At 68.6% G+C, this 56506-nt stretch carries 54 protein-coding genes and 1 tRNA gene (1 of these 55 cut by a window edge); 26 read left to right on the top strand and 29 right to left on the bottom strand.

What is annotated here, in order from left to right:
* Positions 1–23, top strand: the 3' portion of a protein-coding gene (locus tag AC1DKN_RS19675; protein ID WP_476872257.1) for a hypothetical protein. The gene continues 436 nt to the left of window position 1, outside the view; only the last 23 of its 459 coding nucleotides appear in the window; its start codon lies off the left edge, out of view; its stop codon occupies positions 21–23.
* A gap of 110 nt (positions 24–133) precedes the next feature.
* On the top strand, positions 134–679 hold the full coding sequence (locus AC1DKN_RS19670; RefSeq protein ID WP_476872256.1) for a DUF6023 family protein: 546 nt from the start codon (positions 134–136) through the stop codon (positions 677–679).
* 34 nt (positions 680–713) lie between these two features.
* Here the strand turns inward: AC1DKN_RS19670 and trhO are convergent, their stop codons facing one another.
* On the bottom strand, positions 714–1607 hold the full coding sequence (trhO, locus tag AC1DKN_RS19665; protein ID WP_028277710.1) for an oxygen-dependent tRNA uridine(34) hydroxylase TrhO: 894 nt from the start codon (positions 1605–1607) through the stop codon (positions 714–716).
* A 117-nt stretch (positions 1608–1724) separates the two neighbouring features.
* Here trhO and AC1DKN_RS19660 point away from each other — a divergent pair, with 117 nt between their 5' ends.
* Both AC1DKN_RS19660 and AC1DKN_RS19655 read left to right on the top strand, forming a co-directional pair.
* Entirely contained in the window at positions 1725–2417 is a 693-nt protein-coding gene (locus AC1DKN_RS19660; protein WP_223913610.1) for a GNAT family N-acetyltransferase, read from the top strand.
* Positions 2418–2579: 162 nt separating this feature from the next.
* Positions 2580–5006, top strand: coding sequence for a DEAD/DEAH box helicase (locus AC1DKN_RS19655; protein ID WP_476872255.1), 2427 nt, complete (start codon positions 2580–2582; stop codon positions 5004–5006).
* A gap of 182 nt (positions 5007–5188) precedes the next feature.
* On the opposite strand, the gene AC1DKN_RS19650 is transcribed toward AC1DKN_RS19655, so the two are convergent.
* From AC1DKN_RS19650 to ssd, 8 genes are all read right to left on the bottom strand, one after another.
* Complete coding sequence (locus AC1DKN_RS19650; protein ID WP_476872254.1) at positions 5189–5671, bottom strand: Rv3654c family TadE-like protein; 483 nt, start codon at positions 5669–5671, stop codon at positions 5189–5191.
* Entirely contained in the window at positions 5671–6141 is a 471-nt protein-coding gene (locus AC1DKN_RS19645; RefSeq protein ID WP_476859265.1) for a TadE family type IV pilus minor pilin, read from the bottom strand. The genes AC1DKN_RS19650 and AC1DKN_RS19645 overlap by 1 nt, the downstream gene beginning before the upstream one ends.
* Positions 6138–6464 carry a DUF4244 domain-containing protein gene (locus AC1DKN_RS19640; RefSeq protein ID WP_476850273.1) on the bottom strand — a complete coding sequence of 109 codons (327 nt, stop codon included), beginning with the start codon at positions 6462–6464 and terminating at the stop codon, positions 6138–6140. The genes AC1DKN_RS19645 and AC1DKN_RS19640 overlap by 4 nt, the downstream gene beginning before the upstream one ends.
* A gap of 253 nt (positions 6465–6717) precedes the next feature.
* On the bottom strand, positions 6718–8424 hold the full coding sequence (locus AC1DKN_RS19635) for a hypothetical protein (protein WP_476855526.1): 1707 nt from the start codon (positions 8422–8424) through the stop codon (positions 6718–6720).
* Between the two features lie 339 nt (positions 8425–8763).
* Positions 8764–9375 carry a type II secretion system F family protein gene (locus AC1DKN_RS19630; RefSeq protein ID WP_476855525.1) on the bottom strand — a complete coding sequence of 204 codons (612 nt, stop codon included), beginning with the start codon at positions 9373–9375 and terminating at the stop codon, positions 8764–8766.
* A gap of 16 nt (positions 9376–9391) precedes the next feature.
* The gene (locus AC1DKN_RS19625) at positions 9392–10291 is read right to left on the bottom strand and encodes a hypothetical protein (protein ID WP_476872253.1); all 900 of its coding nucleotides are present in this window, start codon (positions 10289–10291) and stop codon (positions 9392–9394) included.
* Positions 10288–11628 (bottom strand): TadA family conjugal transfer-associated ATPase, encoded by a 1341-nt coding sequence (locus AC1DKN_RS19620; protein ID WP_476872252.1) that lies wholly within the window; start codon positions 11626–11628, stop codon positions 10288–10290. The genes AC1DKN_RS19625 and AC1DKN_RS19620 overlap by 4 nt, the downstream gene beginning before the upstream one ends.
* A complete protein-coding gene (ssd, locus tag AC1DKN_RS19615; protein ID WP_476872251.1) occupies positions 11625–12734 on the bottom strand; it encodes a septum site-determining protein Ssd in 1110 nt (369 codons plus the stop codon). The genes AC1DKN_RS19620 and ssd overlap by 4 nt, the downstream gene beginning before the upstream one ends.
* Before the next feature lie 134 nt (positions 12735–12868).
* Here ssd and AC1DKN_RS19610 point away from each other — a divergent pair, with 134 nt between their 5' ends.
* Both AC1DKN_RS19610 and AC1DKN_RS19605 read left to right on the top strand, forming a co-directional pair.
* A complete protein-coding gene (locus tag AC1DKN_RS19610) occupies positions 12869–14611 on the top strand; it encodes a bifunctional 3'-5' exonuclease/DNA polymerase (RefSeq protein ID WP_476872250.1) in 1743 nt (580 codons plus the stop codon).
* A gap of 80 nt (positions 14612–14691) precedes the next feature.
* A complete protein-coding gene (locus AC1DKN_RS19605) occupies positions 14692–15015 on the top strand; it encodes a YegP family protein (protein WP_308288883.1) in 324 nt (107 codons plus the stop codon).
* A gap of 85 nt (positions 15016–15100) precedes the next feature.
* On the opposite strand, the gene AC1DKN_RS19600 is transcribed toward AC1DKN_RS19605, so the two are convergent.
* The 3 genes from AC1DKN_RS19600 to AC1DKN_RS19590 form a co-directional block, all read right to left on the bottom strand.
* Positions 15101–15781, bottom strand: a complete 681-nt coding sequence (locus tag AC1DKN_RS19600; protein ID WP_230008029.1) for an NUDIX hydrolase — start codon at positions 15779–15781, stop codon at positions 15101–15103.
* Positions 15778–16548, bottom strand: a complete 771-nt coding sequence (gene nth, locus AC1DKN_RS19595; RefSeq protein ID WP_230008030.1) for an endonuclease III — start codon at positions 16546–16548, stop codon at positions 15778–15780. The genes AC1DKN_RS19600 and nth overlap by 4 nt, the downstream gene beginning before the upstream one ends.
* Before the next feature lie 96 nt (positions 16549–16644).
* A complete protein-coding gene (locus AC1DKN_RS19590) occupies positions 16645–18117 on the bottom strand; it encodes a hypothetical protein (protein WP_476872249.1) in 1473 nt (490 codons plus the stop codon).
* Positions 18118–18548: 431 nt separating this feature from the next.
* On the opposite strand from AC1DKN_RS19590, the gene acs reads away from it, so the two are divergent.
* The 3 genes from acs to AC1DKN_RS19575 all read left to right on the top strand — a co-directional run bounded on the left by acs (position 18549) and on the right by AC1DKN_RS19575 (position 22445).
* On the top strand, positions 18549–20579 hold the full coding sequence (acs, locus tag AC1DKN_RS19585) for an acetate--CoA ligase (RefSeq protein ID WP_476872248.1): 2031 nt from the start codon (positions 18549–18551) through the stop codon (positions 20577–20579).
* A gap of 202 nt (positions 20580–20781) precedes the next feature.
* Positions 20782–21258, top strand: a complete 477-nt coding sequence (gene aroQ / locus AC1DKN_RS19580) for a type II 3-dehydroquinate dehydratase (RefSeq protein WP_230009056.1) — start codon at positions 20782–20784, stop codon at positions 21256–21258.
* 2 nt (positions 21259–21260) lie between these two features.
* Positions 21261–22445, top strand: a complete 1185-nt coding sequence (locus AC1DKN_RS19575) for a DUF2332 domain-containing protein (RefSeq protein ID WP_476872247.1) — start codon at positions 21261–21263, stop codon at positions 22443–22445.
* Positions 22446–22496: 51 nt separating this feature from the next.
* On the opposite strand, the gene AC1DKN_RS19570 is transcribed toward AC1DKN_RS19575, so the two are convergent.
* Positions 22497–23681: a MarP family serine protease gene (locus AC1DKN_RS19570; RefSeq protein ID WP_476850249.1), complete on the bottom strand. Its 1185-nt coding sequence runs from the start codon at positions 23679–23681 to the stop codon at positions 22497–22499.
* A gap of 215 nt (positions 23682–23896) precedes the next feature.
* On the opposite strand from AC1DKN_RS19570, the gene AC1DKN_RS19565 reads away from it, so the two are divergent.
* Positions 23897–24574, top strand: coding sequence for a Crp/Fnr family transcriptional regulator (locus AC1DKN_RS19565; RefSeq protein ID WP_011693220.1), 678 nt, complete (start codon positions 23897–23899; stop codon positions 24572–24574).
* Positions 24575–24972: 398 nt separating this feature from the next.
* On the opposite strand, the gene AC1DKN_RS19560 is transcribed toward AC1DKN_RS19565, so the two are convergent.
* Genes AC1DKN_RS19560 through AC1DKN_RS19550 form a run of 3 tightly spaced genes read right to left on the bottom strand, consistent with a single transcriptional unit; the run spans position 24973 to position 26649 of the window.
* Positions 24973–25884: an NUDIX hydrolase gene (locus AC1DKN_RS19560; protein WP_476855516.1), complete on the bottom strand. Its 912-nt coding sequence runs from the start codon at positions 25882–25884 to the stop codon at positions 24973–24975.
* Positions 25885–25900: 16 nt separating this feature from the next.
* On the bottom strand, positions 25901–26491 hold the full coding sequence (locus AC1DKN_RS19555; RefSeq protein ID WP_476872246.1) for a RidA family protein: 591 nt from the start codon (positions 26489–26491) through the stop codon (positions 25901–25903).
* A 2-nt stretch (positions 26492–26493) separates the two neighbouring features.
* Positions 26494–26649 carry a DUF4177 domain-containing protein gene (locus AC1DKN_RS19550; protein ID WP_003797879.1) on the bottom strand — a complete coding sequence of 52 codons (156 nt, stop codon included), beginning with the start codon at positions 26647–26649 and terminating at the stop codon, positions 26494–26496.
* A gap of 37 nt (positions 26650–26686) precedes the next feature.
* On the opposite strand from AC1DKN_RS19550, the gene AC1DKN_RS19545 reads away from it, so the two are divergent.
* The 5 genes from AC1DKN_RS19545 to AC1DKN_RS19525 all read left to right on the top strand — a co-directional run bounded on the left by AC1DKN_RS19545 (position 26687) and on the right by AC1DKN_RS19525 (position 34209).
* The gene (locus tag AC1DKN_RS19545) at positions 26687–28978 is read left to right on the top strand and encodes a transglycosylase domain-containing protein (RefSeq protein WP_476872245.1); all 2292 of its coding nucleotides are present in this window, start codon (positions 26687–26689) and stop codon (positions 28976–28978) included.
* Between the two features lie 3 nt (positions 28979–28981).
* Complete coding sequence (locus AC1DKN_RS19540; protein ID WP_476872244.1) at positions 28982–29929, top strand: metallophosphoesterase; 948 nt, start codon at positions 28982–28984, stop codon at positions 29927–29929.
* 347 nt (positions 29930–30276) lie between these two features.
* A complete protein-coding gene (locus AC1DKN_RS19535) occupies positions 30277–32100 on the top strand; it encodes an ABC transporter ATP-binding protein (RefSeq protein ID WP_476855512.1) in 1824 nt (607 codons plus the stop codon).
* Positions 32097–34004 carry an ABC transporter ATP-binding protein gene (locus AC1DKN_RS19530; RefSeq protein ID WP_476872243.1) on the top strand — a complete coding sequence of 636 codons (1908 nt, stop codon included), beginning with the start codon at positions 32097–32099 and terminating at the stop codon, positions 34002–34004. The genes AC1DKN_RS19535 and AC1DKN_RS19530 overlap by 4 nt, the downstream gene beginning before the upstream one ends.
* Positions 34005–34132: 128 nt before the next feature.
* Positions 34133–34209 (top strand) — tRNA-Pro (locus tag AC1DKN_RS19525).
* Between the two features lie 237 nt (positions 34210–34446).
* Here the strand turns inward: AC1DKN_RS19525 and AC1DKN_RS19520 are convergent.
* Positions 34447–34665 (bottom strand): hypothetical protein, encoded by a 219-nt coding sequence (locus tag AC1DKN_RS19520; RefSeq protein ID WP_018776166.1) that lies wholly within the window; start codon positions 34663–34665, stop codon positions 34447–34449.
* 131 nt (positions 34666–34796) lie between these two features.
* On the opposite strand from AC1DKN_RS19520, the gene AC1DKN_RS19515 reads away from it, so the two are divergent.
* The gene (locus tag AC1DKN_RS19515) at positions 34797–36062 is read left to right on the top strand and encodes a helix-turn-helix domain-containing protein (RefSeq protein WP_459385576.1); all 1266 of its coding nucleotides are present in this window, start codon (positions 34797–34799) and stop codon (positions 36060–36062) included.
* On the opposite strand, the gene AC1DKN_RS19510 is transcribed toward AC1DKN_RS19515, so the two are convergent.
* Together AC1DKN_RS19510 and purD are read right to left on the bottom strand one after the other, a co-directional pair.
* Positions 36016–37092, bottom strand: coding sequence for a phosphoribosylaminoimidazolesuccinocarboxamide synthase (locus AC1DKN_RS19510; protein ID WP_476872242.1), 1077 nt, complete (start codon positions 37090–37092; stop codon positions 36016–36018). The genes AC1DKN_RS19515 and AC1DKN_RS19510 overlap by 47 nt on opposite strands.
* Positions 37089–38399, bottom strand: coding sequence for a phosphoribosylamine--glycine ligase (gene purD / locus AC1DKN_RS19505; protein ID WP_476850257.1), 1311 nt, complete (start codon positions 38397–38399; stop codon positions 37089–37091). Before purD ends, AC1DKN_RS19510 begins: the two co-directional genes overlap by 4 nt.
* A gap of 731 nt (positions 38400–39130) precedes the next feature.
* Between purD and AC1DKN_RS19500 the strand changes: the two genes are divergently transcribed.
* Genes AC1DKN_RS19500 through AC1DKN_RS19490 form a run of 3 tightly spaced genes read left to right on the top strand, consistent with a single transcriptional unit; the run spans position 39131 to position 42191 of the window.
* Positions 39131–40705 (top strand): molybdopterin-dependent oxidoreductase, encoded by a 1575-nt coding sequence (locus AC1DKN_RS19500; protein ID WP_476872241.1) that lies wholly within the window; start codon positions 39131–39133, stop codon positions 40703–40705.
* 36 nt (positions 40706–40741) lie between these two features.
* Positions 40742–41758: an asparaginase gene (locus tag AC1DKN_RS19495; RefSeq protein WP_476872240.1), complete on the top strand. Its 1017-nt coding sequence runs from the start codon at positions 40742–40744 to the stop codon at positions 41756–41758.
* Between the two features lie 13 nt (positions 41759–41771).
* On the top strand, positions 41772–42191 hold the full coding sequence (locus AC1DKN_RS19490; RefSeq protein ID WP_230009166.1) for a sterol carrier family protein: 420 nt from the start codon (positions 41772–41774) through the stop codon (positions 42189–42191).
* A gap of 70 nt (positions 42192–42261) precedes the next feature.
* Here AC1DKN_RS19490 and AC1DKN_RS19485 read toward each other — a convergent pair whose 3' ends face one another.
* The 4 genes from AC1DKN_RS19485 to AC1DKN_RS19470 form a co-directional block, all read right to left on the bottom strand.
* Positions 42262–43023: an SDR family oxidoreductase gene (locus AC1DKN_RS19485; protein ID WP_476850259.1), complete on the bottom strand. Its 762-nt coding sequence runs from the start codon at positions 43021–43023 to the stop codon at positions 42262–42264.
* 168 nt (positions 43024–43191) lie between these two features.
* A complete protein-coding gene (locus tag AC1DKN_RS19480) occupies positions 43192–43509 on the bottom strand; it encodes a hypothetical protein (protein ID WP_476855505.1) in 318 nt (105 codons plus the stop codon).
* A gap of 63 nt (positions 43510–43572) precedes the next feature.
* Positions 43573–43878: a hypothetical protein gene (locus AC1DKN_RS19475; RefSeq protein WP_223913587.1), complete on the bottom strand. Its 306-nt coding sequence runs from the start codon at positions 43876–43878 to the stop codon at positions 43573–43575.
* Positions 43879–44032: 154 nt separating this feature from the next.
* Positions 44033–45820: a glycoside hydrolase family 15 protein gene (locus AC1DKN_RS19470; RefSeq protein ID WP_476872239.1), complete on the bottom strand. Its 1788-nt coding sequence runs from the start codon at positions 45818–45820 to the stop codon at positions 44033–44035.
* 89 nt (positions 45821–45909) lie between these two features.
* On the opposite strand from AC1DKN_RS19470, the gene AC1DKN_RS19465 reads away from it, so the two are divergent.
* Positions 45910–46650, top strand: a complete 741-nt coding sequence (locus AC1DKN_RS19465; RefSeq protein ID WP_476872238.1) for a DUF72 domain-containing protein — start codon at positions 45910–45912, stop codon at positions 46648–46650.
* Between the two features lie 90 nt (positions 46651–46740).
* Positions 46741–47808, top strand: coding sequence for an App1 family protein (locus AC1DKN_RS19460; RefSeq protein ID WP_476872237.1), 1068 nt, complete (start codon positions 46741–46743; stop codon positions 47806–47808).
* A gap of 21 nt (positions 47809–47829) precedes the next feature.
* On the opposite strand, the gene AC1DKN_RS19455 is transcribed toward AC1DKN_RS19460, so the two are convergent.
* Positions 47830–49368, bottom strand: coding sequence for a GH1 family beta-glucosidase (locus AC1DKN_RS19455; RefSeq protein ID WP_476872236.1), 1539 nt, complete (start codon positions 49366–49368; stop codon positions 47830–47832).
* 123 nt (positions 49369–49491) lie between these two features.
* Between AC1DKN_RS19455 and AC1DKN_RS19450 the strand changes: the two genes are divergently transcribed.
* Positions 49492–50040, top strand: a complete 549-nt coding sequence (locus tag AC1DKN_RS19450; protein WP_230007698.1) for a TspO/MBR family protein — start codon at positions 49492–49494, stop codon at positions 50038–50040.
* 26 nt (positions 50041–50066) lie between these two features.
* Here AC1DKN_RS19450 and AC1DKN_RS19445 read toward each other — a convergent pair whose 3' ends face one another.
* The 3 genes from AC1DKN_RS19445 to AC1DKN_RS19435 form a co-directional block, all read right to left on the bottom strand.
* A complete protein-coding gene (locus AC1DKN_RS19445) occupies positions 50067–50456 on the bottom strand; it encodes a hypothetical protein (protein ID WP_230007693.1) in 390 nt (129 codons plus the stop codon).
* A gap of 93 nt (positions 50457–50549) precedes the next feature.
* Complete coding sequence (locus AC1DKN_RS19440) at positions 50550–50924, bottom strand: J domain-containing protein (protein ID WP_476855502.1); 375 nt, start codon at positions 50922–50924, stop codon at positions 50550–50552.
* A 71-nt stretch (positions 50925–50995) separates the two neighbouring features.
* Positions 50996–51424, bottom strand: a complete 429-nt coding sequence (locus tag AC1DKN_RS19435; RefSeq protein WP_476850266.1) for an Hsp20/alpha crystallin family protein — start codon at positions 51422–51424, stop codon at positions 50996–50998.
* Between the two features lie 140 nt (positions 51425–51564).
* On the opposite strand from AC1DKN_RS19435, the gene AC1DKN_RS19430 reads away from it, so the two are divergent.
* Entirely contained in the window at positions 51565–51852 is a 288-nt protein-coding gene (locus AC1DKN_RS19430) for a MerR family transcriptional regulator (protein WP_476859226.1), read from the top strand.
* Positions 51853–51858: 6 nt separating this feature from the next.
* Here AC1DKN_RS19430 and AC1DKN_RS19425 read toward each other — a convergent pair whose 3' ends face one another.
* Positions 51859–52641, bottom strand: coding sequence for a phosphatase PAP2 family protein (locus AC1DKN_RS19425; protein WP_476872235.1), 783 nt, complete (start codon positions 52639–52641; stop codon positions 51859–51861).
* A 234-nt stretch (positions 52642–52875) separates the two neighbouring features.
* Here AC1DKN_RS19425 and AC1DKN_RS19420 point away from each other — a divergent pair, with 234 nt between their 5' ends.
* From AC1DKN_RS19420 to AC1DKN_RS19410, 3 genes are all read left to right on the top strand, one after another.
* Complete coding sequence (locus AC1DKN_RS19420; RefSeq protein ID WP_476872234.1) at positions 52876–54534, top strand: purine-cytosine permease family protein; 1659 nt, start codon at positions 52876–52878, stop codon at positions 54532–54534.
* Positions 54531–55697, top strand: a complete 1167-nt coding sequence (locus AC1DKN_RS19415; RefSeq protein ID WP_476872233.1) for a cyclase family protein — start codon at positions 54531–54533, stop codon at positions 55695–55697. The genes AC1DKN_RS19420 and AC1DKN_RS19415 overlap by 4 nt, the downstream gene beginning before the upstream one ends.
* Before the next feature lie 202 nt (positions 55698–55899).
* Complete coding sequence (locus tag AC1DKN_RS19410; RefSeq protein WP_028276129.1) at positions 55900–56109, top strand: hypothetical protein; 210 nt, start codon at positions 55900–55902, stop codon at positions 56107–56109.
* Between the two features lie 136 nt (positions 56110–56245).
* On the opposite strand, the gene AC1DKN_RS19405 is transcribed toward AC1DKN_RS19410, so the two are convergent.
* Positions 56246–56506 (bottom strand): enolase C-terminal domain-like protein (locus AC1DKN_RS19405; protein WP_476872232.1); only part of this gene is annotated, 261 nt, incomplete at its 5' end.

The raw sequence follows: 56506 nt of genomic DNA, 5'->3' as shown, positions 1-56506 counted from the left end.
ACCACCTGGCGTCGTCCGAGTAGCACCCGCCGCAGCCCGGTTCGTGGCGTCCGGCCCGGTGCCCCCTGAAGGCCTGTCCGACCCGGACCTTTGGCCTCTGGCGTTTGATTCCGGGCCGCCCTAATCTCAGGGTATGCCAACTGTGCCGGCGAGCAGGGTGCCGCGACGGCGCACCCCGGCGGCCGCCGTGGTGCTTTCAGTTGCGGTATTTCTCGGGGCAGCCCTGTCCGGCTGCGCCTATGAATACAGCGCCGACCACTGGGACGATGAATCGACCTCCGCTGCCCCTCCGCCGACCACTGACGCCGCCCTGCCCCAGGACCCCCATCTCAACGAGCCGGTGACGGGCGAGGAACTGGATGACTGGGTCGATGCCGTACTGCCCGACGCCGAGGGGCAGGTCTTCCAGACGGGTTTCGGGACGCTGGAGGCGGACGAGGAGCGCAAAGAGACTACAGCCCAGCTGCCCAAGGGTACTTACGCCCTGACCCTGGCCTGCCGGAGCACCCGCCGTGTGTCCTTTTCCATCGAGAACGGTGAGAACGAACTCGTGGACCTGAGCCTCCGGTGCGGGACGTCCAGGGTGAACGTGGTGCAACTGGCCGCAGATGCGTCGCTCTCCATCAAAGTGGATGCGAACGCACCGGCAAACTTTGCGTACCGGGTGAGCCGCATCTGAGGGTTCCCGGCCGGCCAAATGTCCGGCTCGCGCCTCAGGCGGCGCAGCCCTCGGGGCACCGCAGGGTATCGGGGCTCGCGGCGCACCCGGCGCAATAGAGCGTCAGGGTCCGGCAGGACGGATTCGAGCAGTTTTCGAACTTGCTCGTGGGTGCCGAGCAGCGGACGCACTCGCCGATCGTCTTGGCGTCCCCGCTGAACTCGACGTGCATGCGCTTGTCGAACACATACAGTGAGCCCTCCCACAGGCCCTGGTCCTTGAAGGCCTCGCCGTAGCGGACAATGCCGCCGTCGAGCTGGTAGACCTCCTTGAACCCGCGGTTCACCATGAGGCTCGACAGCACCTCGCAGCGGATGCCGCCGGTGCAGTAGGTGACAACCGGTTTGTCCTTGAGGGCGTCGTATTTGCCGGAGTCGAGTTCCTTGATGAAGTCGTGGGTGGTGGCGACATCGGGAACGACGGCGTCCTTGAACTTGCCGATCTGGGCCTCGAACCCGTTCCGGCCGTCGAAGAACACGACTTCGTCGCCCTGCTGTTTCTTGGCTTCAATGAGTTCGTGGAGTTCCTCGGGTTTGAGGTGGGTTCCGCCGCCCACCACTCCGCCGGCGTCGACTTTGAGTTCGCCCGGGGCGCCGAAGGAGACGATTTCGTCCCGCACCTTGACGCTGAGCCGCGGGAAGTCCGCCGCGCCGCCATCGGACCACTTCACGTCGATGCCCTGGAAGCCCTTGTACTCGCGCGTGGTTTTGACGTACTGCTTCACGGCGTTCAGTTCTCCGCCGACCGTGGCGTTGATGCCGTCCTTGGAAAGGATGATGCGGCCGGTTAGTCCGAGTTTTTCGCACAGGGCGCGCTGCCAGAGCCGGACGGCGTCCGGGTCAGGCAGGGGGGTGAATCCGTAAAAGAGGACAATCCTGTTCAAAGCCACGCTTTTAAGGGTACTTGCTGGGGCGGGCGGCCGGGCGACAGTCACAATTGGATAAGCAAGCGGCTTCCCCCGACCCGGCCCCTGTTGCTTGTGGCACTGCTGGAATACGCTCATCACATGAGTCTTGACGCCATGGTTGAAGACACCACTCACCTGCTGGAAATCTGGGTTGCCGGATGGGCCGGCTGCCGCGGATATGAGACGCGCAGGGAGGGCAGGTTCCCCGCGGCCTTTCGCGGTGACACCACCCACGAATGGGAGTACTTCGCCTACGATCCGTCCGACGCGGAGTTCGAGGCGCTGGCGGCAAAGACGGCCGAAGCGCCGGCCCGGGTCCTCACCATCCTCACCAACGATGTGGCCCGATTCACCATACTGGGGCAGCGGAATGGGCTGCATGTCACCTCGGCCTCCCAAACCATGATGATCGTGGACATGGAGACCCAGGATTCGGAGGACCCCTGGCTTTCGGATGACGACCTCAGGCTCGAGACGTCCCGGACCGACGGCGTCCACCACGCGGTGGTCAGCGCCGGCGAGGACGTCGCCGCGAGCGGACGCGTGTTTGTGGTGGGACATACCGCCATCTTCGACAACATCGTGACGTCAGAGGCTTACCAGCGGCGGGGGCTGGGCAGCTTCATCATGAAGGCCCTGGCAGCCCAGGCGTTCGAACACGACGTCGACTCCGGGCTGCTGCTCGCCTCGCTGGACGGCCAAAAACTCTATTCGCACCTCGGCTGGCGCGAGGTGTGCCACGTCCTGATGTTGTCGACGTCAGACGAAGGGGCCGACCTGTCCGTGGGCTGAGGCGCCGCGAGCGCCGGCCGTCCGGCGGGCCCGCGCCCGGGGCAACGCGTTTGCCGGGCAGCCGCGCCGAAGCCACCGCGAGAAGCCGCAGCGTCTGCCGGGCTGCGTGCCGGGCTGCGTGCCGGGCATGGGCGATTTGAGGGCGGATGAAAGAATATGTGAGTGAACCCGCATGAGTCCCTGATTCCGTTGCTGGGCCGAGGTCCGGACCCGGAACAGCTGCGTCATGTGCGGACGATCCCCGCCCGCCAGGCCGTCAATGCGCCGTGGCCGCAGTGGTCCCACCCGGATCTCGTGGCAGCCTACGGTTCCCTGGGCATCCACGAGCCCTACCTTCACCAGGTCCGCGCCGCCGAACTGGCCCACGGCGGAGAGAACGTGGTCATCGCCACCGGCACCGCGTCCGGCAAGTCCCTGGCGTATCAGCTGCCGGCCCTGGACGCGATCCACCGTTCCGAGCTCAGGGTCCTGTCCGATCCCGGGAAAATCCACGACGACGGGGCCGTGACCCTCTACCTGTCCCCGACCAAGGCGCTCGCCGCCGACCAGCTCGCAGCGATCAGGGCACTGAAGCTCCCCACAGTCCGGGCCGAAACCTACGACGGCGACACCGATCCCGCGTCCAGGCGCTGGATCCGGGACCACGCGAACTTCATCCTCGCCAACCCGGACATGCTGCACTTCGGCATTCTCCCGAACCATGCCTGGTGGGCCAGGTTCTTCCGGCGCCTCCGCTACGTGATCGTGGACGAAGCCCACAGCTACCGCGGCGTCTTCGGCTCCCATGTGGCAAACCTCATGCGCCGGCTGCGTCGGATCTGTGCCTACTACAGCCCGGGCGGCTCGCATCCCGGACCGGTGTTCATCGCGGCGTCCGCCACGGCGTCTGAACCCGGGCAGTCCTTCGGCCGGCTGATCGGCGCGCCCGTGCGGGCCGTTTCCGAAGACAGTTCGCCCCACGGGTCCACGACGGTGGCGTTTTGGGAGCCGGCACTGACCGAACTCCGGGGCGAAAACGGTGCCAAGGAGCGCCGGACTGCAGTCGCCGAGACCGCCGACCTGCTGGCCAACCTGGTGTCCTCCCGGACCAGGACCATTGCGTTCATCAAGTCCAGGCGCGGGGCAGAGTCGATTTCCTCCATCGCCAAACGCCTCCTCGACGAGGTGGATCCCAGCCTGCCGCAGCGTGTGGCCGCGTACCGCTCGGGCTATCTGCCGGAGGAGCGGCGGGCCCTGGAAAAGGCGCTGCGCTCCGGTGAACTGTTGGGCGTCTCGAGCACGTCCGCGCTGGAGCTGGGCATTGACATTTCCGGTCTCGATGCAGTCCTGGTCGCAGGCTGGCCGGGCACCCGCGCGTCGTTGTTCCAGCAGATCGGCCGCGCGGGCCGCGCCGGCCAGGACGCGATCGCGGCCTTCGTGGCCAGCGACGACCCGCTGGACACCTACTTGGTGAACCACCCCGAGGCGATTTTCGACGTGTCGGTGGAGGCCACGGTCTTCGATCCCTCCAATCCATACGTTCTGGGCCCCCACCTGTGCGCCGCCGCCGCGGAACTGCCCCTCGGGTTCGCCGAACTGGAGCTCTTCGGGGCCACCGCTGAGAAGCTGCTGGACCGCCTGGTCCTGCAGGGCTACCTGCGCAAACGGCCGGCAGGATGGTTTTGGACCCATCCGCAAAATGCCGCAGCCATGGTGAACCTCCGGGCCGACGGCGGAGGTCCGGTGAGCATAGTGGACGCGGAGACGGGCTCCTTGCTCGGCACCATGGATTCGCCGCAGACCCATTACCAGGCCCACACAGGGGCCATCTATGTCCACCAGGGCGACAGCTACGTGGTCGAAGACCTGAATGAGGACGATCACTGTGTGGTGGTGCGGCGGGCGAACCCGGACTACTACACGACCGCCCGGGACGTGACCCAGATCGAGGTCCTTGAAACGCAGCGCACCACCCAATGGGGCGATGTGGCCGTGCATTTCGGCGATGTGAAAGTGACAACACAGGTGGTCTCCTTCCAGCGCAAGGCGTTAATTTCGAACGAGATCCTCGGCGAAGAACCCTTGGAATTGGGCGCCAGGGACCTGTTTACCAAGGCGGTCTGGTTTGTCATGGACAACCGCTCGCTGACCGGCGCTGGGCTGATCGAGGCACAGTTCCCCGGAGCGCTGCATGCTGCCGAGCACGCGGCCATCGGACTCCTTCCGCTGGTGGCCTCCAGCGACCGCTGGGACATCGGCGGAGTGTCCACGGCCATCCACGCCGATACCGGAGTGCCCACCATCTTTGTCTACGATGGCCATCCCGGCGGGGCCGGCTTCGCCGAACGCGGCTACGACAAGGCGAGGTTGTGGCTGACCGCCACGCGCGACGCCATCAAGGCCTGCGAATGCGAGTCCGGCTGCCCCTCCTGCGTCCAGTCACCCAAGTGCGGCAACAAGAACAACCCGCTCGACAAGGACGCTGCCGTCACACTGATCGATGTGCTGCTCCAAGACGCCACCGACCTCATGCACGCCGGCAATCCCGGAACAACGGCCGCCGCGGCCAGGACCCCGGACGATCAGCCCGCCCAGCCGCTCCGCGCCTGACCACGTCTCAGCGGCCGGTTCGTGGGCGACGGCCGGCAGGTTCGGGGCCGGGGCGGCAAGGCGGTACGTTCGTGTGAGCCGGGGCGGCAGGCAGGTTCGTGGGAACCGGGCGGCGGCAGGGCCGTACGCCAGGCCGCAGACGGATGCGCGGCTTCTGGCGACCGCCGGAGTTGGTGCATCTTTCACGGTGCCGGCCCGTTCCCGGCCGCAGGGGGCGGTCCGGCCCTGGCCAGTCCCGTGGCCGCCCCGAGGAACGGTCCGGCGCTGAACTCGGTGCGCACCTGAACGGTGTCGTCCGGTCCTTCAGCACAGGCAGCCAGCGTGGCGTTGTTCTTCAGTGCGACCTTTCGAGCCACAGCGCAGGGCTCGCCGGACGTGATGCCCCGCGCGGCATCCGCCGCAGCCAGCGCTGCCAGATCGGCGGCCGCCGCAGCCCTCGATGCCGCAACGGCCGATTCGGCCAAAAGAAGCAGCAGGGCCAACGCCATGATGACCACCAGTCCGAGTCCCAGGGCCAGGACGGTCCCCGACCCCCGCTCTGAAGAAGTCCACCGGTGCCGGGGGTGGGCAGGATTCGGGCTCCGGGGTCGCGGCCCGCGGGCACGGACACGGACAGGTGCAGGTGCAGGTGCAGGTGCAGGTGCAGGTGCAGGTGCAGGCGACATCATGTGCCGCCTTGCCACGGGGAACGGGAGACGCCTTTCAGTTCGGGCTCGTCCAGCCCGGGCCGTTGTGCCGCGCCGGGAGCCTCCGCACGCGCCCACGCGCTGGCGCTGAGGGCCCAGGGAACCAGGGAGCCAACGGCCCCGGGGACCCGGCCGGAAACGGTGACCCTGTGCCACTCGCCGTCGTGCGTCACCTCGGAGTCCGCCGCGTCGCCGGCGAGACGGCGGACAATCTCACCGACTTCGCCTGCCGCGGCTCCCCTCGCCACCGCCCGGGCACCGCCGCGGGCCGCTTCCTCAACCCGCAGCTGCATCACCCCGGCCGCCGAACCCGCGAGCAGCACGGAGAGCAGGAGAACGACCGAGGGCAGCGCGACGGCGAACTCAGCAGTGACGGCCCCGCGGCACTCCCCCGTCGGCGGCGGCTCCCCCCGGCCGCCGCTCCCCCGGGCGCGCCAGAGTCCGTTCATGGCAACGTGAGCGCCGTCCGGATGAGGTTCAGGAGGAACCCGCGGACCTCATCGCTGCGCATGATGAACACTAGGACCCCGGCGAAACCCACGGCGGCCAGGGTTGCGATGGCATATTCAGCGGTAGCCATTCCCGCCTGCGCGGCCGGCGGCCCTGTGCGGCCCCGCGGTTGAACGGGAACAACCGAGCTGGCGCCGGGGTAGATCTCATAGACCTCCGCAACGCCGCCCTCCCCTGCTTCGATGCGACGTGCAGCGGGAGTGTCCTGATTTGTTGACATCTGCTTTCCTTCCACGGGACACCGGCGTGATCGCCGGCTGATTCGACTCTCCCGGCTTGCACGTCGCGCCATAAGCCCCGATGGCAGCTAAGTGGAAAACGTGCCCGAAGATGCCGTTGTGGCGGCCTGTGGAGGAGAAGTGTCTGGCCCTTTCCGGTCGGCCAACGGCCGCCAAACGCAAAGCCCTGGTCCGCCGGCGTTTCGCCCGGGCCAGGACAGGGCTGAACCCGAGGGGCTGCGGTCCGCACTGCGACGACAGCCCCTCGGGTTCAGTTGGTGCGGGTCACCCGCGTTCCTAAGGCAGGAAGTATCCCGCGAGGTCGGCGATGAGGTGTGAGGATCCGGAGGACCGGTTGAACAACGTCACCTTTCCGTCTGAGCCGACGGGGACCGAGACCAGGTTCGGCACAGTCTGTCCGGCGGAGAAGTTCAGGTTGGACGCGTCCGGACGGGTGGAACCGGAGGGGTAGGCGGTGATGTAGCCGATGGACTGGGGCGACACGACCGTCAGGTTGAAGACAGCCGCCAGGACGCTCGAGGGGATGCCGTTGGCGCCGGCAATCTGGAAGGACACCGTGGAGTCCGGGCGAACAGCCGTTGCGTTTCGGGTGTCGAGGATCCTGGATGGACCCGTGGCCTTGAACGCACCGGTTGCTGACGGCGTGCCGCCGAGGTAGTAGCCGGCAACGTCTGCGATCAGGTGCGAACGTCCGAACGAACGATTGAGCAGTGTGACTTTTCCGTCTGGACCGATGGGGACCGTGACCAGGTTCGGCACTGTCTGTCCGGCGTTGAAGTTGAGGTTAGACGCGTCCGGACGCGCCGAGCCCGAAGCATAGGCCGTAATGTAGCCGATCCTTGTTGGCTCGGTCACTGTGAGGTTGAAGACCACAGCAGCGGCAGATGCCGGTATGCCGTTGGTCCCCGCAACCTGCAGGGACACGGTGGAATCCCCTGCAAGCGCCGTCGTGGACCGGGTGTCCAGCAGCCGCTTTGGCGCGAGGCTTTGGAAGGCACCCGGCGTCGCTGGCGTCCCCGTGACGTAGTAGCCGGTGACATCGGCGATGAGGTGGGTTGTGCCGGAGGATCTGTTGAACAGCGCCACTTTTCCGTCCGCACCCACCTTGACCGTTACCAGGTTGGGCACGTTTTGGTTGGCACGGAAGTTCACATTGGATGCATCCGGCTTTGTTGTCCCGGAGGGGTAGGCGGTGATGTAACCAATGGATTTTGCTTCAGTGACGGTCAGGTTGAAGACGACCGCCGCGACATTTGCCGGGATCCCATTAGCCCCTGCAACCTGGAAGGAGACGGCCTTATCGGCACCCACGGGCACCGTTTTCCGGGTGTCGAGGAACCGTTGTGGGGCAATCGGGGCAAACGTTCCGGGCAGCTGGGCGGCCGCCTTTCCGGCCTTGATAACGACGTCGTCAATGAAGCTGTCGCCTGCCTGCCGCCGGTGTTCGGCACCGAGTTGCATCTTGGTGACCGCGGTAAAGCCCGTGGCGATCTGCTTGCTGGAATACAGGAGTTTGCCGTCGAAGATCACCTCGACCGTGGAGGAGGCCCCATTTGCGACGACGTGCGTGACGATATGGTGCCAGGTGCCGAGGGGGACATTGACTTTCATCGGGGTGTAGCGGAGGGTTCCGTCGGGCGCCGCGACCCGCAGCCACATCGGGCCGACGCCGCCGTTGGATCGGTAGACGTCTATGAACCGGGTAGTCCCGTTGAAGAAGCGGAAGTACGGGACGTTGTTGCCGGCGACGCCCTCTTTGGTGATGTTGAACCAGCCGTCGGCGTAGACCTCATTGTTTCCGGCAGGAAGTGGTGCGGAAAAATTGGCCACCGACCCGGCATCCGTGGTGACGTGAACAAAGGCTGAGCAGCGGCCCGAGTGCTGCTGTGCCGAGGAGACATCGGCAGTGCCTGTCCCCGCGGTGAATGCGGCGGCGAAGCCTGCAGTGGTGAGGCTTCCGGACTCGAAGTTCGTGGCAATCACCGTTGTGCCAGGGTATTGGTTGGTCGGTTGGGGTGCTCCCGGCTGACAGGTCGGTACGGCGGCGGACGCCGGACTGGCACCGACCGCCAAACCGGTCAACACTAGTAGGTTGAGCGCTGCAATCACGCCCGCTTTATACAGTCGAATCATTGATCTGCCCCCCTGGCATGGCTCCCAGTTAGTACGAGACCCCAGATACTCCGGGATTCGAGGCGCCAAGGAGGTGCTGTGAGAAGCCGACGCACGAGACCGCTCATACTCCGACGGTGCCTGCCCCAAAGGTATCCCCCAGCAACTTGAATAAACCTTGGGCCCGGGGTGATCCCCGGGCTGCCGGCATCACGCCCGCAGCAGCCCCAGCAGCACGGGCACGACGCCGAGGCAGACGAAAGCCGGCAGGGAGCACAGGCCCAGCGGCACCACGAGCTTCACCCCGAGCGTGGCCGCGCGCTGCTCGGCGGCCCTGTTGCGTTCACGGCGGAGCCGGGCCGCCTGGGCATAGAGGAGCGCTGAGGAGGGGGCGCCGGTAAGCGCGGCGAAGGAAAGAGCGTCGCGCAGGGCCTGAAGTTGGGGCGCCCGGGCACCGGAGCTGCGCCATGCCGTGCCCCAGTCCGCACCGATTGCGAGGGCTGACACAACCGGCCGAAGCTGCCGCCCGAGTTCCGGTGGCATGAGGGCGGCCACGAGGTCGAGGGACCGGCCAAGTCCGGCTCCCGCATCCAGCATGGCGCCGATCAGTTCCAGCATCATGGCGGTGTCCCGCAGGCCCGGGAGGCCGTGACGTCCGTGCCGGCCGGCGTCGTGGACCGTCGGGCGCCGGGCGGCCCCGCCAGCAGGGGCCCGAAGCTGGCGCCGGAGCCGCCGGCGGACACGGCCCGGGCGGGCGAGGACGACTGCGGCTGCCCCGGCAAGGCTCGCTGCCATCACGAATCCGGCAAGTTCGGGCCTCACGGCGACCACCGCGGAGTCACGTTGGTGCTTCCGCCGCGGCGCGGACGAGCCTTGCGGACCACAACCGGCCGACGGCGGTCAGCGCCACGCCTGCGGCCAACGCCGCGAGGCCCCAGGGAGTTCCCAGCAGTGTCGCCACCGGGTCCACGCCGAGCAGCAGGCCGAGACCCAGGCCCGACAGGGGCAGCCAGGTCAGCAGACGAACGGTCGCGCGGGGGCCCGCCAAGGCCGTCTGCCGCGCTGCCTCGGCGTCGTCCTCCGTTTCAAGGTGGGCGGCAAAGCGCGCCAGGACATCGGCCAGGGGGCAACCGCTGGCTTCAGCGGTGTCAAAGCATGCGGCGAGCTCGCCCCACACACGCACGTCGCGGCGGGCCCGGTTGCCGACGGCACCCGTGGTGACCGTGACGACGGCGCCCGCACCGGCAGTGACCGCGGAGACCTCGCGGCGGATGGCCGCGGCCACGGAAGACCCGCGCCGGGCGGCGCCACGCGCGGCTGCGAGGATCCTGCGGGACTCCGGGCCGAGGACCGTGCCGGCGCCGTTTGCGGTGCGGGGCTGGCCGGCGCTGTGAACTGCGGCCTGGGCCGCCGGCCCGTCCCGCGCGGTGTCACCGCCGTACAGGGCCCACAGTTCATCCCACAGCCGGGCGGGGATGCGCCCTCCCTTCAGCAGCGCGGCCAACTGCTGGACCAGGACTGTCATGGGGACGGGCCCGGCATCGGCGGCTCCCCTGCCGCGCCAACGGGTCATGCCCCCGACGGCCCGTCCTGGGCGGGATCCCGGGGACCCGTAGGCCGCGGGAGCTCGCGTGCCCGCGGCGTGCAAGGCCCTGCGGGTACGATGGCCGGCCGCGCGCGGGGTGGGAAATGCCAGCCACACGGCCAGGACCAAAACGACGATGAGGAAGACGGTCATCGCTGCGTCCAGGGCTGGAGGGATTCGCGGCCGGAACCCGGCGGCCGTCCTGCCGGCAGCGCCGCCTGCAGTTCGGAGGGGTCCGCCCCGGCCAACCCGGGATCCAGGCCGAGACGGCGCGCCAGCAGCGGCCAGGCTCCGCCGAAGCGGAGCTCGCCCTGTTGGATCTCCAGTGCGGCGGCGACAACGAGGCCCGAGTCTAGGACCTCCATGATTCCAACGCTCGCCACCTGGCGGCCCGATTCGGTCCGCTCGACGTGCACGACGACGTCGATCGCGCTGGCGACCTGCAGCCGTACCGCGTCCTGGCCCATGCCGGCGAGCGCGCCGAGGGCCGCCAGCCGGGCAGGCACAGCCGCCGCCTCATTGGCGTGGATGGTCCCGCCGCCTCCGGTGTGTCCGGTGTTCATCGCCGAGAGCAGCTCGCGGACCTCGGCGCCGCGGCATTCGCCCACCACCAGCCGGTCCGGCCGCATCCTGAGGGCCTGGCGGACCAGTTCGCCCAAGTCGACGGCGCCACCGCCTTCCAGGTTTCCGTGCCGGGATTCCAGCGAGACGACGTGCGGGTGGACGGGATTCAGTTCTGCGGCGTCCTCAATCAGGACGAGTCTCTCCCCCGGGTGGCACAATCCCAGCAGTGTCGCCAGTAACGTGGTTTTCCCCGAACCGGTGGCCCCGCTGATGAGGAAGCTCAGCCTGGCCGCCACCATGCGTTCGAGCACGGACTGGACCAGGCTCCCGGGCGTCCCGGCCCCGAACATGCCGGCGCGCTTCAGCTCGGGCATGGAGAAGACCGTGGCCCGGCGGATCCGCACGCTCAGGAGGGTCCCGGCCGTGGAAATGGGCGGCAGCACCGCGTGCACCCGGTAGCCGCCGTCGAGCCGGACATCGACGCACGGCGAACCGTCGTCCAGGCGGCGGCCACCGGCTGCCACCAGCCTCGCGGCGAGGGCCCGGATCTGCGGTTCCCCGGAAAAGACGACCGGCGCCTTTTCCAGACCGCGGCCGCGGTCCAACCAGACCGAGTCCGGCCCGTTGACAAAGATGTCTGTCACGGCGGGATCACGGGTGAGCGGTTGCAGGGGGCCCAGGCCGTTCAATTCCGCGCTGATGCTCTCCACTGCGGCCAGGGCGCCGGCCGTGCCGAGCAGCCGCCCGCTCGCCTGGACCGCGGCCGCCACCCTTGAGGGGGTCACCGGGGAGGCATCGGCCATGACGGACTCGCGCACGGACTCCAGCAGCGTCTGGTCGAGAAATCCCTGCGAGCGGCGGCGGCCCGGTGCCCGCCGGGCCGGACGTTCCGGTCCGGCCGGTTCTACGGCCGCGTGGGCACTCATGAGCCGTCTCCGCCGTTCAGCTCAAGGAGTCCGGCCGCGAACCGGCGGACGGCGCGCTGCCGGCCGGTTTCGAGAAGGCGGCCGAGTTCCGTTGCCCCGGCCAGATCCTTGATGTCCGGCATGATGCCCTGAAGGACAAGCCCCACGGAGCCGGCGATCAGCGGCGCATCCAAAGCGGCGCCGCGACTGGCCCGGACCACGAGCGCGGTGTCCACGGGTGGAAGCTCCTGCAGCAGCCAGGCCGTGGCGACGGCGGCCCGCAGCCGGGCGGGCGCCACGACGATGATCCGGTCGCATTCGCCGGCGAAGGCCCGCAGGGCCTCCCGTTCCCGGCCGATATCCAGCACCACCAATTCGCAGCCGCGGCGTGCGGCGTCAAGAACCGCGGCCACGGTGGTCGCGTCCACCCCGGCGGCTTTGTCACGGGTTCCCGGCCACGACAGGAAGGAGAATCCGCCGGCGACCGGCAGCGACTCCTCCAGCTGGGCGGGGTCGATACTGCCGCTCACCCCGGCCAGATCCGGCCAGCGGAGCCCGTGGGTTTCCTCGGCGGCCAGCGCAAGTTCCAGGCCTCCGCCCCGGGGGTCGCCGTCGATCAGCAGCACCCGGATCCCGGCCCCGGCGGCGGCCTGCGCGATCCAGATGGCGGCGGTCGTGGCCCCGGCACCGCCGCAGCCGCCGGTGAGACCCAGCACCAGGCCGCCGGCTTCCGGGGCGCGGGACCGGCTCAGGTATTCCGCCAGCCAGGCGGCCGCGTCCGGCAACACCGCGACGCGTTCGGCCCCGACGGCGGCGGCCAGATGCCATAACCCTTCTCCGTCACCTTCGAGGCCGAGCATCACGGCAGGGGTCCTCCGCCGGGGCGGCAACCCGCGGATGTCGCTGCCCACCAGCACGGCGGCCGCGGCGTCCCAGAACGGCGCGGCCTCGGCAACGTCCTGCACCGTCCGCAGCTGGCCCCCGGCTGCTGCGACGATGCGTTCCACCTCGCTGCGCAGCACATCGGCGCCGGTTACGAGCAGGATTTCCGCGGAATCCCCGGGGGTCCAGGGCTCATGCGCCCGCGGTGGCGGTGAGCCTGGGCCACGGTCCTGGTGCCTGTTCATGCTGCCACTGTGCCCGGGCCGGGACCGCAGCGGAACCGCCGTCGTGGGCTATGTGGACAAGTCCGGCGTCTTTCCTGCACCGCGGCCGGGGACCGAGCACAGACCACGTCCCGGAGCAGGGCAGAATTGATCCTATGTATCTGCTGCTCGCTGCCCACGCCGACGGCGCGGCACTGCAGCAGCTCACGGCCGATGGCGCCCCCGAACCCTCCAATCCGGAACCCCGTGTGGTCAGGGCCGGCGACCTCGCCGGAATTGTGCGCGAGTTTGAGGAGCGGCACCCGCGCTGGATCTGGCACCGTACGCAGGACTGGTATCCCGCGTTGCTGCGCGCCGGGGTGGAACTCGAGCGCTGCTACGACCTCACCTTGTGCGGTTCGATCCTGGCCCACTCGGAGTTCACCGCCCACACCGGCTACGCGCAGGCGGCGGAGAAGCTGACCCAGGACGACGAGCTGAACCAGCCCCCGCGGGGGCTGCAGCCTCCTGCCCCGCCGCCGGAACAAGGGGCCTTGTTTGATGCCCCGGCCTCCGGCCGGCGTCCCGGCCAATCCATTGAGGCTCTCCGCGCCGAGTACGCCGCGCAGCAGGAGGCCCTTCGCCAGGCGGGACCTGCGCCCGGAACGGCCTCCGGCACGGTCGTCGTCCCTGACGCCGGCCGGCGCCAACGGCTCCAGCTGCTGCTCGCGGCGGAATCCGCCGGAGCCATGATCGCCGCCGAAATGCAGCACACCGGCGTCCCGTGGCGGGAGGAACTCCACGAGCAGATTCTCGCAGAACACCTCGGACCCCGCCCGGCTCCCGGTCAGCGTCCGGCCAAACTCGAATCGCTCACGGCCGAACTGAGGCTGCTGCTGAAGTCGCCCGCGCTGAACCCGGACTCGCCGCAGGAGCTCATGCGCGCCCTGCACCGCAACGGCATCGAAGTTAAAACCACCCGCCAATGGGAGCTGAAAGAATCCAGCCACCCCGTGATCGTGCCGCTGCTGGCCTACAAGAAACTGGCCCGTCTCCACGCGGCCAACGGCTGGGCGTGGCTTGATACCTGGGTGAAGGACGGCAGGTTCCAGCCTGAGTACGTGGTGGGCGGCGTGGTCTCGGGCCGGTGGGCGTCGCGGGGCGGCGGGGCGCTGCAAATCCCGCGCCAGGTCCGCGGCGCGGTCCACGCCGATCCCGGCCACAAACTGATCGTTGCCGACGCCTCGCAGCTGGAGCCGCGCGTGCTCGTGGCGCTGGCCCAGGATTCCAAAATGGCCGAAGCCGCCCGGGACAAGGACCTCTACGCCGGCATTGCCGCCCAAGGCTTCGGCGGCGACCGGGCGAAGGCGAAGGTGGCCCTCCTTGGAGCAATCTACGGGGCGACCACGGGCGAGTCCGGCCGGCTGATGCCCCAGCTGGCCCGCACCTACCCCCGCGCCGTGGGCTTCGTCGAGCAGGCTGCCCGCGACGGCGAAGCCGGCAGGACCGTGACTTCGCGCCTGGGCCGGAGCAGCCCGCCGCCGTCGGAGCGCTGGCTGCAGAGCCAGCACTCCACCACCGCGGAAGAGCAGCGCCGGGCGGACTCGATCGCACGCTCGCGCGGCCGCTTCACCCGGAACTTTGTGGTCCAGGGCTCGGCCGCTGACTGGGCGGCATGCTGGCTCGCGGAACTGCGACGGAGGCTTCGCGCCATACGGTCGGACGGCGCAGCCGCCGGCGAACTGGTGTTCTTCCTCCACGACGAGGTGATGGTCCACTGTCCCGAATCCGCCGTCGGGGATTGCATCAAGGCGATCGAGGACTCCGCAAATGCCGCGAAGGAGCTCTTGTTCGGCCGCATTCCGGTCGAATTTCCGGTCAGCGTGGCCGTCGTCGATTCGTACGACAATGCCAAATGAGTGACCGAAGTCACCGCCTGTAACGTACCCGTCGGTAGCGTTGTGTGCGCTCCGTCACCGGGCTACCCTCGGAAAGGCCGGTGAATTTCCCGTACGATCCGCCGGCTATTGCAACGACGCAAGGATATTGGGGAGGCACAGGTTTGGCTGGCATTTTTGAGATCGCGCAAGCTGGCGACAAGGCTTATTTCTTCAGGTTGACGGCGGCGGATGGCACGGTAGTGGCCGTGTCCCCGCTCTTCAGCTCCATCAAGAGCGCGGCGGCGGGCATCAACGCCGTGCGCGAGAACGCCGCGACCGGCCTGGTTGTGGATCATTCCGGCGCTCACCGGCGGGTCGCCTCCAGCAGGTCGGGAGGACGGGCGATGGCTCCCCTGGCAGGCAGCCCGGTGGCTGCCGGCTAGATGGCTGCAACCCCGTTGCTGCCCGGCAGGCAGCCCGGCGGCTGACAGCCAGCGGACCGGCCGGCAGGCCGGCGCCGTGCGGCCTTCACACATCAATCCCGTAGAGCCGCGCGCGGTCCCACGGCACGGCCCAGCCCAGCTGTTCAAAAAGCTGGTTCAGGATCATCCCGGTAAAACCCCAGACCACGACGCCGTTGACGGTGAAGGCTGGGCTCTGGAATGTCTGGCCGGCCCGGCTGACCGTGGCCATCACCCTGTTGTCCGGGTCCAGCAGGTCCCTGACCGGGACCCGGAACACCTGCGCGGATTCACCGTAGTCAACCACCCGGACCGGCGACTGGGCAGCCCACCAGGCCAGGACCGGCGTCACCAGGAAATTGCCCCGGGGCAGGGCCAGTTCAGGCATCACGCCGAGTACGTCCACCCCCGCAGGGTTCAGGCCAGTCTCCTCCTCCGCCTCGCGGAGGGCCGCGTCCACCACGGACTCACCCGGATCGATGCCGCCGCCGGGAAACGCCACCTGCCCGGGATGGTCCTCCAGCGTTTGGGCCCGCTGCAGCAGCAGCACGTCCAAATCGGCCGGAGCCAGCAACTTCTCGGACACAGCGGGGACGTTGTCGAGCGCACCAAAGAGCATCAGCACCGCCGCCCTACGGACCCGCTCGCCGGGTTCGACGGCGAGTTCCCGCCAGCGCGGATCCGGGGCCGGCGCCGTGCCCGCCTCCACCGCGGCAACGAGCTCGACGAGGTCCTGGCGCGCGGTCACGGCTGTTTCCTCTGCGATTCCATCCGGATTTCCGCGGCGCGGTGAGTCTCGGCCAGCAGCCGGGCCAGCAGTTGCTCCTGGCCCGGGGCGAGTTCGTACTTCAGCAATTTCTTTGACTTCTCCGGGTCGGTTTCCCCCATGCCGTAGCTGGGGCACCAATTGGCCACCGCGCAGGCGCCGCACGCCGGCTTCCGGGAATGGCAGACGCGGCGGCCGTGAAAGACGACGCGGTGCGAGAGCATGGTCCAGTCCTTCGGCTCGAACAGTTCAGCGACGTCCGACTCGATCCGGACCGGATCATCCGACTCGGTCCAGCCAAAGCGCCGGGCCAGCCGGCCGAAGTGGGTGTCCACCGTGATGCCCGGGATGCCGAAGGCATTGCCCAGCACGACGTTCGCGGTTTTCCGCCCGACGCCGGGCAGCGTCACCAGGTCCGCGAGCCGGCCCGGCACCTCGCCGTCGTACTCGTCCACCAGCCGGGTGCACAGCGCCAGGAGATTTCTGGCCTTGGCGCGAAAGAAGCCGGTGGGCTTGATGATGGCCTCCAGCTCGGCCGGATCCGCCTCCGCCATCCGCCGCGCATCCGGGTAGCGCGCGAACAGCAGGGGCGTGATCTGGTTGACCAGCACGTCCGTGGTCTGCGCGGACAGCACCGTGGCTATCACGAGCTCGAACGGCGTGCGGAAGTCCAGCTCCGCGTGGGCGTAGGGGTACTGCTCCGCGAGTTCCCGGTTGATCCGGCGCGCGCGGCGCTTGAGCGCCAGCATTGACTCCCCCGACGCCCGCGGCGCACCCGGCTTGGCGCTCCCCGGGATCGGGGTGCCGGGTTCCGAGCTGCCGGATTCCGTGGTCACGGCGGCGGACTAACCGCGTTCGATGTTGCTGAGGTCCCGCAAAACGCCGAGCCGGCCGTCGGTGTGCTGGACCAGGAACTCGTTGCCGCGGTCCTCCAGGGCAAGGACCCAGCCGCCGGGTTCAATGACGAACGCCGGGGCACCGGTGCGCACATCGACGGCGGTGCGGGGCTGCGCGACGGCGAACCAGAAGGCCTCGTGCACGGGGTGGACATCATCCTCCGCGGGCCGGCTGGCGGGATCAACGGTCGCGCCGATGGGTTCCTGCGGCCGGGCCTGTTCCTGCGGCCGGACCTGGGGGTTGACCGTAGTGGGGGCACTGCCGCCGGTGGCGGCCGGCACGCCGGCGGCCTGGGTCTGTTCCCCGGCCTGGGTCTGTTCCGCGGCGGGAGCGGTCTGTGCAGCCGCACCAGCGGCACCAGCGGCGGCGGCACCGGCTGCAGCAGGGACGCCCGCGGTCCGGGTCTTGTCCGCGGCGGACGAAGCAGACTCCGGAGCCGGGGCCTGCGTCGGGGCCGCCGATGAATCCGTAGATGCCGGGGCAGCCGCGCCGGCGGCTGGCACCACGCCCGAGATCTGGGTCTCCGGTGCGCCGGGGGCCGCAGCGCTGGGGGCCGCGGCGGACGCCGCACCCGCCGAAGATGCCCCGGCAGGTGTGGTTGCCGCCGGCGTGGCCGTCTGGCTGCCGGTGGCCGGACGCTTGGCCCAGCCCGCGGCCTCCCCGGAAGCGGCTTGGCCGGACGCAACCCGGCCGGAAGCGGCCGCGCCGGACGCAACCTGGCCGGATGCGGCCGCCAGAGAGGCGCCCGCCCCGGCTGCGCCTGCACCCGCAGCGTCCTTGGTCAATTTGGATTCCTTCGGTTGCTTCGGTTGCTTCGGCGCCTTCGGTGCGCGGGGCTTTCGCACCGGGACAACAGCTTCGCGGGCAACCACGTGGGCAGGCGCGTCCTCCCGGCCCAGGAAGTCGCCGGCAAAGAACGGGATCCAGCGGCCCAGCACCGTGGCGGCGAAGAGCCCCAAAGCGCCCAGGAGCGCGATCAGCATGCTCGGCACGAACGCCCCGGCGGCGGCGAGGAAAAAGAAGGCCAGCGTGAAGGACGCTACAACGGACGCGAACTGGTCGATCGACAGGGATCCGATCCGGATCCTGGTCGACGGGCTGAGGCGGCGGGCCACAAACAACGCGGTGACAATGAGGGGCAGCACGATGCCCAGGCCCAGGAAGAAGAGGCTGCCCAGGTTCCAGAGGTTGTAGGCGAAGGCAAACATCGGAATCAGTGAGGCGATGAAAAGAAGCAGCGTGGAGCCGAAAACGGTGAGGTCACGGATGGTGAACGGGCCGAGGACGGCTTCGTTCTTCTTCCCGATCTTTTTGTCCACCGTGAAGCGTGGCGCATCCCCGAACCCGGCGGGCCCCGGCTGCGCCGTTCCACCCTGGTTCTGGGCGGGCGCCCGGAGCTGCCCGTTGTCTTGCTCGTTCATTCCGTATCTCCTTAGCATGGCGGCGCCCTGGACAGCGCCGTCTAACGGCAGGCAAGGACAGGACCGCCAGCGGTCCTGTCGCCTCCATCGGATGTCACAACTTCATCTCAGCCTAGCCAAGTGAATGGCCGATCACTAGCTGACAAGCCGTGGGCGGACGCAGCAGAATTCCCCAGATTTCCGAATCCCGGACGCTTGCCCCGGCCCGCCGTCCGGCGCCGGGGACAGACCACTCGGCGCTTAACGAACACCGCTCACGGTGCTGTTTGTGACGGGGCGCACGTTTGGTCGGACCCAAGTATTAGTGTTGATTCCAGACAGCGCTAGCGGCACTGCCGCCGTCTGCCGCCGCCCGACGTCGCGCATGCGGCCCGGCGCGACGGTGGCGAGCACGGCCGCGCAGCCCGGATCGATGAATGATGAGGTTCACCATGTCCCAGCAGACACCCGGCTCCACGGCCACTCAGACGCCCCAGGGCGATGCGTTCGAAAACCTGTCCCAGGAGAACCGCCGTTTCGCGCCGTCCGCCGAGTTCGCCGCGAATGCAGTGGTCACCGCCGCCGATTACGCAGAGGCCGACGCCGACCGTCCCGCCTTCTGGGCGAAGCAGGCCCGGGAGCTGCTGAGCTGGTCCAAGGACTTCACCCAGGCGCTGGACTGGTCCGACCCGCCGTTCGCGAAGTGGTTCGTCGGTGGCGAGGTCAACGCCGCCTACAACGCCCTGGACCGGCACGTCGAGGCCGGCAACGGGGACCGGGTGGCGATCTACTTCGAGGGTGAGCCGGGAGATACCCGCACCTACACCTACGCGCAGCTGACCGAGGAGGTGAAGAAGGCCGCGAACGCGTTCGAGTCCCTCGGCGTGGCCAAGGGCGACCGCGTCGCCGTGTACCTGCCCATGATCCCCGAGGCCGTCATCACCCTGCTGGCCTGCGCCCGGATCGGCGCGATCCACTCCGTGGTCTTCGGCGGCTTCTCCGCCGAAGCCCTGCGCTCCCGGATCGACGACGCCGAGGCCAAGCTCGTGGTCACGGCCGACGGCACCTACCGCCGCGGCAAGCCCAGCGCGCTGAAGCCGGCCGTCGACGAGGCGTTGTCCCACGAGGGAGACGGCACCGGACACACCGTGCAGAACGTCGTGGTGGTCAAGCGCAACGGCCAGGCCGTGGACTGGCACGAGGGCCGGGACCACTGGTGGGCGGACACCGTCGGCGCCGCGTCCCCCACACACACCGCCGTCGGGCACGACTCCGAACACCCGCTCTTCATCCTCTACACCTCCGGCACGACGGGCAAGCCCAAGGGCATCCTGCACAGCACCGGCGGCTACCTCACCCAGGGCGCCTACACGCACAAGGCGGTCTTCGACCTCCACCCGGAGACCGACGTCTACTGGTGCACCGCCGACGTCGGCTGGATCACCGGGCACTCCTACGTCGCCTACGCCCCGCTCATCAACGGCGCCACCCAGGTCATGTATGAGGGCACGCCGGATTCCCCGCACCAGGGCCGCTGGTGGGAAATCGTGGAGAAGTACAAGGTCTCCATCCTCTACACCGCCCCCACCGCGATCCGCACCTTCATGAAGTGGGGCAAGGACATCCCGGCCAAGTCCGACCTCTCCTCGATCCGGGTCCTCGGTTCCGTCGGCGAACCCATCAACCCCGAGGCCTGGATGTGGTACCGCGAGGTCATCGGCGGCAACGCCGGCAAGAACGGCGAGCGGAAGGAAAACCCCGCACCGATCGTGGACACCTGGTGGCAGACCGAGACCGGGGCGCAGATGATCGCCCCGCTGCCCGGCGTCACGGCCACCAAGCCCGGCTCGGCCCAGGTCCCGCTGCCGGGCATCGCCGTGGACGTCGTGGACGAACTCGGCGAATCCGTACCCAACGGCCACGGCGGCTTTCTCGTAATCCGCGAACCGTGGCCCGCCATGCTGCGCGGGATCTGGGGCGACCCGGAGCGGTTCAAGGAAACGTACTGGTCCCGCTTCGAGACCATGTACTTCGCCGGCGACGGCGCCAAGAAAGACGAGGACGGCGACATCTGGCTGCTGGGCCGTGTGGATGATGTGATGAATATTTCCGGCCACCGCCTCTCCACCGCCGAAATCGAGTCCGCACTCGTGTCCCACCCCGCGGTGGCGGAAGCCGCCGTCGTCGGAGCCGCGGACGAGACCACCGGACAGGCCGTCGTCGCCTTCGTGATCCTGCGCGCCGACGCCGTGGACACCGGCGACGCGATCGTCCAGGAACTCCGCAACCACGTGGGCAAGGAAATCGGCCCGATCGCCAAACCCAAAACCATCCTCGTGGTCCCGGAACTGCCCAAAACCCGCTCCGGCAAGATCATGCGCCGCCTGCTCAAGGACGTCGCCGAAGGCCGCGAAGTCGGCGACGCGACCACCCTGGCAGACAACACCGTCATGGCCCAGATCGCGCAGTCGCTGAAGAAATAGCCGGCTCGTTCCGATAAGGGTTCGTCGGCTGTGTTTGGCTGGCCTGTTTGTCCGGCGGCGGCGCCGCCCACCGTGGTGGGCCGCGCCGCCGTCGTCGTTGGTCCTGTCTGTCGACGCGGCCGCGGCGGGAACATCCGCAGCAGCGAAGAATGCGGCAGTAACGAACGGCGCGCGCGGGCCGCGGCGCGATAGATTTGCAGACATGACTGAAGCCACCTCCGCCACCGTTGCCGGCCGCGGCACCATCCTGGTTCTCAACGGACCCAATTTGAACCTGCTTGGCACCCGCGAGCCCGAGAAATACGGGACGGCGACGCTGGCCGACGTCGAACAGCTCGCCAAAGACGCCGGTGCCGCGCACGGCCTGGACGTCGAGTGCTTCCAGTCCAACCATGAAGGGGCCCTCGTGGACGCCATCCACGCCGCCCGCGGGAAGGCGGTGGGAATCGTGCTCAACGCCGGCGCCTACACGCACACGTCCGTGGCCATCCGGGACGCCATTTCCGCTGTTGCCCTGCCGACGGTCGAGGTGCACATCACCAATGTTCACGCCCGCGAGCCTTTCCGGCACCATTCCTACCTTTCGGACATCAGCAAGGCCGTGATCGCCGGCGCCGGGATCCTGGGCTACCGCTTCGCGGTGGAATACCTCGCCGGGCTGCACGCGGCCGGGGACTGAGCATGTCCCCCGCCGAACCCGCGGCGGCGGAAGCATCCGGGGAACCGTCCGCAGCTCCGGACGCGGCTACGGGCACCGCCTCGGACACAGCACCGGGCGCGGCTACGGCTACGGACACGGACACAGACACAGACACAGACACAGCGCAGTGGTACCGGCACTTCGGCACGGTCGACGCCCCCGGCTCCTCCCCCTGCTATGCCGCGTGGTCCGTGGGGATCACCGGGGACGCCGAGGTGATTCGGCGGATTGATCAGTGGCCGCACGACAAGCGCCAGCCGCTGCTGATCCTCGCCGCGGCCCGGTTCCTCGGCGCGCAGATCAGCCCTTACCGCGATTTCCGGAGGTTCCTGGACCATCACTGGGACGCGGTCTCGGAAATCGTGCTGTCCCGGTCCACGCAGACGAACGAGGCCGGCCGCTGCGCCGCCCTGCTGCCCTCACTCGCGCAGATATCCGCGGCAGAGGGCCGGCCGCTGGCCCTCATCGAGGTGGGCGCCTCGGCGGGGCTGGCACTGTTCCCTGACCGCTACGGTTACGAGTTTGTCGACACCGGGGCGGGGGCACCGGATGAGTCGGCGGGGGACCCGGCGGCGGAAGCAAGGACGACGCGGCTGGTTCCGGATGGCGCCCAGCCTGCCACGTTTCCGGTCCTGCGCTGCCTCACCTCGGGCCCGGTGCCGCTGCCGGCGGAAATTCCCCGCGTGGCATGGCGTGCTGGGATCGACCTCAACCCCCTGGACGTGCGCGACCCGGCCGACGTTGCCTGGCTCGAAGCCCTCGTCTGGCCGGAGCAGGAGTTCCGGCTTGAACGGCTGCGCCAGGCGATCGCCATTGCCAGGGAACGGCCGCCGCTGCTGGTGGCCGGCGACCTCAACGAACAACTTGTGGAACTCGCCGGCCGCGCCCCGGCCGACGCCGCCCTGGTGGTATTCCACAGCGCCGTCATGGCGTACCTGGATGCCGGCGGCCGCTCCCGCTTCCGGCGCACCATGGCGGATCTTGCCGCGGAGCGGGGCTGCCACTGGCTCTCGAACGAAGGCCACATGGTGGTGGTGCAGGCAGACGGGTCCAGTGTGGTCCCGGAAATGGATGACGCCCGGCTCCGCGGCCGGTTCCTGCTGCTGCAGGACGGCCAGCCGGCGGCCATCACGGGCCCGCACGGGCAGAGCCTGGAGTGGCTCTAGCCCGCGTGCGGCTCCGGCTTGGCTGTGGCTAGGGCCTGCGTGGCCGTCCGGTTATTTCTTGATGCACTGTCCGGACGAAACGGCACTGCCCAGACCCGGCGCCTGAGCCGCCACGGGGCTCAAGTCATTCATGGTGATCGCAAATCCGAGCGAGGACTCGGTTGTGGCCTTGGCAAAAACCACCCCAGCCACCTGCCCGTCCATGGTCAGGAGCGGACCCCCGGAGTTGCCCGGCTGCACGTCGCCGGCCAGCCGGTAGACGTCCTCGGGCGACGCATTCTTGCCATAGATGTCCGGGACCAGCACGGTGGCGATGTCCTGCACCGTGGCCGGTTTGGACTGGAAAGGCCCGCCGTGCGGATAGCCGGCAAAGGCCGCGGCGCTGCCGGACGGCAGGTCGGCGGCCAGCGCCAGGGGTTCCGAGCGCAGACCGTCAACGGCCACGACGGCGAGGTCGTGCTGGGAGTCAAAGTACACGACGCGCCCAGGCAGTGCCCGGCCACCGGGCGTTTCCACCACCGGTTCGTCGACCCCGGCGACCACATGGGCGTTGGTCACCACGCGCCCGGGGGCGACGACGAAGCCTGTTCCCGTCTGGTTCTGACCGCACTGGTAGGCGGTTCCGGCGATCTTGAGCACGGACGCGGCGGCCTTGTTCAGCGCCGGCGTGTCCGTGCTGGTGTCCGGAACGGCAACGGGCTGGCTCTGGCCGAAGCCGTCCAGCAGCGTGGGGATTCCCTCGCCGATCACGGCGGAACGCAGCTGCGCCATTGATGCCTTGACCGGCATCGGCGTCACGCCGTCGATGAACCTGATGACTTTGGATTCCGCGAGCTGCTGGGACACGAACGGCACACCCAGGGCCCCGATGCTGAACGCCAGCATCGACATCACAAGGGCGGACACCACCACGTTCACGCCCCCGCCCACGAGGCGGTCCGCCGCCCGCAGGGGGCTGAACGGGACCACGCTGCGGATTCGCCGCCCGATCATGGTGCCGAGGCCGTTGCCCACGATCATCAGAAGGACCGCCGTGGCGACGATCGCCGTCAGGCGCCAGCCGCTGTCCTCCACGAGGCCGCTGACGATGGGCACGGAGACGAAGGCGGCGACGGCGCCTGCCGCGAATCCCGCGATGCCTCCGAGCGTCACAAGGAAGCCGTTGCGAAGACCGTGGATCAGGTAGGACAAGAGCGCCACAACCAACAGCAGGTCCAAAATGGTCAAGCCAAACACCGGGGCTCCTCACAGACAGTTCAGCGACGATTCTACCGGTGTAAGCTGAACGTTTGCCGACCGGCCGCCAGCCTGCACAGGGATCTGCGCGGACTTCCCGAGCCGTGCGCTTTCGGCCCCTCCGGGCGTTTCCGTGCCAACTACGTCACAGAAGCTCCAAAATTCTGAAACAATGGCTGAAGCGCCCCAGCCGACACAGCTAGTCAGGAGATTTCATGGATATCGAGGTATTGCGCCGCGCACCCCTTTTCGCCACGCTCGACGACGAGGCGTTCCGTCTGCTGACGGACGAACTTACCGAGGTGGACCTTTCACGCGGTGCCTCGGTATTCCGGGAAGGCGACCAGGGTGACCAGCTTTACTTCATCGTCTCCGGCAAGGTGAAGCTCGGCCGCACGTCGCCGGACGGCCGCGAATCACTGCTGGCCATCCTCGGCCCGGGCGAGCTTTTCGGCGAAATGGCGCTGTTCGATCCCAGCCCGCGCACGGCCACGGCAACTGCCGTTTCCGAGACGCGTCTTGCCGGCCTGAAGAACGAGAGCCTCAACGCGCTGCTGCGCACCCGCCCCGAGGTCTCGGCCCAGCTGCTGCAGGCCTTGGCACGCCGCCTGCGCCGCACCAACGATTCCCTTTCCGACCTCGTCTTCTCCGACGTACCGGGCCGTGTGGCCAAGGCGCTGCTGGATCTGGCCGACCGCTTCGGCCGCCCGGCGACCGACGGCGTCCTGGTCGCCCACGAACTGACGCAGGAGGAGCTCGCACAGCTGGTTGGCGCCTCCCGTGAAACGGTCAACAAGGCCCTCGCAGAATTCGTGCAGCGCGGCTGGCTGCGACTGGAAGCGCGCGCCGTCGTCATCCTTGACATGCAGCGCCTGCGCCAGCGTTCCCGCTAGGGATCCCCAGCAGCAACCACGAAGGCCGGCCCCGGAAACGGGACCGGCCTTCTGCCGTTAATCTTCTGCCGTTAATTCGCGGTGGCGGTTTCGGGCTGGTTGTCCGCGGGACATGTCCACTGGTGCGGATCGGGGCGGAGCATGTCCCCGGGCCGGCACCCGGCAACAAGGGACATGTCCAGCCCCGGCTGCAGGGACTGGACATCATGCCACTATGTCCACCTGTCAGGTCCACCGGAGGGCATGTCACGGGCCGGCACGCTGCACGAAGGGACATGTCCAGCGCTCAGGAGCAGGGCGGGCCACGTCCCGGGAATCGCCCGGCTCCCCGCCCGGGCCAAGCCCTAACAGGCCGCCCGCATGGGGTCAGCCTTCCGTGGCGTCAGCGCTCCCCGGGCCTAGCGTTCCCGCTGCGGTTCGCCGGCGATCGTTTTGGCTGCTTCGACTTCAAGCATGAGCCGGCCGTCTTCCTCGACCAGCTTCGGCTGGTAGACGTGGGCCTTCCGCTTGTAGCTGAGGTAGGCGATGCAGCCGTTGGCCTTGGCCATCTTCTCAAGCATGATCTCCGAGCCAGGGACCAGGAGTTCGCCCAGGGTCCGGCCGACGGTGTTCTCCTGCCCTACCTCGTCACCCAGCACGGTGCTGTCCCGCTCGCTCACGACTTTCCGGACGCACACCCAGCGGCCCCAGACGCCCTTGCTGGCCAGCAGCGAGGGCTGCTGGTTCACCGGCACGGTGGCGGCAAAGTAGCGGGTGTTGAACCGGCGGTGCGCGAAGTCGGGGCTGAGCCAGTTCACCAGGGGTTTGAGCAGGTCAGTGCGCAGCGAGAGCCCGCGCTTGGCGAGCAGGTCGGTGAAGGATTTCTCCTGCTCGGCCACGGCTTCGCGGGCGCGCATCCAGTCGGCACTGGAGGTCAGTTCCACCGTGGTGGACAGGTCGGGGCCGGCCAGCAGGATGCCGGTCTCCTCAAACAGTTCACGGATGGCACCGACGACGTGTCGGCGCGCCAGCCCGACGTCGGACGTCCCCATCTGCTCGGCCCAGTGCTGGGGTGAGGGGCCGAGCCAGCCGACGGCGTCGTCGTCGGTGGATTCCAGCGATCCGCCGGGGAAGGCGAGGACACCGAGCGGGGAGGACCCCGTCCGGTAGCCGAGCCAGGTCTCCAGGCCCGTGGGCGAATCCCGCAGCAGGATCACGGAGGAGGCCAAACGGGGCGCGCGGGGCGTCCGCTCACCGTGTTCAATCCAGCTGCGGGCTGCTCCCTCAAGATCCGGGGGCAGGACGAACAGGCGGCGTTCTAACTGAGGCAACGACGTAACCGGTCTACTAGGCGAATTCAGCGATCAGTTCGACTTCGACAGGCGAGTCGAGCGGCAGAACGGATACGCCGACGGCGGAACGTGCGTGCTGGCCGGCGTCGCCGAGGACCTGGCCCAGCAGCTCCGAGGCGCCGTTGATGACACCGGGCTGGCCGGTGAAGGAAGGGTCGGAGGATACAAATCCGACAACCTTGACGATCCGCGTGATGCGGTCGAGGTCGCCGATCACACTCTTGACGGCGGCCAGTGCGTTGACGGCGCAGACGGCAGCGTAGGCCTTCGCGTCCTCCGGGGACACCGTGGATTCGTCGGAGGCGCCCGCCGAACCGGTGGAAACCTTTCCGGTGGCCTCGAGCTTGCCGTTGATGAACGGCAACTGCCCGGAGGTGTAGACGTGGTTGCCGGAAATCACGGCCGGAACATACGCCGCGACCGGAGCGGCGACGTCGGGGAGCGTCAGGCCCAGCTCCGCGAGGCGCTGTTCGACGGCGGACGACGCGCCCGCGCCGGCCGTGTGGCTCGCTGCGCCGGCCGTGTTTTCGGAGATGTTTTCCGCGCCCGCCGGCGTGGCCGGAACGGCTTCTGAGGGGGTGCTCATGGCTACTGCTTCTCCCGCTTCAGGTAGGCAACCAGGCCGTTTCCATCGGGTCCCGGAACAACCTGGACGAGCTCCCAGCCATCGTCACCCCACTGGTCCAGGATCTGCTTTGTGGCGTGAATAATGAGCGGAATCGTGGCGTACTCCCATTTGGTCATGACATAAAGCCTAGTCGTTGCCGGTAAAGTGGAAAACATGGCGACTGGCAAGAACCCTTTATTCGACACGGCCACCACCCTCGGAAAGATCTTTCTTTTCCTGGGCGTGAGCGCTATTTGCGGTGTCCTGGTGGCGGGCCTCCTGGTCCCCGCGGCGGCCGTCTCGGGCAGTGCGGCGAGCGGTTCGATCCAGTTTTTTGACACGCTCCCCGCTGAGCTGAAGGTCGATCCGCCGAGCCAGTCGACCACGATCCTGGCGTCCGACGGCAGCCCGATCGCGAACCTCTACGCGGAAAACCGCACCCGTGTTTCGCTGGACCAGATGTCACCGCACATCAAGGACGCGATCATCGCCATCGAGGACAGCCGCTTCTATGAGCACGGCGGTGTGGACACCACCGGCATCCTGCGCGCGCTCGTGAGCACCGCCCGCGGCAACAAGCAGGGCGCGTCCACGATCACGCAGCAGTACGTCAACAACGTCATCAACTCCTCGCTGGAGGCCGAAGGCAAGGGCGACGAGGTCCTGCTCAACGGCGTCAACAAGGGCGTCGGGGACAAGCTCCGTGAAATGAAGCTGGCCATCGCGCTGGAGAAGAAGTTCACCAAGGAGCAGATCCTCGAGGGCTACCTGAACATCGTGTTCTTCAACCGGGACGCCTACGGCATCGAGGCCGCGTCCAAGTTCTTCTTCAGCACCACGGCCAAGGACCTGACCCTGCCGCAGGCGGCCCTGCTGGCCGGCGTCGTGAACAGCCCCTCCTACTACGACCCGATCACCAATCCGGAGAACGCCAAGGTCCGTCGCGACCTCGTGCTCCACGCGATGCTGACGCAGGGCAAGATCAAGCAGGCCGACTACGATGCCGCGGTGGCGACGCCGGTGCAGACCAAGGTCACCCAGCCCCGCCAGGGCTGTGCGTATTCGCAGACGGCGCCGTACTTCTGCGACTACGTGCTCCACCTGCTCCTGAACAATCCGGCGTACGGGGCCGACGCTGCCGAGCGTGAGCGGAAGATCTTCCGCGGCGGCCTGACCATCAAGACCACGCTGGACCCGAAGGCCCAGTCCGTGGCCCAGGCCCAGGTGGACGGATCGGCCGGCGCGAACCCGGACAAGTGGGGCGCCTCGCTGGTGTCCGTGCAGCCGGGTTCGGGCAAGATCGTCTCCATGGCCCAGAACACCGTCTGGTTCCCGGCCGACGGCAAGTTCGACCAGACCCAGAACTTCAACGTGGACGTGCAGGACGCCAAGGGCAATGACCTCAACGGTCTCGGCGGCTTCCAGCCCGGGTCCACGATGAAGCCGTTCACGTTCGCGGAGTGGCTCAATGAGGGCAAGTCGATGAGCACCCAGCTCAACGGCGCCGTGCGCCGATACCCGCCCGGCTTCCCGTGGAAGAACACCTGCCCCACACCGACGACCGACTCGTACGACGACACGGCCGGCACCCACGACCTGCAGAACGCGGACGAGAACCATTACAAGTACATGTCGGTCCTTGACGGCCTGGCGAACTCCATCAACACCATCACGTTCGCCTCTGCCGCCCAGGTGGACCTGTGCGGGATCCAGAAGATCGTGGACGCCGTCGGTATCCACGAAGGCCTGCCGAGCCCGAACGGCGACGATCCCAACCCCAAGGTTCCGATGACCCGGTTGAGCAGCCTGATCGGCGCCCGCCAGACGGCGCCGCTGACCATGGCCAGCGCATTCGCCACCTTCGCCAACAACGGCAAGTACTGCGAACCGATGGCCATCGAGTCGGTGACGGACGCGACCGGCGCCCAGCTGCCGGCCCAGTCTCCCAACTGCCGGGACGCGATCAAGCCCGAGGTGGCCCACGGCGTCGCGTACGCCATGCAGGAAGTGCTCAACCGCGGCTCGGGCTCGCTGATCCAGCCCCGGATTTCGACCCGGACCACGTTCCCCATCGCGGCGAAGACCGGCACCAACGACAACAACAGCTCCACCTGGGTGGCGGGCTACACCAGCGGCCTGGCAACGGCCACGTGGTTTGGCGATCCCCTGGGCAACCAGCAGCGCGCCGGGCAGAACGTCACGATCAACGGCAACTTCTACAAGGGCATCGACGGTTACATGATCGCCGGGCCGCAGTTCTCGAACTACATGGCCCAGGTGGCGCCGGCCTATGGCACCGATCCGTTCCCGGCCCCGCCGTCGGACATGCTGTACTCCCCGGCCCCGGTCCCGGACCCGATCTCAACGCCGCGGACCTCCATTCCGACCGGCAAGAGCACCGAGCCGGCCACGCAACCGTCCGCCGACCCGACACCGGCACCGACGAAGTCCTCCGGCAAGAAGTAGCCGATGACCCTGGGCAATGATCTGGCGAGCCGCGTTCGAAGCATCGGACGCGGCTTTGCCGTGACCGCCGCGATCGGGACGGCGGCGGGGGCGGCCGCTACCGGCTACGGGCTGTGGGAGAAGAACCAGTTTGTGGTCAGGGAGGAAACCCTCCCCATCCTGCCGGCCGGGTTCGGCCCGTTCCGGATACTGCACCTGTCCGATATCCACTTCGTTCCGGGCCAGCACCGGAAGGCGCAGTGGCTGTCCTCCCTGGCGCAGTTACGGCCGGACCTCGTGGTGAACACGGGCGACAACCTCAGCCATGCCAAGGGCGTGGACCCCCTCGTGGCGGCCCTGCGGCCCCTGCTGGAATTTCCCGGTGTGTTTGTCCCCGGCTCGAACGACTACTTCGGCCCGAGCCTGAAGAACCCGGCGTCATATTTGCTCGGGCCCTCGGGTGAGCGCAAACACCCGGAAAGGCTCGACTGGCCCCGGCTGCGTGCCGAGTTCGGCATGTCCGGCTGGGTGGACCTGACCAACCGGTGCCAGTCGGTGGTGCTCAAGGGCATGCGCTTCGATTTCTCCGGCGTCGACGATCCGCACCTGCGCCTCGAACGGTACGCAGGCTGGCCGCGCGGGACCAAGGGCCGGGACGCCGACCCGCACCTGCGAATCGCCGTCGCGCACGCACCCTACCAGCGCGTCCTCGACCACTTCACCGAAACCGGCGCCCACCTCCTCCTGGCCGGCCACACCCACGGCGGCCAGATCTGCGTCCCGGGCTACGGGGCCCTGGTCACCAACTGCGACCTGCCCACCTGGCGGGCCCGGGGGCTGCACACCTGGGAGAGCAACGGGAGGACGACGCCGGTAAACGTCTCGGGCGGCATCGGCACGTCCCGCTTCGCCCCTGTCCGCATTGCCTGCCGGCCCGAAGCCGTTCTGCTCACGCTGACCTCCCGCGCCTAGGCCTGGCCGCGGCCAGTGCTGCCCGCCCTCCGGCCTGGCCGGTGGACATGCCCTCCCCTGGCGCCCGAGCCCACGGGACATGCCCTCCCCTGGTCGCGGGCACTGGGCATAGGCCCACAATGCCCACCCGCTGCGGCCACCACCGGACATGTCCCACCGGGCCCGGCACCACCGGACATGTCCCGCGGCCACCCGCCGCCCGCACCTATTGCGGATCGCAATGACTGGGCGAGATGCTGGGAGCGCTGAACAACGTGTGAATCCGGTCACCCGATGGCCTAGGGTAGTTGCTACAGGAAACTACATTCAACGGTGCGATCTATGCACGGGCGTCTTAAGAAGCAGGCATGGCCAAGCAGAGCTCATTCTTCACCTCCATCAGCCGTCTCTACCCGCACGTCAGGCCAATCCTGCCCCGGCTGGTCATGGGCCTGCTCTGCGCGCTGCTGGCCAGCGTCATGGCACTGGCCATCCCGCAGGTGCTGCGCGTGCTGGTCAACGAGTCCCTGACCCCCGGCGGCAGCGCGGAAGCCGTCTGGACTGCCTCGCTCCTCATCCTGGTCCTGGGCATCGCCGAGGCGGGCCTCGTGGCCCTGCGCCGGCAGTTCGTCATCAATCCCGCCACCACCGTCGAGACCCGGATGCGGGTCTCGCTCTACGGGCATCTGCAGGACCTCACAGTTTCCTTCCATGACCGCTGGGGCTCCGGTCAGCTGCTGTCCCGGGCCATGACGGACCTGAACTTCCTGCGCCGCTGGATGGCCTTCGGCGCCATCATGCTGGTGGTCACGACGCTCACCGTGGTGATCGGCGTCGCGGTGATGTTTGCCATGAGCTGGCAGCTGGCCCTGATCTTCCTGGCCGCCGCCGTGCCGATCATGATCTACGGATTCCGCTTCCGCACCCGCTTCAGCAAGGTGGCCCGGCGCAGCCAGGACCAGGCCGGGGACCTCGCCACCACGGTCGAGGAATCCGTGCACGGCATCCGCGTCCTGAAGGCCTTCGGCCGCAGCCGGGAGGCCCTGGAGAACTTCAACGAACAGGCCGAGGAACTCCGGCAGACCGAGATCGCCAAGGCCAAACACCTGGCCACGTTCAGCCTGGTGGTGACGCTCCTGCCCGAACTCGCGCTCGGCGCCGGCCTCGTCGTCGGCATCCTGCTGGCCTCCACGGACCAGCTCTCCATCGGGTCCCTGGTGGCCTTCTTCGCCACCGCCGCCGTGGTCGCCGCGCCAGTCGAGTTCTGCGGCATGCTGCTGGCGATGGCCCTCACCGCGAAGTCCGCGGTGGACCGGCACTTCGAGGTCATGGACGCGCAGAACACGATCACCAGCCCGGACCAGCCCCGCCGCCCGGCCGGCCTCAAGGGTGCCCTCAGCTTCCGCAATGCCTCGTTCGCGTTCGAGGACGCCCCGGACAAGCCGATCCTCAAGAACATCACCCTGGACATCCGCCCCGGCGAAACCATGGCCCTCGTGGGCATCACGGGCGGCGGCAAGAGCGCCCTGCTCCAGCTGGTCCCCCGCCTCTACGACGTCACCGGCGGTGCCATCACCATCGACGGAGTGGACCTGCGCGAGTTCGCGGTGGAGGACCTGCGCACCGTGGTCTCCGTGGCGTTCGAGGACACCACGCTGTTCTCCAGCTCCGTCCGGGACAACGTCCTGCTCGGCGCGCCCGACGCCGGATCGGCGAAGGGCCGCGACGCGGCCCTGGAGGAAGCCCTCGACGTCGCCCAGGCCCACTTCGCCTATTCCCTGCCGGACGGGGTCGATACCCTGATCGGAGAGGAGGGCCTCAGCCTCTCCGGCGGCCAGCGCCAGCGCATCGCCCTGGCCCGGGCCATCGCCGCGAAACCGGCCGTGCTGGTCCTGGACGACCCGCTCTCGGCGCTGGATGTGAACACCGAGGTCCTCGTCGAGGCCCGGCTGCGCAAGGTCCTCGCGGACACCACCACGCTGATCGTGGCCCACAGGCCTTCCACGGTAGCGCTGGCCGACCGGGTGGCCCTGCTCGAGGACGGCCGGATCGCCGCCGTCGGAACCCATGCGGAACTGCTCGCCAAGAACAGCCATTACCGCTACGTGATCGCCAGCCTGGACCCGGAACCGCGGGACCTGGATTCAGAATTGTCCGCCCTCGAGGACCAGTCCGAGGAGATTTCCCGATGAGCAGCGCAACGTTCGGCACCGCCAATGAGGACAACGCGCACCTCAGCAGGAACGAAAGCAAGGCCGTCCGGCGGCGCTCCCTGACCCTCCTGGGCTCCCTGATCCGCCCCGTCCGGGCCCGGTTCTGGCTGACGATCGGCGCCGTCGTGCTGTCCCAGGCCGCCCGCGTGGCCGGGCCGGCCCTGATCGCCTTCGGCATCGACCACGCCCTGCCCGCCGTGCGCGCCGGCGACAACCTTCCCCTGGTGCTGACCGGCGTCGCCTACCTTGCCGCGGCCGTCGTGGCGGCCGGCCTGACCGCCCTGTACGTGACCTCGACGGCGCGGCTCAGCCAGGCGATGCTGCTGGACCTCCGCGTCCGGGTCTTCCGCCACACGCAGCGGCTGAGCCTGGAATTCCACGAGAAATACACCTCGGGGCGCATCATCGCCCGGCAGACCTCGGACCTGGAGGCCCTGCGCGAACTCCTGGATTCCGGCGTGAGCTCGCTGGCCTCGGGAATGCTGTTCATGGCGTTTACCGCCGTGACGGTGTTCGCCCTGGACTGGCGCAGCGGCGTGCTGGTGCTGGCCGCCGGCGTGCCGATGTATTTCCTGGCCCGCTGGTACCAGAAGCACTCCCAGATCGCCTTCCGCGAATCCCGGGTGGTCTCGGCCCGGCTGATCGTGCACTTCGTGGAGACCATGACCGGGATCCGCGCCGTGAAGGCCTTCCGGAAGGAACGCGAGAATGCCGCGGGCTACTCCGAACTGTCGGAGGACTACCGCCGCGCGACCGTCCGCTCCATCAACCTCAACGGCATCTTCCAGCCGGGGCTGGTGCTGATCGGGAACGTGTGCGTGGCCCTCGTGCTGCTCACCGGCGGCTTCCGGGTCCTCAGCGGCGACCTGGAGGTCGGCGTGCTCCTGGCCCTGATCCTGTCCGCCAAGCGCTTCTTCCAGCCGGTGGACCAGATGGCCATGTTCTACAACTCCTTCCAAAGCGCCCAGGCGGCCCTGGAAAAGGTCTCGGGCCTGCTCGAGGAGGTCCCCACCGTGCGGCCGCCGAAAACACCCGCGGCCCTGCACCAGGCGCGGGGCAGCATCGATTTCAACGGCGTCGAATTCCGCTACGGCGACGGCCCGGTGGTCATCCCGAGGCTGGACCTGCACATCCCCGCCGGGCAGACGGTCGCGCTCGTCGGGCAGACCGGCGCCGGCAAATCCACCCTCGCGAAGCTGATTGCCCGCTTCTACGACGTCTCCGCCGGGTCCCTGACCGTCGACGGCGTGGACCTGCGCCAGCTCAGCACCGAGGACCTGCGCCGGAACGTCGTCATGGTCACCCAGGAGGCCTTCCTGTTCAGCGGCTCCGTGGCGGACAACATCGCCCTGGGCCGGCCCGAAGCCTCGCGTGCGGAGATCGAGGACGCGGCCCGGGCGGTGGGGGCGCACGCCTTCATCATGGAACTGCCGGACGGCTACGACACCGACGTCAACAAGCGCGGCGGCCGTGTCTCCGCCGGGCAGCGCCAGCTGATCAGCTTCGCCCGCGCGTTTCTGGCCCGCCCGGCCGTGCTGATCCTGGACGAGGCAACGTCCTCGCTGGACATCCCGTCGGAGCGCATGGTCCAGCAGGGCCTCGCGGGGCTCCTGCGCGGGACGCGGGAGGCCGGCACCCGGGAGGCCGGCCAGCGGCTGTCCGGTGGACAGGCGGGCGGCGGACAGGCCGTTGCAGACTCGGCCCCCGGCGCCGGGCGGACAGCGCTGATCATTGCCCACCGGCTCTCCACCGTGGAGACGGCGGACCGGGTGCTGGTGGTGCACGACGGACTCGTCGTGGAGGACGGCACCCCGGAGCAGCTGATCGGCGACGGCGGCGCCTTCGCCCGGCTCCACGGCGCCTGGAAAGACTCGCTGGTCTGAACAGCGCCTGCCGGGACCGGTCGGCGTCCTGGCCGGGACGACGGCGGGACACGTCCCGGCCGGCGCCCGATTTCACATCCGGGGCCATGATCGGATACTCTTGTGAAGTTGCTTTTGAAGCAACGGATCGGGATGTGGCGCAGCTTGGTAGCGCGCGTCGTTCGGGACGACGAGGTCGCAGGTTCAAATCCTGTCATCCCGACCAAACACAAAGAGGGCCCTCCACACGGAGGGTCCTCTTTTGTATGTCCGGTGGTAGGTCCGGCACGATTTCATGACACCGGCACCGGCGATCGTCCCGGCCCAGGGCCCGGCCCCTGCCCCCCGGACACAACGCAGCCCCGGGAGGAAATCTCCCGGGGCTGCGCCGGATATCCGTGCCGCAGGCAGCCGGCCGTTGCTGCGCCGGGCCTGCCGTGTCGGGCTTGTTACATCGGGCTTGTTACATCGGGTCGGGCCAGTTGCCGACGTTCAGCGAGTGGGTCATGGGGTCGGGCCAGTTGCCCACCGCCTGGGCGGTGCGCATGGGATCGGGCCAGTTGCCGACGGCGGCAACGTCTGAGACATCGGTAAGTGAAGCAGCGGACAGCACGGCCGGGGCCGCGGCGGAGAATGCCAGTGCGCCCGCCAAAACGGCGCCGGCTGCAATCTTCTTCAACATAAGTTTCCTCAATATGGGTTGGGGTTCCTTAACCAAGTCAGCACTACCCTTGTTGACACACATTGTAAAATGGTTTCTACAGAGACTGTCAAGCATTTAGTACAAAGAATGTCCGGAATTAGGAGGTATCCGTGGGGAACGGATTTGGGGAGAAGCTCCGCGCGGAACGGCTCGAACGGGGCCTGACGCAGGCGGAGTTGGGCCGTGACCTGTACTCCCCCAGCTACATTTCTCTGCTGGAAACCGGACGCCGCGAGCCGACCGCCGATGTCATCGAGGAGCTTGCCCGCCGGCTTGAACTGGCCCCCAAGGCGCTTGAGGCCTGGAGCCAGCCGGTGTCCGTCAGCGACGCCGAATACGTGCTCGCGGGATTGTATGCCCGGCAGGCCTGGGACCTCCGGGACTACCCCGTGGCCGCCACCCACGCCGCCGCCGCCGCCAAGATCGCCCTGGAGGCCAAGAACACCAGCGCGTGGTGGAACATGACCTATATGCAGGCCGAGTGCCTGATCAAGCAGGGCCTCTGGCAGGAGTGCAAGGACGTGGTCCAGAATCTCCTGGAGCACCCGATGGCCGCGGAGTCTGCCGGGCTCGGCGTCCGGGCCCAGCAGATGCTCGCCGCAGCCTCGCAGGGCCAGGGGCAGCTGACCGCCGCCGTCGAGCATGCGCAGGAAGCGGTGCGGCTCTGCGCACAGCTGCCCAAAGGCTCCACCATGATCATCGGCGCCCTCCGCGCCCTGATTGGTGCCCTGGCCGAGAGCGGCCGGCTCGATGAGGCCTGGGAGTACTGCCAGGCCATGAACGACCAGATGGACGACCACTCGATGTCCCAGCTCGCCGGCGAGGTGGCCTGGGTGATCGGCAACGTGGCCTTCATGCGCCACGACTATCCCGAGGGGATCAAGTACCACGAGCGGGCCGGCCGGCTGCTCTCCCCGGCCAACGACATCGACCTGTGGGCCCGGTTCAACAAGGCCTCCGCCGCCGTCCGCCTCTCCTCGGGAATAGTCGAACCCGAGACGCTCTCATCGATCGAGCGCGCCGAACTGGCCCTGTCGATTGTCGGCGGCAACAAGACCGACCAACTGGAGGTCGCCTTCATCCGGGCCCGCTGGCTCTACCTCACGGGCGACATCGTGGCCGCCGTCCAGAAGCTGCGCGAGATCCATGCCGAGCGGGAGGCTCTGGCCCGGCACACGGCCGGCGAGGTCTCCCTGCTGCTGGGGAAGGCGCTCAAGGCTGCCGGGGAGGCCGCGGAGGCGCTGGTGTACCTCGAGGAAGCCCAGAAGGAGTTCAGCGCGGCGGGCGCCTCGGACCGGGTCCAGCAGGCGCTGGACGCCGTGCTCGAGATCAAGCTCGCCCAGCGCCGGGCCGAGGCCGCTTCCGCGGAAGCCTAGCCCCGGCCGGACCGGGCTGGGCGAACGTCCGGCCGGTGAGCTTCTCGTAGGCCTCCACGTAGCGGCTGCGGGTGCGCGCCACGACGTCGGCCGGAAGGACGGGCGGGGGCGTGTCCGAGGCCTTGTCCCAGCCCGACTCCGGCGAGGTCAGCCAGTCGCGCACATACTGCTTGTCATAGGACGGCTGCGCCTGCCCGGGCCGGTACGTGGCCGCATCCCAAAACCGTGAGGAATCCGGGGTCAGCACCTCGTCGCCCAGCGTGATGACGCCGGTCGCCGCGTCGAGGCCGAACTCCACCTTGGTGTCCGCCAGGATGATGCCGCGGCCGCGCGCGATTTCCTCGGCCTTGGTATAGATCTTCAGGGTCAGCCTGCTCAGGTCCGCCGCGACGTCCGCACCCACGAGGCCGACGACGGCGTCATAAGTGATGTTCTCGTCGTGCTCACCCACCTCGGCCTTGGCCGACGGCGTGAAGATCGCCTCCTGCAGCCGTGACCCGTCAACCAGGCCGGCGGGCAGCGGGATGCTGCACACTGTGCCCGACGCGCGGTACTCCGCGAGCCCGGTGCCGGTGAGGTAGCCGCGGGCGATGCATTCGACCGGGAACATGTCCAGCTTCTTGCAGATCATTGCCCGGCCCTCGACGGCGGCGGGGACACCGTCGTCGGCCGTGGAAGCGAGGACGTGGTGCGCGACCTCGAGCTGGTCGAACCACCACAGGCTCAGCTGGGTAAGGATGCGGCCCTTGTCCGGGATCTCGCTGGCCAGGACGTGGTCGAACGCACTGATCCGGTCGCTGGCCACCACCAGGACACAATCCTGGCCGAAGCGTTCCGCGAGCGCCGGGTCCGCGGGGACGTAGAGGTCGCGGACCTTGCCGGAGTAGACGTGCCGCCAGCCGGGCAGGTCCTGCGTGGCGGTGTCGAGCCCGCCCTTGGGCCGGGTCTCAGGCGGGGTCTCAGGCGGGGTCTCAGGCGTGGTCTCGGGCTGGGTGCCGGGTGTCGGCGCTGCGGATTCGGTCACGTTCATGCCTTCGCTTTCGACGCGGCCGCGGTTCCCGGCCCGGCTACCCGGATCTGGCCGCGGGCGGCCTTGCCGCCGATATCGGTGCGGAACTGGCTGCCGTCCAGCTGGACGAGCTCGACGCCGTCGTACGCCCGCTCCCGGGCCTCCACGAGGTCCGTGCCCAGCGCCACCACGGCCAGGACGCGGCCGCCGGCGGAGACGACCTTGCCTTCGCCGTCGAGCTTGGTCCCGGCGTGGATCACGTGGACGCCGTCCAGGGCGTCGACCTTCTTCAGGCCCCGGATGCGGTCGCCCGTCCGCGGGGTGTCGGGGTAGTTTTCGGCGGCCACGACGACGGCGACGGCCGTGTCCTTGGACCAGCGCAGCGGCTGCACCTTGTCCAGCTCGCCCTTGGCGGCGGCCATGAGCAGCCCGCCGAGGGGCGTCTTGAGCCGGGCGAGGACGGCCTGGGTTTCGGGATCGCCGAACCGGACGTTGAATTCGATGACCCGCGTGCCGCGCGAGGTCAGGGCGAGGCCGACGAAGAGGACGCCGACAAACGGGGTGCCGCGGTGCGCCATCTGGTTGACCGTGGGCTGGGCGACGCGGTCGATCACTTCCTGCACGAGGCCTTCGGGGGCCCACTCCAGCGGTGTGTACGCGCCCATGCCGCCGGTGTTGGGGCCCTCGTCGTTGTCGAAGATGCGCTTGAAGTCCTGCGCCGGGGACAGGGCCAAGGTGTTGGTGCCGTCGCAAAGGACGAACACGGAGACCTCGGGTCCGTCCAGGAACTCCTCGATCACCACGGTGCCGCCCGCGTCGAAGCAGGTCTGGGCATGCGCGAGGGCCTCGTCCCGGTTGGAGGTGACCACGACGCCCTTGCCGGCCGCGAGCCCGTCGTCCTTGACGACGTACGGGGCGCCGAAGGTATCGAGGGCGTCGGCGGCTTCCCCGGCGTTGGAGGCAACGCGGGCCATTGCGGTGGGCACGCCGGCCTCGGCCATGACTTCCTTGGCGAAGGCCTTGGACGCTTCCAGCTGGGCCGCGGCCTTGCTGGGGCCGAAGACCGGGACGCCGGCGGCGCGGACGGCGTCGGACACGCCGGCGGCGAGGGGCGCCTCCGGACCGACCACCACCAGGTCAACGGTGAGCTTGAGGGCCAACGCCGCGACGGCGTCGGGATCGTTCGCGTCGATCGCATATGTGGGGACCAGCGCGCTGATGCCGGCGTTGCCCGGGGCCGCGTGGACCTCGGAAACGTTCGGGTCTGCAAGCAAGGATCGGACAATGGCGTGTTCGCGGCCGCCGGGGCCGATGACAAGTACCTTCACAGTCTCCAAGGGTACGTGGTGCACCCCGCAGGCTCCTAAGCTGTGTCGGCCGCCGGACATGCTCAATTTTCGCGGCGGCGCCTCGCGGGCGCCGGGCAATCCGCGGCTCGGCGCTCCCGGCGCAGGGCGGCAATCCTGAGTCCGGCAGTCCCGGGCACCAGGCAATCCTGAGCTCAGCAGCGCCGGGTACCGGGGACAACCCGCGGGACATGCCCAGTCCCGGCCGCGGCCACTGGGCATAATGCCACCATGCCCATGCCCGGCTCCCGAGGCTGGACATGTCCCGTGGTGCCGGAGAGCATGCCCCTGCCGGGGTGCCAAGGCTGGACATGTCCTACTGGGTCCGGGGAGCATGTTGCACGCGCCAAGTTACGGCCGGACATGTCCCCGGCCGCCTGGCACAGACCCAGGCACCAGCCGCCGGACCGCATCTGAGTCCGCAGCGCGGCACCCACGGGGCCGGGCAATCCGGGGCACATGTCCTGCCCCGGCCGCGGCCACTGGGCATAATGCCACCATGCCCATGCCCGGGTCCCAGGACTGGACATGTCCCGTGGTACCGGAAAACATGCCCACGCCCGGGTCCCACGACTGGACATGTCCCGGGGACCGCGGGGCATGTCCACGCCAGGGTCCGGCAGGAGGGCATGCGCACACGCCCGGAACCAGGCCCGGCGCCGGACAATCCGCGGGGCGCGCGGCTACGAATGGCATGTATGAACAAACCCAGCATGAAGCCCAGCAAGCGGTCCCGCGGCGCCACAGCCCTGGCCGCGGTGGCCGGAGTGGCTGCGGCCGCCGTCGTCCTGTCCGTCGCGGAACTGATCGGGGCGTTTTTCACCACACGGGCGACGCCCCTGATTGCGCTGGGATCGACGTTCATCGACTTCACGCCGCTGTGGATGAAGAACTTCGCCGTCGAAACGTTCGGCACCAACGACAAGGCCGCGCTGTTCGTCGGCATGGCGGTCACGATCCTGCTCCTGGCGTGCGTGCTCGGCATCGTGGCGTACCGGAAATGGGCCCTGGGGGTGGCAGGGGTGGTGCTGATGGGCGCCGTGATCGTCGGCAGCGTGGTGACGCGGGCCAGCGTCAAGCCGATCGATGCCATTCCCTCCCTGATCGGCACCGTCGCCGGGCTGGTGGTGCTGCGGCTCCTGATCACCCGGCTGTGGCGGATGCAGGAATGGCCGGACCGGGCCGCGGACGTCGCCGCGAAGGAACCCGAGCGTCCGGCGACCACTCGGCGCGGGTTCTTCGCCGCCGCCGGCATCACCGCGGCCGCCTCGGCTGTTGCCGCCACCGGCGGACGCCTGCTGAGCGCGGCCCGCAGCAACGTGGCCGCGGCCCGCGAGTCGCTGCAGCTGCCCGCGCCCGCCAAGGCCGCCGCCGCGGTCCCGGCCGGGGTCCAGTCCAAGGCGCCCGGCGTCACGCCGTGGCTGACCCCGAACAAGGACTTCTACCGGATCGACACGGCGCTGAGCGTGCCGGAGATCAACGTCCAGGACTGGGAACTGCGCATCCACGGTCTCGTGGAACAGGAGGTCCGGCTTACCTTCCAGGACCTGCTCGACGCCCAGCTCATTGAATCCCATGTGTCCCTGACCTGTGTGTCCAACCCGGTCGGCGGCAACCTGGCCGGCAACGCCAAATGGCTGGGCATGCCCATCCGCGACGCCCTGAAGCTGGCCCGCCCCACACAGGGCGCGGACATGGTGCTTTCCACCTCGGCTGACGGCTTCAGCGCCTCGACGCCCCTGGAAGTCCTCCAGGACGACCGCGACGCGATGCTGGCGATCGGCATGAACGGCGAGGCGCTCCCGCTCGAGCACGGCTACCCGGTGCGGATGGTGGTTCCCGGCCTGTACGGCTTCGTCTCCGCCACCAAGTGGGTGGTGGACCTGGAGGTGACCCGGTTCGCGGACAGCAAGGCGTACTGGACCCAGCGGGGCTGGTCCGAACGCGGCCCGATCAAGACCATGGCGCGGGTCGAGGTGCCCAAGTCCTTCGCCAAGGTCCCCGCCGGAAAGATCGCCATCGGCGGCACCGCGTGGGCCCAGACCCGCGGGATCACCAAGGTCGAGGTGCAGATCGACAGCGGGCCCTGGACCGAGGCGGTACTCTCCGACGAGGCCTCCCTCATCACGTGGCGGCAGTGGTCCCTGGACTGGGATGCCACGCCGGGCCCGCACTACATCAAGGTACGCGCCACGGACGGCAAGGGCGAGGTCCAGACGGACAAGCGGGCGGATCCGGTTCCGGACGGCGCCTCCGGCTGGCAGTCGGTGATGGTGACCGTGGAATAACCGGGGTATCAGCACCGGGCACCATAGACTTGCAGCATGGCTTTGAACCCGCATGCAACATTCACAGTCGACTCCGCCGTCGAACTGGCAGTCATCGAACGCAGCGGCTTCGTGGAGTCCCGCCACATCGGCTCGGCCGTGGTGCTGGCCGCGGACGGGACGGCAGTGATCGAGCTCGGCGATGTGAACGCCCCGATCCTTGCCCGGTCCACGCTCAAACCGTTGCAGGCCCTGGCCTCGATGCAGTCCGGCGTACCCCTGCGGGGCGCCCAGGTGGCCATCGCGTGCGGCAGCCACGTCGGATCCCTGGATCACATGGACGTGGTCGAGGGCATGCTCAAGGCGGCCGGGGCCAAGGAAGACCAGCTGCAGTGCCCGGCCGACTGGCCCCAGGATGAGACCGCCCGGAACTGGCTCGTCCAGACCGAGCGGGGCAAGTCCCGGCTGGCCTTCAACTGTTCGGGCAAACACGCCGCGTTCCTTTGGGCGTGCACGGAGAACGGCTGGGACAAGAACAGCTACCTCGAACCCAACCACCCGCTGCAGCAGCGCATCCGCTCCGTGATCGAGGAGTACTGCGGCGAACGCATCACCCACCTGGGCATCGACGGCTGCGGCGCGCCGGTTGCCGCCGTCTCCCTGATCGGCCTGGCCCGGGCCTACTCGAAGCTGGCCAAGGCCCCGGGCGACAAGAACTCGAACGCGCGGGCAGCCACCATTGCCACGTCCATGCTGGACTACCCGTGGGCCGTCCAGGGGCGAGGGCAGGCCAACACGATCGTCATGGACGAACTCGGCATCCTGGCCAAGATCGGCGCCGAGGGCGTCCTGGTCATGGCCACCCGCCAGGGCGTCTCGGTTGCCATCAAGATGCTCGACGGCAACATCCGGGCCACCACACTGGTCGGGCTGACGCTCCTCGCGGCCTCCGGCGCCGTCGAAATCCCTGAAGTGTCCAGCGTCCTGGACAAGGTGGTGGACCCGGTACTGGGCGGGGGACGCCCGGTAGGCAAGATCCGGCTCGGGCGGGCCGTCGCGGCACTGCTGGACTAGGAGACTCGGGAAAGTGGCTGTATCGCGCCGTCGAATCGCCATGGACGAGGGCCGCGCGGCACTCGCCGCGTGGCAGGAAGCCACCGCGACCGCACCGGGCCCGAACGTGCCGGCCGCCGGGGTCCCGGGCTCTGGAGGACCCGGCGCCGTCCCGCGCACCACGATCGCGACGGCGGTGCGATACTGCCTGGAGGAAGTCACCGCGCGGGCGCCCGGGAACTCCGTGGAGGTGCGCGTCCCGCCGTTCGGCGTCACCCAGTGTGTGGAGGGCCCGCGGCACACGCGCGGCACCCCGCCAAACGTCATCGAGTGCGACGCCGACACCTGGCTGGCGATGGTCAGCGGACGATTGAGCTGGGCCGACGCCGTCGCCGCCGGCCGTGTTGCCGCCTCGGGACTGCGCGCGGACCTGTCCGCCCTCCTGCCCCTCTAGGTCACCCGGCGGCGTCCCTCAGGACCCACCAGCCGGGGCCCGCGCCCGCAGTCGTGCCCCCAGCCGCGCCTCAGCCGCGCCCGATGAACGGCATGCCCGCAGCTGTCACCACGAGGGATCCCACGTTGGCCGACGCCGGCATCCCGGCCATCAGCAGCACGGCCCGGGCGGCGTCCTGCACCGCAAAGGTCGGCTCGGCCCGCAGGCTGCCGTCTGCCTGGGCGGTCCCGGAACCGACGCCGATCTCCTCCATGAGCTCCGTCGCCGCGTTGCCGATATCGATTTGTCCGCAGCTGATGCCGAAGCCCCGGCCGTCCAGGTCAATGCTTTTAGTCAGCCCGGTGATGGCGTGCTTGGTCACCGTGTAGGCCACCGTCCGCGGCCGGGGCGAATGCGCCGCGACCGAACCGTTGTTGATGATCCGTCCGCCCTGGGGCGACTGGGCCTTCATGGCCCGGACGGCGGCACCGGCGCAAAGGAGGGACCCCGTGAGGTTCACGGCGACGGTCGCGTCCCAGTCCTCCACGGTGATCTCGTCCACCGCGGCGGCGGGGCCGAACACGCCGGCGTTGTTGAAGAGCACGTCCACGCGCTCCCACTGCCCCAGCGCGGCGGCGAAAAGCCGTTCGACGTCGGCGGGGACGGTGACATCGCACGGGACCGCGAGCGCCTGGCGGTGGCCGGCCGCGGTCTCTCGGAGCGGTTCTTCCCGCCGCCCCGCCAGGACCACCCGGTAGCCCTCGGCCAGCATGAGCCTGGCCACTGCGCGGCCGATGCCGGAACCGGCTCCGGTGACAACGGCGACCCTTCCCGGGGTGTGGTGCTGGCTCATGAGGTCCTCCTCGACGGTTAGGCGCTGCCCGGCCAGCGTACCGCCGAGACGGCACATCACGGCAGTGTTTCGCGTCCGGAACGCCGCGAGCTGTCTCCTCGGGGGCGTCGGCTGGCGGCTGGCGGCGCTTCAGCCCGGCCGCGGGGCGGACGGCCGAGCGGCAGCCGCCTAGCGGGAGTCGTCGCCGCGGTCCCGGGCCTGCCGGCCCGTGCGGTAGCCGGACCAGAACGCCAGCAGGAGCAACCCGATGCTGATCAGCGCGACCCCTGCCCAGATCCACGGGCCCATGACCATGAGCCCCTGCAGCACAACGGGCCCCGTGGCCACCGGAGCATACGCTACCCAGCCAAAGTCCTCCTGCGTCACCGGCTGGGCAAGAAGGGCCAGCCCGGCGAGCAGCATGGCCGCGGCAGTGAGCGGCACCGCCACACGGCCCAGCAGATTCTTCCGGGCACGGCCGGTGTTCCGATTCCCCCGCGGCTCCATGGCCATACTGTAACCGTTCGGCGCGGCGAACCGGCTGGGGAAACGGCCTACTCGATGATCAGGTCAGGTACGGGCCTGCGCCCTCTTGCCCGCCAGCGAGCCCCCCAAGGTGGAGTTTGAGCGCCCGGCACCGCCGCGCCGCCCCCTGATCACCCGGGCGGACGATCCGGGCACGGCGGCCCGGCCATCGGCGCTGCGGTCCCTGATCAGGCCGGTTCCGGCGATTTCCCTTGCCTGGGCGACGCCGGCAACGGCGGCTTTCTTGGTGGGAAACGTCACTGAGACTGCCATCAGTTGCCCTGCCCCGTCCATCATCCGAATGCGGTAGCCGCCCTCGGGCGCGTCCACGAGCTCAAAATATCCCGCCATTTGCAACACTCCTAGTTCCCTCGTATCCCCCGCCGGGATATTAGTAAGTGTACTTATTTTACGGTGCGGGGAAAGTGCTGAAGGTCCCGCCCTTCGTCCGCCGGCGGTCGCCGCGGCGGGGCCGCGGGGGCCACTGCGGTCGCCGCGGCGGGGATCACGGAAGCGGGGTGTCGCTGCGGCGGACGCCGTCTTCATGCAGTTCCAGCGCGCTCATGACGAGGGCGAAGTGGCTAAAGGCCTGCGGCGTGTTGCCCAGCTGCCGGCCGGTCTCGACGCCCCACTCCTCGCTGAGGAGCCCGACGTCGTTGCGCAGCGCCAGCAGGCGCTCGAACAGCTCCCGGGCCTCATGGCGCCGGCCAGCCCCGATCAGGGCCTCGACCAGCCAGAAGGAGCATGCCAGGAACACCCCCTCCTCGCCGGGCAGCCCGTCATCGCTCTGTGCCGGCAGGTAGCGTCGCAGGAAGCCGTCGTGCGTCAACTCGCGCTGGACCGCATCGATGGTTCCGATGATGCGCGGATCATCCGGCGGGAGGAACCCCACCCGGGGCAGCAGCAGGAGGCTCGCATCCAGCTCCGGCCGCCCGTAGGACTGCACGAATGTGTTGCGGTCGGCGTCGAACCCGTTGGCCATGACCTCGGCGTGGATGGCGTCACGCAGCTCCTCCCAACGGTCCGCCGGGCCGGTCAGGCCGAAGTCCCGGACGCCCTTGACCATGCGGTCCGCCGCCACCCAGGCCATCACCTTGGAGTGCGTGAAATGGCGTTGCGGGCCGCGCATTTCCCACAGCCCGTTGTCCGGCTGGCGCCAGGCCGTCTCCAGATGTTCCATGAGGGCCACCTGGACGTCCCAGGCGTCGTCGGTGTGCTTGAGCAGGGAGTTCCGGGTCAGGGACAGGCAATCGAGGACCTCGCCCCAGACGTCGAGCTGCAGCTGGCCGGCCGCACCGTTACCGGTCCGCACCGGAGCGGAGTTTTCGTAGCCCTTCAGCCACGGCAGTTCGAGCTCCGGCATCCGGCGTTCGCCGTGGAGCCCGTACATGATCTGCAGATCCGCCGGGTCCCCGGCGATGGCGCGGAGCAGCCAGTCGCGCCACGCGCCGACCTCCTCCGTGTAGCCCGCGGCGAGCAGCGCCTGCAGCGTGAGCGTGGCGTCGCGGAGCCAGCAGAAGCGGTAGTCCCAGTTCCGGGTACCGCCGATCTCCTCCGGCAGGGACGTCGTGACGGCGGCCACGATCCCGCCGGTCGGGGCAAACGTCAGGGCCTTGAGCGTGATCAGCGAGCGCTGGACGGCGTCGCGGTAGCGCCCGGTGACCGTGCACTTCGCCGACCATCGAAGCCAGAACTCCTCGGTCGACGCCAGGACCGTTTCCGGGTTCACCGACCGCGGCCGGCCGAGGTGGCTGGGGCTCCAGGTCAGCACGAAGGGCACACGCTCCCCGGCCTTGACCGTGAAGTCGCTGACGGTATGCATCCGCTCACCGCGCAGGGGCGCCTCGGTCACCAGGTAGGCGGCATCAGGCCCGGCGACGGCGTGGATCCCGAGCTCGTCGTGGCGGACCCACGGCACAATATGGCCGTAGTCGAACCGGAGCGCCAGTTCGCCGCGCATCCGCACCGTGCCGCGGACACCGACCACGATCCGCACGATATCCGCCACCTCGTCGCGGGGCGGCATGAAGTCAATGATCCTGACCTTGCCCTCGGGCAAATCCCACTCGGTTTCCAGGATCAGCGTGCCCTTGCGGTAGCGGCGGCGCGTGCATTCCCCGCCGCCCGCCGGCGCCAGGAGCCACCGGCCGGCCGCGGGGGAATCGAGGAGGGCGCTGAAGCAGGCCGGCGAGTCGAAGCGCGGCAGGCACAGCCAGTCGATGGAGCCTTCGGTGCTGATCAGGGCAGCGGTGTGCAGATCGCCGACCATTGCGTAATCCTCGATGCGTACCATGACACTTACAGTGCCACACCGCCGTCGCCCCCGGCACGGTAGAGGGAGCACGGTGGAGGGAGCATGGCGTCGGCGGAAGGGGAAGGGGCATGGCAGGGCACGTGGCCGCTGTGCGGATCGGCACATCCGGCTGGAGCTATGACCACTGGGACGGGGTCCTCTATCCGCCGGGCCTGCCAGCCCGGGACAGGCTGGCATATTACGCGGCCCGCTTCGACACCGTGGAATTGAATGCCAGCTTCTACCGCTGGCCGAAAGAGGGCTCGTTCGCCAGCTGGCGCCGCCGCCTGCCCGACGGTTTCGCCCTGTCCGTCAAGGCGCCCCGCGGCCTGACGCACGCCAAGAAGCTTTACGCCCCCGAGGTCTGGGCGGACCGGATCACCCGGTGCTGGCACGAACTCGGCGACAAGCGGGCCGTGCTGCTCGTCCAGCTGCCCCCGGGCTTGGCGCGCGACGACGCCCGGCTGGACTACTTCCTGGCGGCTCTGCCCGGCTGGATCCGCGTCTGTGTGGAGTTCCGCCACCCCAGCTGGGACGACGACGCCGTGTACGCCCTGCTGGAACGTCACGGCGCGGCCTACTGCATCATGAGCGGCGCCGGGCTCCCGTGCGTCCTGCGCGCCACCGCGGCGTTCGTCTATATCCGGCTGCACGGCCCCGACCACGACGTCCTGTACGGCGGATCCTATTCCGATGACGACCTGCGCTGGTGGGCGGACCGGATCCGCGAGTGGCAGGCCGGCGGGAAAGACGCCTACGCGTACTTCAACAACGACGGCGGCGGCAACGCCGTCCGCAACGCCGCCACACTGCGCGGGCTGCTGGGTTAGCCGCCACGCTGGTAATCCGGCGTGGCGGGGGCCCGCGTCCGGGGACCCCGCCGGCACAGCCGGAGCCCGGCACTGTGGGAGAGTGGAGGCATGGAATTGGCCTCGCAACCAGCGCAGCAGCTGCCCGTGTCCGGCAACAGGGCCTTCCGGCTCGCCCACTGGGTGTCGGACACCGTCAACGGGTTCCGGCTCAAGACGGCCCGGCGCTGGAAGTTCAGCCCGCAGACAGTCGCCTATCAGGGCTACGGCTCGACCGAGTGGGTCAGGGTACTGGGCCGCGTGGTCCTCACCAGCCGGCCGGTGCCCGGCGGCAAGGCGGAGCGGCTGGCCCTGAACGGCAACCAGAACTTCCGCGGCTGGCGGGCGTTCACGAGCGTCCCGGTCCAGTTCACCGAGGTGGAGATCCAGATCGGCGGCGTCACCACCCGCGTGCATGCGGACCGCGGCGGCCTGGTGGACACCCTGGTTCACGTGGCGTTGACCCCGGGCTGGCATACGGCCGTGCTGCGCGCCGAGGGAACGGAACCGGTCGAGGCCAGGATTTTCGTGATCTCGCCGGACACCAGGCTCGGCATCGTCTCGGACATTGACGACACCATCATGGTCACCGCCCTCCCCCGGCCCTTCCTGGCGCTGTGGAACACCTTCGTCCTGAACGAACGGGCCCGGATGGCGACACCCGGCATGGCCGTCCTGCTGGATCGGCTCAAGGTGGAGCACCCGGAGGCGCCGGTGATCTATCTGTCCACCGGACCGTGGAACGCAGCTCCCACCCTGGCCCGTTTCATCGCCCGGAACCTCTATCCCTCGGGCGCGCTGCTGCTCACGGACTGGGGGCTGACGCACGACCGCTGGTTCCGCAGCGGCCAGGAACACAAACGGCGGAACCTTGAGCTGCTGGCCCAGGAGTTCCCGAACATGCGCTGGCTGCTGTTCGGCGACAACGGCCAGCACGATGAAGAGATTTACTCCGGCTTCGCGCAGAAGCACCCGGACCAGGTGGCCGCGATCGGCATCCGGCAGCTCTCGGCCAGTGAGGCCGTCTTCGCCGGCGGCCACTCCGACACCAGAGACCACTCGGAGTCCTCCGTCCCGTGGTTCTATTCGCCCGACGGCGCGGGGCTCGCCAAGGGCCTGCAGGACCTGGATCTGCTCTAGGTTGACCCGGCTTGAGGGGCGTCAGCTCGCCGGGTGCGGCTCTCCGACGTCGGCGGTTTCGTCCTGCCCGCCGGCGCCGCCGGGCTGCGCTGCGCTGCCGGGCTCTCCGGCGGACGCCGAGCTTCGGGCCGCAATGACCTCCTGGAGCCAGTAGTAGGAGGCCTTCGGCGTGCGGACCTGGGTATCGAAATCGACGTGCACCAGACCGAACGGCTGCTTGTAGCCGGCGGACCACTCGAAGTTGTCCATGAAGGACCACACATAGTAGCCGCGAAGGTCGATGGCCTCGGCGGCGCCGCCGGGACGTGTCGCTTCCAGGGCCGTGCCGATGTGGTCTGCAAGGTAACGCAGGCGCCGTTCGTCCGGGATTATCCGTTGGTCCGCCCCGACAGGCTGGACCACGACGTCCTCGAAACTGGCCCCGCCCTCGGTGATGAAGACCGGGGGCAGATCCGGGTAGCGGTCGGCCATCTCGGCCAGGGCGACGGACATGTATTGGGGCTTGACCGGCCAGCCGTAGGCCGTGGTCTCGGTGTCCGGGAACTGCGCGATGTGGAAGGGCGCACCGGGTGTCCCACTGAGGTCGTCCCCCATGGCCTCGGCCATGCCGGGCGGCACGGCCCCCTCACCCGGACCCGCCCCGACAAGGGTGGGCATGTAGTAGTTCAGGCCGTAGAAATCCAGGGGCTGGGAAATCAGCTCCATGTCTTCGCTGGACGGGCTGAAGGACGACGAAAAGAAGGTGGCGGCCCGGATGACATCCGGGTATTTGCCGAGCAGCACCGGATCGGCGTAGAGCCGGTTCTGCGCCACATCCATGAGTCCGGCACTGACCTTGTCCAGCGGGTTCGCGGTGGCCGGGACCATCGGTGAGTAAACGTTGGTGATGCCGATGTCGCCCGGCACCTTGGCGGCGCGCAGCGCCTGGAGCGCCAGGCCGTGGCCCAGCAGTTGGTGGTGCACGCTGGGGAGGGCCTTGAGCATGAGGGCCTCCCCGGGCGCGTGCATGCCCAGGGCGTAGCCGTTGGTGGTGACTGTGGCGGGCTCGTTGACAGTCACCCAGCGCCTCACGCGGTCCCCGAAGGCAGCCGCGGCGATGGCGGCGAAGTCCCCCAGCCGGTAGGCCGTGTCACGGTTCATCCAGCCGCCGGCCTCATCCAGGGGCAATGGGGTGTCCCAGTGGTAGAGCGTGGCCATGGGGGAAATGCCGTTGGCGAGCAACAGGTCGATCAGCCGGTCGTAGAAGTCCAGCCCGGCAGGGTTCGCGGGCCCGCTCCCGCCGGGCTGGATCCTGGACCAGGACAGCGAAAACCGGTACGAGTCGATCCCCAGCTCCTTCATCAGAGCCACGTCCTCGGGCATCCGGTGGTAGTGGTCGCAGGAAACGGCCGGACTCTGGTCCTCCACGATCGAACCCGGCTTCGCGGCGAAGACATCCCATCCGGAAGGGCCGCGGCCGTCTTCATCGAGTGCACCCTCGATCTGGAAGGCGGAGGTCGCCACACCCAGGGTGAAGCCGGGCGGAAGAAGGGAAGCCAGATCCTTGGCGGAAGCGTTCATCGACGGGGACCTCTATGTAGTTTCGGTGGTTGGTTGACTGATTTTAGGCTCCCCCGGGGGTGAGCGCCACGACCCTGGCCGTTTGACGGACGCGATGCCAACGGCCACTGTTGATCGGTGCACGTGAAAATTGAACAAGGCGTCAACCGCCGGCCGCCATCGGCGCCGCCCAGCCCCGGCCGGCAGACGGCAGCCCTCCTTTGCTTCCTGGCGGTCTCCCATGGGGTGTCCTTCGTGGCGTCGCTGGTCATTATCGGCAACGCCGGCGGCTGGTACGCGGCGGCAGAGAAGGCTCCGTGGACTCCGCCGGGCTGGGCCTTCGGAGCGGTCTGGACGGTGCTCTACACGACAATGGCAGTGGCGGCGTGGCTCGTCTGGCGCCGGGAAACAGGACTTCGCTCCGGGCGCGGCCGGGGGGCCATGACCGTCTACGCCATCCTGCTGCTCGTCAACCTCGCCTGGGCGCCCCTGTTCTTCGGCATGTACCCCATGGCCGGCGGGGCCGCGCTCTGGCTGGCCCTGCTGCTCATCGCCGTCCATGCGGTGGCCGCCGCCGTCACGGTGGTCCGGTTCGGCCTGATCAGCCGGGCAGCGGGCCTGCTCATGCTGCCGTACCTCTCCTGGATCGTGTTCTCGCTGAGCCTGAACGCCTATGCCGCCGCCAGCAACTGATCCTGGCATCTGCTGGTCCCTGCCGTTCAGAACAGCGACGTCTCCGGCCCGAACAGGAAGACTTTGGCGTGCTCCACGGCCTTGCGGAAGGCATCGTTCCGCAGCGTCACGAGCTGCTCAGCCTCATCCAGCGAGGGTTCCAGATACTCCGTGAAGCCGGGCCTCAGCACCCAGATATCACCCGCGGGCGGCAGGTAGAACACGCCGAAGGACCGGTGCTGGCTGTCTTCATCTGTCCAGACCGGGACCACCGCCAGCGCCGCACCCGTGTCGATGTTGATCCATTGCGCACGGGGCAACGGGGCCTCATGCGCCTCCGGGTCCAGGAACGGCGCCGTTCCCTCGCCCCAGCGCGCTTCGAAGCGCTCGTGGAACACCGGCATAAGGTGCGAATCGTAGCGGCGCCATGCGCTCATGGCTGGTCTCCTCCTCAGTGGATGGGGCTGCTGGATGTAACTGCTGGGGGGGTTCCTGCCCGGGTCAGCGGCCTGGCCAGGAGAGTTTCCCCGTCACGGCCCGGGTTCCCAGCGGACGGGGAGCACGCGCACAAGGGGATCCCGACGCCGGATGATGCGCACCGGGATGTCGCGGCTGCCTTGGCCGGCATGGTCGTTCCGGTGCTGGAAGGTGTCGTCCTCGACGGCCTCGACGGCGGAACGCCAGCGGCCGGCGTCGTACTCCGCCCGGCTCCTGGCATCCCGCAGCACGGCGAAAGCGTGCAGAATGGCGCCGACATCGGGAGGATCGACGTCAGACTGGCCGACGTCGGGATGGTGCCGGCGCATCAGCGCCCGGAAGGCGCGGCCAATCTCCTGCCGGCCCGCCTCCGGCGAGACGTGCAATAGCGCGTAGTAGCCTCGGGGATCAGGGTTCCTGCCGGGCATGATCGGCCTCCGTTGCATGGAGCCGGAGCCGGAGCCGGAGCGACGCTGCGGGCGCCGCGCCGGCCCGGGGGCTACTTCCCGATCTCCTGCATCTTGTCCTGCGAACGGGTGACTTCAATCTTCCGCGGCTTGGCCGCCTCCGCCACCGGGATGCGGAGCGTCAGGACGCCGTCGGCGTAGTTCGCCTTGACGTTCTCCGTATCCAGGGTGTCGCCGAGGATCAGCTGGCGGCTGAACACTCCACGGGGACGCTCCGAGACCATCAGTTCCACGTCGGGCTGCACCGGATCGCGCCGTTCCGCCCGGACCGTCAGGACATTGCGCTCAATGTCGAGCCCGATCGAGTCGACATTGACCCCCGGAAGATCGAAGGCGACGACGAATACGCCGTCTTCCTGCCATGCGTCCATGGGCATGGGCGCGGGGCGTGCCACCGTCCCGAACACCTGCTGGGCAAGCCGGTCGAAGTCACGGAACGGGTCCGTCCGAATCAACATCATTTCCCACTCCTTCAGCGAGACTTGATCTGCATTCCTTCTACAACCCACCTCAAGTTTTCTGTGGTGGCGGGTATAGATTTTTTATAGCACCGGTGAAACACTGATGCAAGGGAATTTCCGGCCGGAACGGGAGGAAGACCATGGCGGACCGAGGCGCGAATTCAGGCCTGTACGCCATCTCGGTCGTGGCGCAGCTGGTGGGCACGGGGCAGCAGAATATCCGGCTCTACGAGCGCCGGGGGCTCCTCGCACCGGACCGCACCGCGGGTGGCACCCGGCAGTACAGCGACGCAGACCTTGTGGTGCTGCGGCGGATCGGCCAGCTCCTGGCAGAAGGGCTTAACCTGGCCGGCGTGGCCAAGGTGATGGAACTCGAGGCCGCCAACGCCCGGCTGCGGGCCGAACTCAAGCTGGCGCGCAGCCGCTGACGGTGCTCAGTCCTGGCTGGTGTCGGCGGTGGAGAGCGTCCCGGTGACCTGTTCGCCCGGAATCCGCGCCGTCCGCCAGGTGTCCAGCGCAATGACGCCGCCCAGGATCACGAGCGAGATCGAGAAGGCGCCCAGGGCATCGGTCATCCAGTGGTAGCCGAGGTACAGGCGGCTGACGGCGGCGAAGAAGATGCCGATCCCCGCCACAATGAAGGCGATAACAGCGGACATGGGGTTCTTCCGGCGCGAAAAGACCAGGTACGTGGTCACCAGCAGGAAGTCGCACGCACCCAGGACGTGGCCGGACGGAAACGAGAACGTGGAGTCTGCGCCGAAGAGCATGAGGTCGATCGGAGGCCGGTGGCGTTCGACGATGTGGCCGATAATCTGCGCCAGAATGACGCCGGTCAGCATGGCACCGGCCAGGAGCATCGGCCGCCAGGCATGCTTGGCGATCAGGCCCCAGGCCACCGTCACGATCAGGACGATGATTGGCAGGCCGATGGGGCCGAAGACGATCGCCAGGATGATCATGATGATGGTGGTGGGTTCCGCGCGCAGGGTCAGGAGCCAGGTCCGCACGGGCTCATCCGCCGCCGAGATGCCGGCGTGCTGCAGGACTCCGGCGAGGATTACCACGAACAGCACGGCGCCCGCGATCATCAGCACGACGGCGGTCCGGTAGAGATTCCGGCGCGCCGTCACGCTCATGAAGCGCTCCTCCACGACGAACTTTTCGTGGAAGGTCCGCCACCGTCCCTGGGGTTTGCCTGCTTGAGCCTGTGCCATGTCGCTGTGCCGCCTTTGCGCCGTGTTGTGGATGGTCCCCGTTGAAGATTATCCCTGTTATTTACCGGGCGGCGGGCACATGGGCCGCCCGGGCTTCCCGCGGGAGGGTCCCGGGCCGGCGGCCGGTTGCGTAACCCGCCGGCCGGACAGGGCAGGGCCTTGCTGTGAGCCGGTTCACAGTGTAGCCTCCAACACAACTTGTGATGCTTATAAAGCAACTCTTAGGAATCAATGATGAGCTGGATGGAGAACAACATGGTCGAGGAAAAGCCTGACGGCGCCGGCGCAGGGCGGAACCGCGGCAAGGTCACCGACGTGGAGACCTACGGCATTGAGCGGATCCCCGAAAAGGACCGCAATGCCAGCGCCTTTGACTTGTTCAGGGTTTCGTTCGGCGGAGCCAACACCTTTGCCACCGCCTTCCTGGGCGCATTTCCGATCCTGTTCGGCCTGTCGTTCTGGCAGGGGCTCGCCGCTACGGTGACGGGCCTGGTTGTCGGCGCCCTCCTGCTGGCGCCCATGGCCGTCTTCGGCCCCACGAACGGAACCAACAACGCGGTGTCCTCCTCCGCCCACCTGGGCGTGCACGGCCGGGTGGTCGGATCATTCCTGTCACTGCTGACCGCGCTGGCATTTTTCTCCATCTCGGTCTGGAGCTCCGGCGATGCCCTGGTCGGCGGGCTGAACCGGCTCGTTGGCCTGCCGCAGGACATGGGCTCGTTCGCCGTCGCCTACGGCCTCTTCGGTGGACTCGTTCTGGTGGTCTGCGTCTACGGGTTCAAGTTCATGCTGCTCGTGAACAAGATTGCCGTCACCGCGGCCACCCTGCTGTTCGTTGTCGGGTTCATCGCCTTCGCGGGCGACCTCAACCTGAACTTCGAGGGTGCCTTCGGCACCGGATTCGACGGCGTCGGCGTCGCAGGGTTCATCCCGGCGTTCATTGGCGCGGCACTGATCGTCATGTCCAACCCCATCTCCTTCGGCGCGTTCCTGGGCGACTGGGCGCGCTACATCCCCACCGCCACCCCGAAGCGCAAAGTCATGGGCGCGGCGCTGCTGGCCCAGCTGGCCACCCTGATTCCGTTCGTCTTTGGCCTGGCCACGGCGTCCATCATCGCCACCAAGGCGCCGGAATTCATGGACCCGGCGGCGCCGAACTACGTCGGCGGCCTGCTGGCCGTCTCCCCGGCCTGGTACTTCATCCCGCTCTGCGCCATCGCCCTGATCGGCGGCATGTCCACCGGGGCGTCCTCGCTGTACGGGACCGGCCTTGACTTCAGCAGCGTCTTCCCGAGGTTCAACCGGGTCCAGGCCACCCTGTTCATCGGGGTCCTGGCGATCGCCTTCATCTTCGCCGGCCGCTTCGCCTTCAACCTCGTCCAGAGCATTTCCACGTTCGCCACCCTGATCGTGACCTGCACCGCGCCCTGGATGGTGGTGATGATCATCGGTTTCATCACCCGCCGCGGCTGGTACGACGCCGACGCCCTCCAGGTGTTCAACCGGCGCCAGACCGGCGGACGGTACTGGTTCAACCACGGCTGGAACCTGCGCGGCATGACGGCCTGGCTGGTCAGCGCCGCCGCCGGGCTGAGCATGGTGAACATGCCCGGCCAGTTCCAGGGGCCCCTGGGCAACCTGGCCGGCGGCGTGGACATCAGTCTGCCGGCATCGCTCGGGCTTGCAGCCGTCCTCTACCTCGGGCTGCTGTGGATCTTCCCGGAGCCGCGCGGAGTGTTCCCGGCCGCCGGGCCGCGCTGGATCCCCTCGAAGGACACCCCGGTGCCGCCGGTCATCGATGCGGCTGGAAACACCGTCGCTGCCGGAACACCGGAGGCAGCCGCGCCGGACTTGCACGGCGACTTCGACACGGAACTGGTGGGCCAGCGGTGACGTGGTTCGATCTCAGCGTTCCGCTGCGCACCGGAATGCCTGTCTATCCCGGCGACCCGGAGGTCCGGATCGCATCGGCACTGACCGTGGAGGCCGACGGCGCCAACGTGCTCTCGCTCGGGCTGGGCTCCCATTCGGGTACCCACGCCGACGCACCCCTGCATGTGGGCGACGGCTGGGCAGCTTTGGACGAATTGCCGTTGTCCCTTTTCGGCGGCGTCGCCGAAATCGTGGATGTCCGGGACGTGGCCCGCGGCGGCGCCATCACCGCCGCGCACCTGGCGGGGATCGCCCCGGCGGGCTCCGCCGGAAATCCTGCGGAACCTGGAAATCCGGACAATCCCGATAAGATCCTCCTGCTGCACACCGGCTGCGCAGCAGCGTGGGGAACGGAGGAGTACCTCAAGCACCCATGGCTGGAGGCTGCGGCGGCGCAACTGATCGTGGACCGCGGCTACCGCGCCGTAGGCCTGGATGCCCTCAGCGTGGATCCAACCTCCCCCGGCGCCACGCACGGCGACCAGCAGGGCAACCAGCACGGCAACCCGGCCGGCGGCGGCTTCCCCGCCCACGACATCCTGGCCGGGAACGGCTGCATCATCGTGGAAAACCTCACCGGACTGGAGCAGGTCCAGCGGGCCACAGACGCAGGATCCGACGTCGAGCTCTTCCTCTTTCCCCTCAATATCCCCGGGGCCGACGGCGCCCCGATCCGGGCCGTGGCCCGGCCGCTGCCGGCTGCGGTGCTGCAGCCGGCAGCGCCCCGCGCCCTCAGCCGCGAAGAGGTCCAGGAGGCAGCCGACCGCCTGGTCGCCGCCTTCGCCGCCACGGACACCGAGGCCTACTTTGCGGCCTTCAGCCCGGAGGCGACCTTCATCTTCCATCCGGAAGCCCAGCGCCTTGGGTCCCGCTCCGCCTACCGCACCCTTTGGGACAGCTGGCTCGCCGGTGGTTGGCGTGTGCTCGAATGCCGGAGCAGCCAGCAGGATATCCAGCTCCTCGGGGCTACCGCGGTGTTTTCGCACCGCGTGGCCACGACGGTCCGGGTTGACCGGGACGGTGGCCGCGATACGAGCGATGAACGGGAGACCATCATCTTCTCCCGCGCCTCCGACGGCGGCATTGTTTGCGTCCACGAGCATCTTTCGGCCTGCCCGCAGTGATGCCGGGTGATTAGACTCACTGGGACCACCCGGGCCTGGGTGGATCTGCAGGTCAGCCGCCCGGGCCGCAATCTGCGGGCATTTGGCGTCCGCACGGGCCACGCGCACATGCGGCGTGGTGATTTGACGGGCCAATAAATATGACGTTACTGTTCCTGAATCCATTGGGGCCGACTAGAAGCACTCCAAGAAAGACAGAGCGATGACCACCATTACCGAGCCCATTGAGATCCAGGTCGACAACCGGCGCGTGCTCGACGACCGACTCAACGACGCCGTCCGCGGGCTGCAGCAGCTCGCCATGACAACCGGGACGCACGGCATTTTGCTCACGCGGCACAAGCCGGGCCACTACACCGCGGCCCTCTCCGACCAGGTCCCCTTCGGCATGACCCGGGAACAGGTTCACTAAGCAACCAGCAAACCGGACGCTGAGAGCCGGACTCAAAAGAGCCAGGTCCCGGGCGGCTGAGCATCGACTCGCCGCCCGGGACCTTTTTGGTGTTTCAGGCACTGCCATCCGTCAGTGCCAGTTACCGGTCGTCGGGTTACCAGTCATGGACGGTGCCGTCGACGAGGCGGTTGTAGGGCAGGTAGGCCTGCTGGTAGGGGAACGCGGCGGCGGCTTCTTCGTTGAATTCCACGCCGATGCCGGGCGCCTCGCCCGGGTGCAGGTAGCCGTCGACGAAGGTCATGGATTGTTCGAAGACCTCGTTGGTCGCATCCGAGTGCTGCATGTATTCCTGGATGCCGTAGTTGTGGATCGCCAGGCCCACGTGCAGCTGCGCGGCGAACCCGACCGGGGAGAT

It is taken from the genome of Arthrobacter sp. 01N444, assembly GCF_056399305.1.
The sequence above is the reverse complement of the archived record's forward strand: the minus strand, read 5'-3'. Positions and strand labels throughout refer to the sequence as shown.

Coding starts and splice junctions, on each gene's coding strand:
- AC1DKN_RS19670 (WP_476872256.1), top strand. CDS start 134: ATGCCAACTGTGCCGGCGAGCAGGGTGCCGCGACGGCGCACCCCGGCG.
- AC1DKN_RS19660 (WP_223913610.1), top strand. CDS start 1,725: ATGAGTCTTGACGCCATGGTTGAAGACACCACTCACCTGCTGGAAATC.
- AC1DKN_RS19650 (WP_476872254.1), bottom strand. CDS start 5,671: ATGTCGCCTGCACCTGCACCTGCACCTGCACCTGCACCTGCACCTGCA.
- AC1DKN_RS19645 (WP_476859265.1), bottom strand. CDS start 6,141: ATGAACGGACTCTGGCGCGCCCGGGGGAGCGGCGGCCGGGGGGAGCCG.
- AC1DKN_RS19625 (WP_476872253.1), bottom strand. CDS start 10,291: ATGACCGTCTTCCTCATCGTCGTTTTGGTCCTGGCCGTGTGGCTGGCA.
- AC1DKN_RS19620 (WP_476872252.1), bottom strand. CDS start 11,628: ATGAGTGCCCACGCGGCCGTAGAACCGGCCGGACCGGAACGTCCGGCC.
- ssd (WP_476872251.1), bottom strand. CDS start 12,734: ATGAACAGGCACCAGGACCGTGGCCCAGGCTCACCGCCACCGCGGGCG.
- AC1DKN_RS19610 (WP_476872250.1), top strand. CDS start 12,869: ATGTATCTGCTGCTCGCTGCCCACGCCGACGGCGCGGCACTGCAGCAG.
- nth (WP_230008030.1), bottom strand. CDS start 16,548: ATGCTGGCGCTCAAGCGCCGCGCGCGCCGGATCAACCGGGAACTCGCG.
- AC1DKN_RS19590 (WP_476872249.1), bottom strand. CDS start 18,117: ATGAACGAGCAAGACAACGGGCAGCTCCGGGCGCCCGCCCAGAACCAG.
- acs (WP_476872248.1), top strand. CDS start 18,549: ATGTCCCAGCAGACACCCGGCTCCACGGCCACTCAGACGCCCCAGGGC.
- aroQ (WP_230009056.1), top strand. CDS start 20,782: ATGACTGAAGCCACCTCCGCCACCGTTGCCGGCCGCGGCACCATCCTG.
- AC1DKN_RS19575 (WP_476872247.1), top strand. CDS start 21,261: ATGTCCCCCGCCGAACCCGCGGCGGCGGAAGCATCCGGGGAACCGTCC.
- AC1DKN_RS19565 (WP_011693220.1), top strand. CDS start 23,897: ATGGATATCGAGGTATTGCGCCGCGCACCCCTTTTCGCCACGCTCGAC.
- AC1DKN_RS19555 (WP_476872246.1), bottom strand. CDS start 26,491: ATGAGCACCCCCTCAGAAGCCGTTCCGGCCACGCCGGCGGGCGCGGAA.
- AC1DKN_RS19550 (WP_003797879.1), bottom strand. CDS start 26,649: ATGACCAAATGGGAGTACGCCACGATTCCGCTCATTATTCACGCCACA.
- AC1DKN_RS19545 (WP_476872245.1), top strand. CDS start 26,687: ATGGCGACTGGCAAGAACCCTTTATTCGACACGGCCACCACCCTCGGA.
- AC1DKN_RS19540 (WP_476872244.1), top strand. CDS start 28,982: ATGACCCTGGGCAATGATCTGGCGAGCCGCGTTCGAAGCATCGGACGC.
- AC1DKN_RS19535 (WP_476855512.1), top strand. CDS start 30,277: ATGGCCAAGCAGAGCTCATTCTTCACCTCCATCAGCCGTCTCTACCCG.
- AC1DKN_RS19530 (WP_476872243.1), top strand. CDS start 32,097: ATGAGCAGCGCAACGTTCGGCACCGCCAATGAGGACAACGCGCACCTC.
- AC1DKN_RS19520 (WP_018776166.1), bottom strand. CDS start 34,665: ATGTTGAAGAAGATTGCAGCCGGCGCCGTTTTGGCGGGCGCACTGGCA.
- AC1DKN_RS19510 (WP_476872242.1), bottom strand. CDS start 37,092: ATGAACGTGACCGAATCCGCAGCGCCGACACCCGGCACCCAGCCCGAG.
- AC1DKN_RS19500 (WP_476872241.1), top strand. CDS start 39,131: ATGAAGCCCAGCAAGCGGTCCCGCGGCGCCACAGCCCTGGCCGCGGTG.
- AC1DKN_RS19495 (WP_476872240.1), top strand. CDS start 40,742: ATGGCTTTGAACCCGCATGCAACATTCACAGTCGACTCCGCCGTCGAA.
- AC1DKN_RS19485 (WP_476850259.1), bottom strand. CDS start 43,023: ATGAGCCAGCACCACACCCCGGGAAGGGTCGCCGTTGTCACCGGAGCC.
- AC1DKN_RS19480 (WP_476855505.1), bottom strand. CDS start 43,509: ATGGAGCCGCGGGGGAATCGGAACACCGGCCGTGCCCGGAAGAATCTG.
- AC1DKN_RS19475 (WP_223913587.1), bottom strand. CDS start 43,878: ATGGCGGGATATTTTGAGCTCGTGGACGCGCCCGAGGGCGGCTACCGC.
- AC1DKN_RS19470 (WP_476872239.1), bottom strand. CDS start 45,820: ATGGTACGCATCGAGGATTACGCAATGGTCGGCGATCTGCACACCGCT.
- AC1DKN_RS19465 (WP_476872238.1), top strand. CDS start 45,910: ATGGCAGGGCACGTGGCCGCTGTGCGGATCGGCACATCCGGCTGGAGC.
- AC1DKN_RS19460 (WP_476872237.1), top strand. CDS start 46,741: ATGGAATTGGCCTCGCAACCAGCGCAGCAGCTGCCCGTGTCCGGCAAC.
- AC1DKN_RS19455 (WP_476872236.1), bottom strand. CDS start 49,368: ATGAACGCTTCCGCCAAGGATCTGGCTTCCCTTCTTCCGCCCGGCTTC.
- AC1DKN_RS19445 (WP_230007693.1), bottom strand. CDS start 50,456: ATGAGCGCATGGCGCCGCTACGATTCGCACCTTATGCCGGTGTTCCAC.
- AC1DKN_RS19440 (WP_476855502.1), bottom strand. CDS start 50,924: ATGCCCGGCAGGAACCCTGATCCCCGAGGCTACTACGCGCTATTGCAC.
- AC1DKN_RS19435 (WP_476850266.1), bottom strand. CDS start 51,424: ATGATGTTGATTCGGACGGACCCGTTCCGTGACTTCGACCGGCTTGCC.
- AC1DKN_RS19430 (WP_476859226.1), top strand. CDS start 51,565: ATGGCGGACCGAGGCGCGAATTCAGGCCTGTACGCCATCTCGGTCGTG.
- AC1DKN_RS19425 (WP_476872235.1), bottom strand. CDS start 52,641: ATGGCACAGGCTCAAGCAGGCAAACCCCAGGGACGGTGGCGGACCTTC.
- AC1DKN_RS19420 (WP_476872234.1), top strand. CDS start 52,876: ATGAGCTGGATGGAGAACAACATGGTCGAGGAAAAGCCTGACGGCGCC.
- AC1DKN_RS19410 (WP_028276129.1), top strand. CDS start 55,900: ATGACCACCATTACCGAGCCCATTGAGATCCAGGTCGACAACCGGCGC.